At 57.8% G+C, this 54,806-nt stretch carries 51 protein-coding genes; 36 read left to right on the top strand and 15 right to left on the bottom strand.

Features of this window, described 5'->3' with window-relative positions:
* Positions 1 to 46: 46 nt before the first annotated feature.
* Complete coding sequence (gene hemE / locus Q0903_RS19370; RefSeq protein ID WP_299417953.1) at positions 47 to 1,081, top strand: uroporphyrinogen decarboxylase; 1,035 nt, start codon at positions 47 to 49, stop codon at positions 1,079 to 1,081.
* A 78-nt stretch (positions 1,082 to 1,159) separates the two neighbouring features.
* On the opposite strand, the gene Q0903_RS19365 is transcribed toward hemE, so the two are convergent.
* A complete protein-coding gene (locus Q0903_RS19365) occupies positions 1,160 to 2,179 on the bottom strand; it encodes a replication initiation protein (RefSeq protein WP_299417950.1) in 1,020 nt (339 codons plus the stop codon).
* Between the two features lie 614 nt (positions 2,180 to 2,793).
* Here Q0903_RS19365 and Q0903_RS19360 point away from each other — a divergent pair.
* Both Q0903_RS19360 and Q0903_RS19355 read left to right on the top strand, forming a co-directional pair.
* Entirely contained in the window at positions 2,794 to 3,996 is a 1,203-nt protein-coding gene (locus Q0903_RS19360; protein ID WP_299417948.1) for an AAA family ATPase, read from the top strand.
* Positions 3,993 to 4,985, top strand: coding sequence for a ParB/RepB/Spo0J family partition protein (locus Q0903_RS19355; protein ID WP_299031961.1), 993 nt, complete (start codon positions 3,993 to 3,995; stop codon positions 4,983 to 4,985). Before Q0903_RS19360 ends, Q0903_RS19355 begins: the two co-directional genes overlap by 4 nt.
* 51 nt (positions 4,986 to 5,036) lie before the next feature.
* On the opposite strand, the gene bchO is transcribed toward Q0903_RS19355, so the two are convergent.
* Genes bchO through crtA form a run of 4 tightly spaced genes read right to left on the bottom strand, consistent with a single transcriptional unit; the run spans position 5,037 to position 9,246 of the window.
* Positions 5,037 to 5,909 (bottom strand): alpha/beta fold hydrolase BchO, encoded by an 873-nt coding sequence (bchO, locus tag Q0903_RS19350; protein WP_299417946.1) that lies wholly within the window; start codon positions 5,907 to 5,909, stop codon positions 5,037 to 5,039.
* A 3-nt stretch (positions 5,910 to 5,912) separates the two neighbouring features.
* A complete protein-coding gene (locus Q0903_RS19345; RefSeq protein ID WP_299417944.1) occupies positions 5,913 to 7,541 on the bottom strand; it encodes a magnesium chelatase subunit D in 1,629 nt (542 codons plus the stop codon).
* Positions 7,541 to 8,548, bottom strand: coding sequence for a magnesium chelatase ATPase subunit I (gene bchI, locus Q0903_RS19340; RefSeq protein WP_299417942.1), 1,008 nt, complete (start codon positions 8,546 to 8,548; stop codon positions 7,541 to 7,543). The genes Q0903_RS19345 and bchI overlap by 1 nt, the downstream gene beginning before the upstream one ends.
* Positions 8,545 to 9,246: a spheroidene monooxygenase gene (crtA, locus tag Q0903_RS19335; RefSeq protein WP_299417940.1), complete on the bottom strand. Its 702-nt coding sequence runs from the start codon at positions 9,244 to 9,246 to the stop codon at positions 8,545 to 8,547. The genes bchI and crtA overlap by 4 nt, the downstream gene beginning before the upstream one ends.
* 118 nt (positions 9,247 to 9,364) lie before the next feature.
* On the opposite strand from crtA, the gene Q0903_RS19330 reads away from it, so the two are divergent.
* From Q0903_RS19330 to Q0903_RS19315, 4 genes are all read left to right on the top strand, one after another.
* The gene (locus Q0903_RS19330) at positions 9,365 to 10,906 is read left to right on the top strand and encodes a phytoene desaturase (protein ID WP_299031947.1); all 1,542 of its coding nucleotides are present in this window, start codon (positions 9,365 to 9,367) and stop codon (positions 10,904 to 10,906) included.
* Entirely contained in the window at positions 10,903 to 11,934 is a 1,032-nt protein-coding gene (gene crtB, locus Q0903_RS19325) for a 15-cis-phytoene synthase (protein ID WP_299031944.1), read from the top strand. Before Q0903_RS19330 ends, crtB begins: the two co-directional genes overlap by 4 nt.
* A 20-nt stretch (positions 11,935 to 11,954) precedes the next feature.
* Positions 11,955 to 12,434, top strand: coding sequence for a TspO/MBR family protein (locus Q0903_RS19320; RefSeq protein ID WP_299417938.1), 480 nt, complete (start codon positions 11,955 to 11,957; stop codon positions 12,432 to 12,434).
* 92 nt (positions 12,435 to 12,526) lie between these two features.
* On the top strand, positions 12,527 to 14,806 hold the full coding sequence (locus tag Q0903_RS19315; RefSeq protein WP_299417936.1) for a mechanosensitive ion channel family protein: 2,280 nt from the start codon (positions 12,527 to 12,529) through the stop codon (positions 14,804 to 14,806).
* A 6-nt stretch (positions 14,807 to 14,812) separates the two neighbouring features.
* Here the strand turns inward: Q0903_RS19315 and crtC are convergent, their stop codons facing one another.
* A complete protein-coding gene (gene crtC / locus Q0903_RS19310) occupies positions 14,813 to 15,736 on the bottom strand; it encodes a carotenoid 1,2-hydratase (RefSeq protein ID WP_299417934.1) in 924 nt (307 codons plus the stop codon).
* A complete protein-coding gene (gene crtD / locus Q0903_RS19305; RefSeq protein ID WP_299417932.1) occupies positions 15,679 to 17,187 on the bottom strand; it encodes a 1-hydroxycarotenoid 3,4-desaturase CrtD in 1,509 nt (502 codons plus the stop codon). The genes crtC and crtD overlap by 58 nt, the downstream gene beginning before the upstream one ends.
* Before the next feature lie 138 nt (positions 17,188 to 17,325).
* Between crtD and Q0903_RS19300 the strand changes: the two genes are divergently transcribed.
* From Q0903_RS19300 to dxs, 14 genes are all read left to right on the top strand, one after another.
* Entirely contained in the window at positions 17,326 to 18,213 is an 888-nt protein-coding gene (locus Q0903_RS19300) for a polyprenyl synthetase family protein (protein ID WP_299031928.1), read from the top strand.
* Entirely contained in the window at positions 18,210 to 19,325 is a 1,116-nt protein-coding gene (locus Q0903_RS19295; protein WP_299417930.1) for a methyltransferase, read from the top strand. The genes Q0903_RS19300 and Q0903_RS19295 overlap by 4 nt, the downstream gene beginning before the upstream one ends.
* A gap of 136 nt (positions 19,326 to 19,461) precedes the next feature.
* Positions 19,462 to 20,403: a chlorophyll synthesis pathway protein BchC gene (gene bchC, locus Q0903_RS19290; protein ID WP_299031922.1), complete on the top strand. Its 942-nt coding sequence runs from the start codon at positions 19,462 to 19,464 to the stop codon at positions 20,401 to 20,403.
* On the top strand, positions 20,400 to 21,419 hold the full coding sequence (locus Q0903_RS19285) for a chlorophyllide a reductase iron protein subunit X (RefSeq protein ID WP_299031920.1): 1,020 nt from the start codon (positions 20,400 to 20,402) through the stop codon (positions 21,417 to 21,419). The genes bchC and Q0903_RS19285 overlap by 4 nt, the downstream gene beginning before the upstream one ends.
* On the top strand, positions 21,406 to 21,666 hold the full coding sequence (locus Q0903_RS19280) for a hypothetical protein (RefSeq protein WP_299031917.1): 261 nt from the start codon (positions 21,406 to 21,408) through the stop codon (positions 21,664 to 21,666). The genes Q0903_RS19285 and Q0903_RS19280 overlap by 14 nt, the downstream gene beginning before the upstream one ends.
* The gene (gene bchY / locus Q0903_RS19275) at positions 21,663 to 23,216 is read left to right on the top strand and encodes a chlorophyllide a reductase subunit Y (protein ID WP_299031914.1); all 1,554 of its coding nucleotides are present in this window, start codon (positions 21,663 to 21,665) and stop codon (positions 23,214 to 23,216) included. Before Q0903_RS19280 ends, bchY begins: the two co-directional genes overlap by 4 nt.
* Positions 23,217 to 23,328: 112 nt before the next feature.
* Entirely contained in the window at positions 23,329 to 24,792 is a 1,464-nt protein-coding gene (bchZ, locus tag Q0903_RS19270; RefSeq protein WP_299031912.1) for a chlorophyllide a reductase subunit Z, read from the top strand.
* The gene (gene pufQ / locus Q0903_RS19265; RefSeq protein WP_299031909.1) at positions 24,785 to 25,012 is read left to right on the top strand and encodes a cytochrome PufQ; all 228 of its coding nucleotides are present in this window, start codon (positions 24,785 to 24,787) and stop codon (positions 25,010 to 25,012) included. Before bchZ ends, pufQ begins: the two co-directional genes overlap by 8 nt.
* Positions 25,013 to 25,182: 170 nt before the next feature.
* Entirely contained in the window at positions 25,183 to 25,338 is a 156-nt protein-coding gene (gene pufB, locus Q0903_RS19260) for a light-harvesting antenna LH1, beta subunit (protein WP_299031905.1), read from the top strand.
* Between the two features lie 19 nt (positions 25,339 to 25,357).
* Positions 25,358 to 25,525, top strand: a complete 168-nt coding sequence (gene pufA / locus Q0903_RS19255) for a light-harvesting antenna LH1, alpha subunit (protein WP_212706598.1) — start codon at positions 25,358 to 25,360, stop codon at positions 25,523 to 25,525.
* A 124-nt stretch (positions 25,526 to 25,649) separates the two neighbouring features.
* Positions 25,650 to 26,480: a photosynthetic reaction center subunit L gene (gene pufL / locus Q0903_RS19250; protein WP_299031895.1), complete on the top strand. Its 831-nt coding sequence runs from the start codon at positions 25,650 to 25,652 to the stop codon at positions 26,478 to 26,480.
* A gap of 14 nt (positions 26,481 to 26,494) precedes the next feature.
* Entirely contained in the window at positions 26,495 to 27,421 is a 927-nt protein-coding gene (gene pufM / locus Q0903_RS19245) for a photosynthetic reaction center subunit M (protein ID WP_299031892.1), read from the top strand.
* Between the two features lie 12 nt (positions 27,422 to 27,433).
* Positions 27,434 to 27,670 (top strand): RC-LH1 core complex protein PufX, encoded by a 237-nt coding sequence (pufX, locus tag Q0903_RS19240; protein ID WP_299031889.1) that lies wholly within the window; start codon positions 27,434 to 27,436, stop codon positions 27,668 to 27,670.
* Between the two features lie 225 nt (positions 27,671 to 27,895).
* A complete protein-coding gene (gene dxs / locus Q0903_RS19235; protein ID WP_299417925.1) occupies positions 27,896 to 29,806 on the top strand; it encodes a 1-deoxy-D-xylulose-5-phosphate synthase in 1,911 nt (636 codons plus the stop codon).
* 79 nt (positions 29,807 to 29,885) lie between these two features.
* Here the strand turns inward: dxs and idi are convergent, their stop codons facing one another.
* Genes idi through chlG form a run of 4 tightly spaced genes read right to left on the bottom strand, consistent with a single transcriptional unit; the run spans position 29,886 to position 33,841 of the window.
* Entirely contained in the window at positions 29,886 to 30,413 is a 528-nt protein-coding gene (gene idi, locus Q0903_RS19230) for an isopentenyl-diphosphate Delta-isomerase (protein WP_299031883.1), read from the bottom strand.
* A 22-nt stretch (positions 30,414 to 30,435) separates the two neighbouring features.
* On the bottom strand, positions 30,436 to 31,638 hold the full coding sequence (locus tag Q0903_RS19225) for a geranylgeranyl diphosphate reductase (protein WP_299031880.1): 1,203 nt from the start codon (positions 31,636 to 31,638) through the stop codon (positions 30,436 to 30,438).
* A gap of 3 nt (positions 31,639 to 31,641) precedes the next feature.
* Positions 31,642 to 32,943, bottom strand: coding sequence for a BCD family MFS transporter (locus Q0903_RS19220; RefSeq protein ID WP_299417923.1), 1,302 nt, complete (start codon positions 32,941 to 32,943; stop codon positions 31,642 to 31,644).
* Between the two features lies 1 nt (position 32,944).
* Entirely contained in the window at positions 32,945 to 33,841 is an 897-nt protein-coding gene (gene chlG, locus Q0903_RS19215; RefSeq protein WP_299031874.1) for a chlorophyll synthase ChlG, read from the bottom strand.
* A gap of 198 nt (positions 33,842 to 34,039) precedes the next feature.
* Here chlG and Q0903_RS19210 point away from each other — a divergent pair, with 198 nt between their 5' ends.
* Positions 34,040 to 34,495 carry a c-type cytochrome gene (locus Q0903_RS19210; protein ID WP_299031871.1) on the top strand — a complete coding sequence of 152 codons (456 nt, stop codon included), beginning with the start codon at positions 34,040 to 34,042 and terminating at the stop codon, positions 34,493 to 34,495.
* Positions 34,496 to 34,589: 94 nt separating this feature from the next.
* Here the strand turns inward: Q0903_RS19210 and Q0903_RS19205 are convergent, their stop codons facing one another.
* The 3 genes from Q0903_RS19205 to Q0903_RS19195 form a co-directional block, all read right to left on the bottom strand.
* Positions 34,590 to 35,432 (bottom strand): cobalamin-dependent protein, encoded by an 843-nt coding sequence (locus Q0903_RS19205; protein ID WP_299417920.1) that lies wholly within the window; start codon positions 35,430 to 35,432, stop codon positions 34,590 to 34,592.
* 271 nt (positions 35,433 to 35,703) lie between these two features.
* Positions 35,704 to 37,122 (bottom strand): transcriptional regulator PpsR, encoded by a 1,419-nt coding sequence (ppsR, locus tag Q0903_RS19200; protein WP_299031857.1) that lies wholly within the window; start codon positions 37,120 to 37,122, stop codon positions 35,704 to 35,706.
* Positions 37,122 to 37,886 carry a cobalamin B12-binding domain-containing protein gene (locus Q0903_RS19195; protein ID WP_299031856.1) on the bottom strand — a complete coding sequence of 255 codons (765 nt, stop codon included), beginning with the start codon at positions 37,884 to 37,886 and terminating at the stop codon, positions 37,122 to 37,124. The genes ppsR and Q0903_RS19195 overlap by 1 nt, the downstream gene beginning before the upstream one ends.
* Positions 37,887 to 38,145: 259 nt before the next feature.
* Between Q0903_RS19195 and bchF the strand changes: the two genes are divergently transcribed.
* From bchF to hemA, 14 genes are all read left to right on the top strand, one after another.
* Positions 38,146 to 38,622 carry a 2-vinyl bacteriochlorophyllide hydratase gene (gene bchF, locus Q0903_RS19190; RefSeq protein ID WP_299031852.1) on the top strand — a complete coding sequence of 159 codons (477 nt, stop codon included), beginning with the start codon at positions 38,146 to 38,148 and terminating at the stop codon, positions 38,620 to 38,622.
* Positions 38,619 to 39,929: a ferredoxin:protochlorophyllide reductase (ATP-dependent) subunit N gene (locus Q0903_RS19185; protein WP_299417917.1), complete on the top strand. Its 1,311-nt coding sequence runs from the start codon at positions 38,619 to 38,621 to the stop codon at positions 39,927 to 39,929. Before bchF ends, Q0903_RS19185 begins: the two co-directional genes overlap by 4 nt.
* The gene (bchB, locus tag Q0903_RS19180) at positions 39,926 to 41,485 is read left to right on the top strand and encodes a ferredoxin:protochlorophyllide reductase (ATP-dependent) subunit B (protein WP_299417915.1); all 1,560 of its coding nucleotides are present in this window, start codon (positions 39,926 to 39,928) and stop codon (positions 41,483 to 41,485) included. Before Q0903_RS19185 ends, bchB begins: the two co-directional genes overlap by 4 nt.
* Positions 41,475 to 45,017, top strand: a complete 3,543-nt coding sequence (locus tag Q0903_RS19175; protein ID WP_299417913.1) for a cobaltochelatase subunit CobN — start codon at positions 41,475 to 41,477, stop codon at positions 45,015 to 45,017. Before bchB ends, Q0903_RS19175 begins: the two co-directional genes overlap by 11 nt.
* A 19-nt stretch (positions 45,018 to 45,036) precedes the next feature.
* Positions 45,037 to 45,939 carry a ferredoxin:protochlorophyllide reductase (ATP-dependent) iron-sulfur ATP-binding protein gene (gene bchL / locus Q0903_RS19170; protein ID WP_299031989.1) on the top strand — a complete coding sequence of 301 codons (903 nt, stop codon included), beginning with the start codon at positions 45,037 to 45,039 and terminating at the stop codon, positions 45,937 to 45,939.
* On the top strand, positions 45,939 to 46,652 hold the full coding sequence (gene bchM, locus Q0903_RS19165; protein ID WP_299417911.1) for a magnesium protoporphyrin IX methyltransferase: 714 nt from the start codon (positions 45,939 to 45,941) through the stop codon (positions 46,650 to 46,652). Before bchL ends, bchM begins: the two co-directional genes overlap by 1 nt.
* Positions 46,652 to 48,082 (top strand): PucC family protein, encoded by a 1,431-nt coding sequence (locus Q0903_RS19160; protein ID WP_299032000.1) that lies wholly within the window; start codon positions 46,652 to 46,654, stop codon positions 48,080 to 48,082. The genes bchM and Q0903_RS19160 overlap by 1 nt, the downstream gene beginning before the upstream one ends.
* A gap of 27 nt (positions 48,083 to 48,109) precedes the next feature.
* A complete protein-coding gene (puhA, locus tag Q0903_RS19155; protein ID WP_299031985.1) occupies positions 48,110 to 48,883 on the top strand; it encodes a photosynthetic reaction center subunit H in 774 nt (257 codons plus the stop codon).
* Between the two features lie 62 nt (positions 48,884 to 48,945).
* On the top strand, positions 48,946 to 49,590 hold the full coding sequence (gene puhB, locus Q0903_RS19150) for a photosynthetic complex putative assembly protein PuhB (protein ID WP_299417908.1): 645 nt from the start codon (positions 48,946 to 48,948) through the stop codon (positions 49,588 to 49,590).
* Between the two features lie 5 nt (positions 49,591 to 49,595).
* Positions 49,596 to 50,063, top strand: coding sequence for a photosynthetic complex assembly protein PuhC (gene puhC, locus Q0903_RS19145; protein WP_299031982.1), 468 nt, complete (start codon positions 49,596 to 49,598; stop codon positions 50,061 to 50,063).
* Between the two features lie 40 nt (positions 50,064 to 50,103).
* Positions 50,104 to 50,400 (top strand): hypothetical protein, encoded by a 297-nt coding sequence (locus tag Q0903_RS19140; RefSeq protein ID WP_299031980.1) that lies wholly within the window; start codon positions 50,104 to 50,106, stop codon positions 50,398 to 50,400.
* Positions 50,397 to 51,542: a magnesium-protoporphyrin IX monomethyl ester (oxidative) cyclase gene (gene acsF, locus Q0903_RS19135; RefSeq protein ID WP_299417906.1), complete on the top strand. Its 1,146-nt coding sequence runs from the start codon at positions 50,397 to 50,399 to the stop codon at positions 51,540 to 51,542. Before Q0903_RS19140 ends, acsF begins: the two co-directional genes overlap by 4 nt.
* On the top strand, positions 51,542 to 52,342 hold the full coding sequence (gene puhE, locus Q0903_RS19130; protein WP_299031976.1) for a putative photosynthetic complex assembly protein PuhE: 801 nt from the start codon (positions 51,542 to 51,544) through the stop codon (positions 52,340 to 52,342). The genes acsF and puhE overlap by 1 nt, the downstream gene beginning before the upstream one ends.
* A complete protein-coding gene (gene hemA, locus Q0903_RS19125) occupies positions 52,332 to 53,546 on the top strand; it encodes a 5-aminolevulinate synthase (protein WP_299031975.1) in 1,215 nt (404 codons plus the stop codon). The genes puhE and hemA overlap by 11 nt, the downstream gene beginning before the upstream one ends.
* 183 nt (positions 53,547 to 53,729) lie before the next feature.
* Here the strand turns inward: hemA and hemC are convergent, their stop codons facing one another.
* Positions 53,730 to 54,674, bottom strand: coding sequence for a hydroxymethylbilane synthase (hemC, locus tag Q0903_RS19120; protein ID WP_299031973.1), 945 nt, complete (start codon positions 54,672 to 54,674; stop codon positions 53,730 to 53,732).
* Positions 54,675 to 54,806 lie beyond the last annotated feature (132 nt).

The raw sequence follows: 54,806 nt of genomic DNA, 5'->3' as shown, positions 1-54,806 counted from the left end.
TTTATCGCATGATAGATATAGCCAAATTCAAATATAGAGACAGCATATGACCGCCCAGAAAACAATCCTTCGCGCGCTTGCCGGCGAGACACTTCCCACGCCGCCGATCTGGATGATGCGTCAGGCGGGTCGCTATCTGCCGGAATACCGCGCAACGCGCGCCCAAGCAGGTGATTTTCTCAAGCTTTGCTATAATCCCGAATTGGCAGCCGAAGTGACGCTCCAGCCGATTCGACGCTACGGATTTGACGCGGCTATCCTGTTCGCCGACATTTTGCTGGTCCCCCAAGCCTTGGGCGCGGACCTTTGGTTCGTCACTGGCGAAGGACCGCGCCTGTCTACGATCACCACGCAGGCCGAACTGGACAAGCTGGTTCCAGCAGATGCGATCCACGACCACCTGTCTCCTGTATATGAGACTGTAAAAATCCTGTCCCGCGAATTGCCCTCCGAGACGACACTCATCGGGTTTGCCGGCGCACCATGGACGGTAGCCACCTATATGATCGCGGGGCAGGGCACGCCCGATCAAGGGCCCGCACACAAACTCAAAGCTGAAAACCGCGCCGTGTTCAATAGCCTGATGGAACGGATTACCGACGCAACAATCCACTACATGTCCAAACAGATCGAAGCAGGCGCCGAAGTGGTTAAGATCTTCGACAGTTGGGCCGGATCACTTCAGGGTAACGATTTTATGGACTACTCCATAAAGCCGATGGCCCGGATTACAGCCGCGCTTAAGGAAAAACATCCCGGCGTGCCTGTCATTGCCTTCCCGCGCGGCGCTGGCGAAAAATATGTCGGCACGCATGCGGCAACGGGTGCTGATTGCATCGCTGTAGATGATGGGGTGACCGCCGAATGGGCCGCCGCAAACCTGCAAACAGGCGGCTGCGTTCAGGGCAACCTCAAATCGTCGCATATGGTCTCTGGTGGCGATGCGCTTGTCTCCGAGACACGCCGCACTGTTCAGGCCTTCTCGAAGGGGCCCCACATCTTCAACCTTGGCCACGGCATCACACCCGACGCAGACCCCGAAAATGTACAGCTGATGATCGACACCGTGCGTAACGGCTGATCCTTCTATTTTTCTTGGCCATAAATCCTCCGGGGGCATCCTCCCTTGGGGGAGGATGGGGGCTGGCCCCCTACCCGCCTAGATCGGGTTAGCGGCCGCAAAGGTTTTGAAAAACGCCAAAAACGCGCGGTCAGGATCGCGCGGCGCATCTTTGCCTTTGGCCCAGTCGCGCCACTCGCCCTCCACATGGTAAATATCGTACCCAGGGTAGCGCAGGCGCGCTGTCTCATATGTATCCGGGCGCAGGGCAGCTCCGCGCGCTTCCAGCCAAACGGGACGCGGACGCTGGGGTTGGGCGCGCAGAGCCTCTGCCCGCTCTTTGCTACGTGTCTTGCGTCCTACCTTGGAAAACTCCAGTTCCCGCTCTGCCTCGGCCTCTGATGTCGCGTCTTTGCGCCACCAGCGCAGCTCTACGTGTGTCACCCGCCTGCCCGTCTTGATCGGTGCAACTTCAACCACATAATCGCTCAGCGCACAGACCTCTGATACCGCGGGGTCAATTGCCCGCAATTTGAGGTTCGACCATGAGGTCAGTTTCCCTTTCGGCACCCCCAGGATGCCGCGCAAATCATCGACACTGAATTTCTCCGAGGATTTCCACCGCAGGTTTCCACGCTTTTGTATCATCTCGTACAAAGTCAGCGCGTATTTTGAGCTGAGTGCGAACATAACCTCGCGCTGCAACCGCGCAAAAACGGTGCTGTCTTTGATGATCCGCCGCAACCGTGTCGGAATTTCGTATTCCAGCAAACCGTCGCGCCGTGTCGTCTCGATATTGCCGCCTAACAGTTGTACCCGCTCGATCGCGTCTTCCCCGTCTCGCTGCACTTTGACCTTCACGATAGAGCCCATCAATCGTTCGATCGATTCCCCTACGCGGTCGTTGGAGTTATGGGATCCACGCAGATCAGCCTTGGCTATGACATGTGTCACCGGTTTCTCAATCGCGTCCCACGCGTTCTCCAGCAGTTGATTGTATATCCGGCGGTCCGCAAGCGTCAGGGGCGTGACCTCGACAAGGTCCACCAGCTCTCCAGGTTTAACCAGACTATCTGCATTGGGTCGCGCCGTTATGGTGCGATAGGGTTTTGTTGCCATCTGCTCGCTTACACGCTTATTCTTACTTTTGTAGCTGTTGCTGTGTAAGATACAAGAAAAGTTGCCCATGGGCAATCACCCGAAAAGTAAGGCTTAAAGATCGCATTTTCACCCACCCGATTCGCATCTAACTGTATTCTACAGCTTTTTTCACCTACTCAAAGCACATCGCGGAGACACCCGAAACGTAAGAATTAAACATCGCCCCCAGACGTAATAGATACCGTCCCAACATGTAATTCCATGCGTCCCGATATGTAAGCAAACCCGCCCCTATACGTAAGGTTAGAGCCATATTCAGTAGTGTTTATAGGGGGTTCTGTGACTAGAACATTGAAGACTCTGAAAGAAGAACACAAAGGGGTTTTTCTGATATGGTATTTTAAGGGAATCCTGTCTCTGGGACTTCCAAATTACTATACCTTACATTTTGGGTGTTTGATGGCCAATGGCGCTGAATGAGTGGCCATAGATCGCCCAAAACAGCAAAGTTCCGGCCAATTTGTCAGATACCGCCATTTTCGCGTCTTTTTGTCGTTCTCATCAAATATTCACACTTGAGCATCAAGGCATGGCAGTTCATGATTCGCAGATAATCATAACATGAGGATCTCATGGAGCAGCCCGTACTTCCCCCCGTTACACTTACTGAGCTTGACCAGCTGGCCACCCGTGCTTCGACAGTCATCAACAGATTGCGTGACCGCCTCTTTGCCCCTGGTACTAGCAAAACACTGGATCTGCGCTTTACCGTGCGAAAGGCCGCAGCGATGGTAGGGCGCAGCGATAAACTGATCCGCGATGCAGAGGCAGACGGTCGCTTGCCCGCACCTCAGAAAGACCCACAGACAAAGCGGCGCACTGGCTATAGCCTCGCACAGGTCAATGAGATGCGGCGCGTGTTTGGCACCCTGCCCCACCGCAGCGACGATGATCCTGCGATGGTCCTTGCCGTGCAGAATTTTAAAGGGGGCGTTGGCAAGTCCACGATGGTTTGCCACCTTGCGCAGTTCCTTGCACTCAAAGGATATCGGGTATGTGTGATTGATTGCGACAGTCAGGCCAGCACGACCAGCGTCTTTGGCCTCAACCCCGATATTGACGTGGATGAAGAGGAGGAGACGCTCTATCCCTTCTTCCGGCATGGTGGGCCAAAGACGCTGCATTATGCCCTGCGTGGCACCTACTGGCCGGGTATTGCCCTGATCCCTGCGAACCTTGGGCTGTATGATGCCGAATATGAATTTGCCGCCCGTATGGCCCGCGACCAGACCTTTGTGCTCGACCGTTTGCGCGACGGTATTGATAGCATCAAAGACGAATTTGATGTGATCCTGCTGGATCCGCCCCCTGCCCTTGGCATGCTGTCGCTGTCGGTACTGCGCGCAGCCAATGCGATTGTTATCCCTGCCCCCCCAAACAACATTGATTTCGGCTCTACCGCGCATTTTCTGAAAATGATGGGTGCAACACTTAGTGAGCTGGCGCGCGCGGGGGGTGCGCGCGATTATGCTTTTATTAAAATTCTCGCGACAAAGATGAACGACAGCAAATCCGCCCATCAGGCGATCAAGCGGATGATGGATGCGGTCTTTCCGCTGGATATGCTGAACGCGGTGCTGAAAGACAGTGCCGAGATCGACAATGCTGCGGCCAATCTGGCCACGGTGTACGAATTGACGGGGCCTGCCACGCGCACGGACACACATAAACGCTGTCGCGCCTACCTTGACGCGGTCAACAGCGAGATTGAGCTGCTGATCCGTAAGACATGGCCAAGCCACCACAAGAACCTGCGTAAGGAGGGACTGCTATGAGCAAGAAACATGACGCCATTTTTGACGATGTGCTAAGCGATCTGGACACACCTGCACAACCACAGGCGCGCGAATCTGCGCGGTTCCTCAAGCGTTCAACCACTATCAACGACCGCCTGTCGGGTGAGTTGGAAGAGAAGACCTTGCGCTGGGTGGATCCGTCCGAATGCCGCATGTGGGAGCGTCACAACCGTGATTACGAGTTGCTGAACGAGGAAAACTGCCGCGATCTGATTGATGGTATTCGCGCACAGGGACGGCAGGAATTTCCAGCCATTGTTCGGCCCATTGATGACCCTGAATATAAATACGAGGTAATCTGTGGTGCGCGCAGGCACTTTGCCGTCAGCTGGCTGCGGGCCAACAATTACACCCAGTTCAAATATCTGATTGAAGCGCGTGAGATGACAGATGAGGAGGCATTCCGCCTTGCTGACATCGAAAACCGCGAGCGTGAGGACATCAGCGATTACGAGCGTGCGATTGATTACGCAGATGCCATTGCGCGCTATTATGGTGGCAAGCAAAAAGCGATGGCAGAGCGGTTGGAGGTCAGTCAGCCGTGGCTGTCGCGCTATCTGGCGCTGGCATCGCTGCCCGACCAGATTGTCGGTGCATTCCCGTCTATTCGCGATATCAAGGAACGCCACGCGCGTGACCTCAAACCTCTTTTGGCGCGTCCTGCAACAGCTGAACCAGTGATGGCCCAAGCTGCACGGATCGGGGCGCAGCAGCAATCAGCCCGCAACGGGCGCGGCCCCTTTATCGATCCTATGGATGTCGTTAAGCAGTTGCGCCAAGCGGCCGAAGCGCCCAAGGCCAAACCGGCCCGCAAACCTGACGAGGCGATCTATCGCAGAACTGCGGGGGAGAAGGGCATCACCGCGCGCAAGCGGGGTCGCAAGTACCAGCTTGAGTTTGAGGACAACCTGTCAGAGGCAAGCCTGCGCGGTGCGTTTGATGCATTTGTGAAGTCGCGCTTCAACTAAGCGGTTGCCCATGGGCAATTATTGCACAATGCATTGAAAAAATTAAAAAATTTAGGTATGCGGCGTGATATCTGCCAAATAGGCAAGGATCAGCGCCGCAATCTGCTCTGGCGCTTCCTCATGGGCAAGGTGGCCTAGATCGGGTAGCTCGCTATGGCGCAGTCCTGTCACACGCTCTGCAATCTGTTTGGATGTGGCGGCGGGCACTGCGCGGTCATTCGCAGCAGCGATCAACAGACCTTGTGCATCGCTTTGGGGTAGGCGTGATAACAGCGGGTTCAAGTCCCATTGGGCCATCATCTGAAGGGTTGCGTTTACATGACTGCGGTCACTCACCAGCGCACCGTAATGCCGCAAGTCGTCCGCGGGCAGTTTCGATCCGGTTCCGTCAATCAACCGCTGTACCGAACGCGGGTTGCCAGACGAGGCGGTGAACAGCCCTGCCACACCGGGCATCATTGCCAGCGCCTTGGCCATAAGTGGAAACATCAGACCTGCGACACCTTCAAAATTCGACAGTGCCGCGTTGATGCCGATGACATGCGGTGCAGGGGCGGGCAGGCGGGGCGCTAGATCAAACGCTACAGCGGCTCCTGCGGAATGGCCGATAATCGCTTGCGGGTGCCAGTCTTGGTCAGCGCAGAGCAGTGCGATATCCTCCGCCATAAACTCCAGCCCGCAGCGGGCCTGTGCGCCCAAACGGGTAAAACCCTGACCGGGCAGATCGATGGCCACAACGCGGTGCGTGGGGGTGAGCAGGGGGATCAGATGGCGAAAGCTCTGCGTGCTGCCGCCCGCCCCATGCAGCAACAATAGCAACGGGCCGGTGCCTGCATCCTGTATGTGCCATTTGTGCGGTTTGCACAGAACAAAGCTGGATGTGTCGGCATGGGGCCAGTTGCTCTTATGCTGTTGCCAGTCCACGGCCTAGCCCTCCAGTGTAGAGGAAACGGCGTCCGACAGGCTGTGCGCATTGGCGCGGGGCAGGGCGATATAGGTGCCACCCGTGATGTCGGCGATACGGGCAAGTGCTGCTTCGGGGCGACGGCCTGTGTCGATGATGATTGTCTCTGACCCACTATTACGCATGGCCTGCGCAGCGGCTTGGGCATCTGCTGTCGCGGCAGTGCGGTTTGCGGTGCCATCAAGTGCCATGTTGGCGCGCCCGTCTGTCAGGACGATAACGGTGGGTGTCAGGCCCCTGCGCAGGGCTTGTTCTGCCATTGTATGTGCCGCCACCAGCCCTGCAGCCAGCGGCGTTGCACCGCCGCCCGGCAGATCGGCCAGTTTGCGTTTGGTCTGCACCAGAGAACGGGTCGGCTCCAGCAAGACCTCTGCCTGCGCGCCACGGAAGGCAATCAGTGCCACGTGATCGCGCCGCGCATAGGCTTGGCCCAACAGCAACTCAATCGCGCCTTTCGCCTCACCCATGCGGGCCATCGCGGCAGATCCCGAGGCATCTACCGCGAAAATCAATACGCGGTCCGACATATCCACATATCGTTTATAGCGCAGATCGCTGTGGCGAATGATCGGGCCGGTGCGTTGGGGTGCGTCGCGTTTGCGCAGGGTTTGCCAAGGTACGGCAGCACGCAGCGTAGCGATCAGATCAACACGGCCCTTTGCCGCGCCGCCGTCGCGCGCGGGAAGGGGGCGACCGCGCCTGTTACCGATTTTTTTCCGCCCTGCGCCGCTGCCTGTGGCGGTGCGGGGGCCTGTATTTGCCCTCAGATTGTCCAATATATCGGGCGGAAGCATTGCGAGCACGGTATCTAGCAGCATGTCCTGCGGCAGCGCGTCTTGCGGCAACGCTTCGGGGGGCGTGTCAGCGCTATCGGGTGGTGGCGTGTCGTCGGGGGTGTCTTGCGGGCTTTCATCGGCAGGCAATTGTGTGGCGCGGTGGGCGAATACCAATGCAACAGCAGCGGCCACATCTTCGTCTGTTGTCTCCCTGCGTCCGTTCAGCGCCGCGTGGGCCTTGGCCGCACGCAGGGCAAACCCTACGGCCCGCAGGCTGACGATGCCCAGCCGTACCGCCAGCATCACCAGTGTATCTGCCAGATCGTCAGGCGCACGAACGCGGCCCAAAGGCGCAGGCTGCGGCCATGCGGGGGGCGGTGTAATATCCCCAAGCGCGCATTCGTTTAGATCGACGCGAAAAGCAAGGCGGTCCGCGAGGGCAGGGGGCAAGGTCTCCTCCTCAATCCCCTCGTCCAGCGCGATCAATGTGTTGCCTGCCTGCGCATCCAGCACGGCGGCGAGGCGGGCAGCTGCATAGGGGTCCGTCCGTTCGGCCATAGCAAGAATAAAAGGGCCGGCGCGTGCCAGCAGACCGCGCGTTTCTGTCAAAGTGCCGGATGAAAGCGTGGCAGATACATCAATGCCGCCGTCCAGCGCATCGGCGGTCATTGCGGGGTGCAGGCGGGTGCTGTCGGGCAGCACTGCTGTTACTGCATCCCGAACAGCACTTGCGCGGGCACGTATGACGATGCCGCCCAAAGCAGGGTCCAGCGCCAGCAGCGCGAGGGCCGTATAAGCTCGGGCGAACGGCTCCATCAGGCGCCGAGTGTTTCTTCTACGATGCGTGCCACGCGGGTGCCTGTGCCTGCATCATCCAGCGGATCGCGGCGCATACGGTGGCGCAAGGCCAAAGCAGCGACATCGCGGATATGTCCCCGTGTTAGAGCCGTATCATCGCGGAACGCCGCATAAGCGCGCGCGGCCTTGAGCAGCGTCAACTCCCCCCGCAATCCGTCAGAACCGAGGGCGATGCACAGCTCTGCCACGTCACGCAGGCTTTGCTCGGGGGTGGTGAGTTTTTTCAGCGACAGACGCGCGGCAATGATCTGGTCGCGCAGCATACCGTCCTCGGCCTGCCAGCGTACCATAAAGGCGGCATTATCGTTTTCGTACGCATCGCGGCGTTTGATCACTTCGATCCGCTGGTCAATATCGGTGGGAGAGGCGACATCGACAGACAGGCCAAAACGGTCCAGCAGTTGGGGCCGCAACTCTCCTTCTTCGGGGTTGCCGGAGCCGACAAGTACAAACCGCGCCGCATGGCGGATCGACAAGCCTTCCCGCTCAACCACATTTTCGCCCGATTGCGCAACGTCAAGCAGCAGATCAACGATATGATCCTCTAGCAGGTTCACCTCGTCGATATACAGGTATCCACGGTTGGCACGTGCCAGCAGGCCCGGTTGAAACGCCTTTTCTCCGTTGCTTAGTGCTTTTTCGATGTCCAGCGCGCCTGTCACGCGGTCCTCTGATGCGCCAAGCGGCAAATCAACCACTGGAGTAGGGATCTCATGCAGTGTATCAGTCTCTAAATTAGCCCAATCGGGACAATCGGCAGGCTTGGCCGCGTTGACGGGGCAGCCTTTGACGGCGGTTATAGGCGGCAACAGGGCGGCCAGCGCACGGACGGCGGTGGATTTGCCTGTGCCACGGTCGCCAAACACCAATACCCCGCCGATGCTGGGGTCAATCGCTGTCAGGATCATCGCGCGCTTCATGTCTTCTTGGCCCACGATGGCGGAAAAGGGGAAGGGCTGTTTCATGGGGTATCTTTCGGTGCGAGTGGGGATGCCCCGCCCCATGTGCCGCGGTCGGACACAAGGGAAAAGCGGGCATAAAGTTCTTCGGAGAACCAGCCATCGCTGCGCACGGCCTTGATGGCCTCTGCATGCGGGCCGGTGCGGGCAAAATTGTTCATGGCGGCAGCGTTGGGCCAGATGGAGAATGTCACTTGATGAACCAGCGGTTTTTCACCGATGCCGAGTTTGAACAGCACCGAAGGGTCGGTGCCGATCACAGCAGATATGTTTGGCACGCGTCCCCAGAACCGTCTTGCCATACCCGGCTTTACACTGGCGCGGGTAAGGGCGGCGATGGGGCCGTTGGCGGGTGCGTTTACGGGAACAAACGGTTGCACCCCTGCCCAATCACCGCGCGCCGAAGTGGGCGACATGTAAACTGTCCAGTCTTCGACCGATTTGGCGCGGTAGCGTGCAAAAACGCCACGCGCGGTCTCTCGTTCGGCGGTTTGGGCATCGGGCCATGTAGCGAGTATTGCATAGACAGACAGATTCGGTTTGGGCGTGAACCCTTCGCCGGTGCCAGAGCCACAGAGCTTCCAGAATCCGATGTCGGGAGTGCGTGCCATTGGCCTGCGTGCAAGGCCCATCATCGCAAACGCCCATAGGCGTGCGGTGGTGCTGCCAAAACGGAAAAAGCTGAGGCTAACAACTTGTTGCACGTATCTGAATCCCTAATCTGTCTAGTTAGGTTGACATAATTTTGCACGTTAGGAAAGGGTGTACACTTAAGTGCACACAAAGATTGTAAATCAAACTAGACAGTTGTAGCCTGATCCTATGATAGATTCACAAAACCTCCCCGACAATCGTGCCATCGTTATTGGCGCAGGCCTTGGCGGCCTTGCCGCTGCGATGCGACTGGGGGCAAAGGGCTATGCCGTTACTGTTCTCGACAGGTTGGACCGCACCGGCGGGCGCGGCTCCTCCATCAGCCAGCGGGGCCATCGGTTTGATCTGGGGCCGACGATTGTAACCGTGCCGCAGGTGTTCGAATCCCTCTGGGCCGACTGTGGCCGTGATTTCCGCGCTGATGTTGATCTGCGCCCGCTTGATCCTTTTTATGAAATCCGCTGGCCGGACGGGACCAAGTTTGAGGCCTGCGGGGATGATGCGCGTATGTTCGCAGAAGTTGAAAAGATCAGCCCGCGTGATCTCAAGGGGTATAAGCGGTTTCTCAAGGATAGCCATGCGCGATACGTCGTAGGCTTTGAAGGAATGGTTGCAAAACCGATGCACCGCATCTGGGAGACAATCAAGGTTCTGCCCAAATTTGCGATGCTGCGGGCAGATCGTTCGATCTATGCCCATGCGGCGTCCCGCGTGAAAGATGAAAAGCTGCGCATGGCGCTGTCGTTCCACCCGCTGTTCATTGGTGGCGATCCAGCGCATGTGACCTCGATGTACGCGCTGGTTGCGCATCTTGAGAAAGAATACGGCGTGCATTACGCCATGGGTGGCGTGCAGGCCATTGCCGACGCCATGGCTGGCGTGATCCGCGCGCAGGGTGGCATCATCCGCCACGGTGTCGAGGCGGACGAGATTATCGTCGCAAACGGTGCCGCCAAATCCGTGACCCTGACCAATGGTGAAGTGCTGGATGCCCCCCTGATCGTGAGCAATGCAGATGCGGGACATACTTATGCCCATCTGATGCGGAACTTTAAGAAAAAGCGTTGGACCGCGCCCAAGCTGCGGCGTAAACGGTGGTCGATGGGCCTGTATGTCTGGTATTTCGGCACCAAAGGCACGGCGCAAGCCTGGCCTGATATGGGCCATCATACCATTGTGAACGGCCCCCGCTTTACCGGATTGCTGCGCGACATCTTTATGCGAGGCAAGCTGTGCGATGACATGAGCCTGTATATCCACCGCCCCTCCGTGACAGACCCGACGGCGGCACCCGCCGGTGATGATACGTTCTATGTATTGTCGCCTGTGCCGAACCTTGCGTGGGACAATGCGGTGGATTGGAAAACCCAAGAGCCGAAATACCGCGAACTGGTTGCCGCCGAGATTGAAAAGCAGATGCCGGGTTTCCGCGACAAGATCACGACCGAGCTGGTCTTTACCCCCGAAGATTTCCGCGATCGCTATCTCAGCCCGCATGGTGCCGGTTTCTCGCTAGAGCCGCGGATTTTGCAATCTGCATGGTTCCGCCCCCATAACGTGAGCGAAGAGGCGCGGGGCCTGTTTTTGGTCGGTGCCGGCACGCACCCCGGCGCGGGCCTGCCCGGAGTGGTGAGCAGTGCCGAGGTATTGGCCAAGCTGGTGCCCGATATGGAGGTTGTGGCCGATGCGCCGCAACTGGCCGCAGAATGATCGCGCCTGCCGATCTCGAACATTGCCGCGCGGTGATCCGTACCGGATCGCTGTCGTTTCATGCCGCATCCAAATTGCTGCCATCGTCGGTGCGTGATCCTGCACTGGCGTTGTATGCCTTTTGCCGTCTGGCCGATGACGAGGTTGACGAGGGCACTGCCAAGGGTGCCGCCGTGATCGCGCTGCAAGAGCGTCTTGATCTGGCCTATGCTGGTACGCCGCAGAACGCCCCAGAAGACCGTGCCTTTGCTGCCATTATCGAACAGTTCGATATGCCGCGGGCCTTGCCCGAGGCCCTGTTGGAAGGGCTGGCATGGGATGCGGTTGAACGCCGTTATCATACGTTGTCTGACGTGCGTGAGTATTCGTCGCGCGTAGCTTCGGCAGTGGGGGCGATGATGTGTGTGCTGATGCGCGTACGGGATGCCGATGCGCTGGCGCGCGCCTGTGATCTGGGTGTTGCGATGCAGCTGACCAATATTGCCCGTGATGTAGGCGAAGACGCGCGCGCGGGCCGTATCTATCTGCCGCTCGACTGGTTGGAGCAAGAGGGGATGAACGTCCCTGATTTCTTTGATGCTCCCGAAGCAACGCCCGAAGTGCGTCGCATGGTCAAACGTCTGTTGGCCGAGGCGCGGCGCCTGTACATCCGGTCTGAGGCCGGCATTAGTGCTTTGCCCGTTGGTGCGCGTACCGGTATCTTCGCAGCCCGCTATATCTATGACGGCATCGGTGGTGCGTTGCGCCGCAACAAACACGATTCGATTAACTTCCGCGCCCGTACAACCAAGGCGCAAAAAATAAAGTTGATCGGCAAAGCAGGGGTGCGTGCCGCGGCAACAATCGCTCTGCCCAGATCTCCCGTAATATTCGCCAAACCCTTGCCAGAGGTCGCTTTTCTGGTGGATGCAGCCGCCGATAACCGCGTTACGACACCCACCCGAATGGATGGCCTGATGGAGGTTATGGCGGAGCTGCGCGCACGCGAGCAGAACCAACGAACGCTTCAAGGGTTGGCCGCAGAGTAAATACACCCCATATCTGCGTCATGGACATATATCTTTTTGCGATTTTCATGCTGGCGTGCTGCGCCGCGGGTGCCACTGGCGCGGTCTTTCAGCCGGGTGATTGGTACAAGACACTTGATAAGCCGTGGTTTACCCCGCCCGATTGGGCGTTCCCCGTTGCTTGGACAACGATTTATTTGCTGATTTCCTTCGCGGGCGCACGTCTGGCTGTGTTGGATGATAACGCTTATGCGATGGCGTTCTGGGCGGCGCAGGCGGCACTCTCCACACTCTGGACGCCACTGTTTTTCGGGCTGCGTCGGATCAAGGGATCGCTGGGCGTTATGGTGCCCTTGTGGCTGAGTGTGCTTGGCTGCCTCGTCACAGCCTTCTCGCTGGATTTTTGGGCAGGCATGGCGTTTGTGCCTTATTTGGTTTGGGTCACTGTCGCGGCTGCGCTGAATTTTGAGATGTGGCGCATGAACCGCGATGTTGTACCGATTACCGTTAACGATATGTAGCACGGATGCTTGGGCGGGTTGCCTGTGGGTGGTTGTATAAAATCTCCTTTACCCGTTTAGTCCTTGGGGAATGACCTAAGGGGACGAGGATCATGGTGATACGGTATCTTGGTGCGCTTTTCATCGCTGTATTTGCACTGGTTGGTGCGGCCAGTGCGCAAATGTCGATCCTGTCCTCGCCCGAGGCAGATACAGGCACGCCGGCCCTGCCTGATCCTCTGACCACCGAGGCCGCGAATGCGCTGATCTCGCGGCTGTCCGATAGTGAAGTACGCGCCCTATTGCTCGACCAGTTGGGAACGCAGGCGGCGCTGGCTGCAAAAACCGAGACAGAGGCCACCGAAGATTTTATCTATCATGCGACGACGGGCGCGTGGCAGTCGGTTGTTACGCCTGTGCAGCGGTTGCCCGATCTGTTTTCGGGACAGGCGCGGGCATTCACAAATTTTTACGAATCCATTGGGGGTGGCAGCGGGGTGCTGCAGCTTCTGGGGTATATGCTGGTGGTGTTCGGCATCGCAGCCCTTGCCGAGATGCTTTTCCGTCGTGCCACGCGCAATTGGCAGATCTTGCCGCCTGCTGATCCTGATAACATCAAACTGCGTGAGACGATGCAACTTTTGGTGCAGCGCCTGACGACGCAAGTGATTGCCGTAGTCATTTTTGTGCTGGTGGCCCGCACCACAGGCAAGCTGATTTTGCCGGAAATGTTCTTTCCCACGGTGCAGCTGGTCGGGATATATCTGATCGGCTTTCCGCGCATGATGCTGGCATTCGCGTTCTTCTTCTTTGCGCCGATGAACCCTGAATACAGGTTGCTGAATGTCACCACACCCATCGCGCGGGCGTTTTGTTTTCACCAGTTCTGGCTGGCCATCTTGATCGGATTTTCCGCTGCGATCCAGGTTTTCAATGCCAACAACGGTGTCCCGCTGGGGGAGTTGCGGCTGGGGTTCTGGCTGAACCTGTCACTGCATATCTATCTGATCGTGATCTTCTGGCGCTACCGCGAGGCGGGTGTGGGAATGATGCGCGGCGCTGACCCTGATGTCACACCGATGGAAGAGCGTGCAGCGCAGCTGTATCCCTATGCCAACATCGCTGTGTTTGTAGTAATGTGGTGGATCATCAACATGGTGGTCAGCTACGGCAACTTTGAGTTGCTGGGCACTGCACCGCACTACAAAACCATGCTGCTGCTGATGTTTGCTCCCGCGATGGATACCGCCATTCGCGGCCTTGTGCGTCATCTGACCCCTGCCATGACCGGCGAAGGGCCCATGGCTGAGCGCGCTTATTACGCCTCCAAACGTGCCTATATCCGTATCGGGCGTGTGGTGATTTTTGCTGTGGTGGTTCTGTCGATCGCCAACTTCTGGGGGATGAGCGCGCGGTCCATTGCCGAGGCAGGCGTGGGCGCGCAGTTTGCCGCCAACATAATCGAATTTCTTATCATCATGTCCATCGGCTATCTGCTGTATGAGGCGGCATCGCTGGTCATCAACCGCAAGCTGGCGGCCGAGCAGACCGCATCGGGCTATGTGCCTGACGAACAGGAAGTGGGCGGTGATGGCGGCGGTGCGGGGGGATCGCGTCTGTCGACAGTGTTGCCGCTGATATTGCTGGTCACGCGAACGGTGATTGTGACGCTGTTTTTGTTGCTGGGCCTCAGCAACATCGGGGTCGATACCACGCCGCTTTTGGCTGGTGCCTCTATCGTTGGTCTGGCCATTGGTTTTGGTGCGCAAAAACTGGTGACTGACGTTGTGTCGGGCGTGTTCTTTCTGGTGGATGATGCGTTTCGCGTGGGCGAATATGTGGACGTGGAGGGGACGATGGGCACGGTCGAGAAAATCTCGATCCGCTCGATGCAGCTGCGTCATCACAAGGGGCCTGTGCATACGATCCCTTATGGCGAGATTCCCAAAGTCACCAATTTCTCACGCGATTGGGTGATTATGAAGCTGCGCTTTACGGTGCCGTTCGACAGTGACCCCATCAAGATCAAAAAGATATTCAAGAAGATCGGTCAGGATCTGATGGCCGCGCCCGAGTTCGAGGGCGATTTCCTGCAACCGTTCAAATCCCAAGGGGTGCTGGAAATTGACGATGTGGGCATGGTGATCCGGGGCAAGTTCATGGCCAAACCGGGCAAGCAGTTCATGATCCGAAAAGAGATTTTCAACCGCGTGAACAAAGATTTCGCCGAGAACGGTCTGGAGTTTGCCCGCCGCGAGGTGCGCGTGGCGCTGCCATCGATGAGCGGGCAACATCTGACTGAAGAGGATAAGCAAGCCATTGCCGCAGCGGCGACGCAATCGGTGCAGGACATCGCGCCCGATGCTGCGGGTGGTAAAGACGGCCAGCGATAGGCCCGCTCAGAACTGCCAGTTGCGCCTGCGCGGCACCCGTACCGCCAGCATCGGTTTCAGCAATGGTTGTTTGTAGCGGTCCAGATCGAGGGCTTCGTGGACGCCTTGCACTGTTTCGCCGTTGACGGTCGTCTCTACCACCGAACGGGAATAGAACGGCGCGTCCAGCATCGGTTTGATCTGGCGTGGCGTGGTGCCTGCATCGGCGCGGGTTTCGCGGCGCAAGGCCCATAGTGTGCGTTTGAATGGTGTGCGGGCGGGTGCGTCTATCAGCTTGGCCTTGCCATTGCGGTCAAAAGCGATTGCCGCATCCAGCGCTGTTCCGTCACGGCGGTTTGCATCATAAAAACATGTGGCGCCGTCACGGGTGGGGTAGCGGCCCCATGTCCAATAGCTGAAATCCTGCTCCAGCGGGCGGGTGCCGAAGTTGGCGTCGAAATAGCCATGCCCGTTCCATTGCCAACCCGGCGCTTCCAGATCAACCCTTATGCGTGAAGAAGGTGCGAAGGGCCGCCAGACATGCGCGCCATCGCGGGTCAGCGGCAGCTCGACGTTTGTGACAGCCTCTGGCGTGATGGTGATCTGGCCTTGCACGCGGCTGATGATCGGGGGTGATGAAATTTCGTTAATGTCGATGACCAGCTGTTCGCCGTTCCAGTACATGGAGGACGGCCCGACCCGCAGCATATCCGGCGTGGCTTGCAAGGCGTTCTCGCCACGGTCGGTCATGGTGAACCTGCCGCCTGCACCGTATGTCGCCACGTTGATGCAGCAGTTGTTTGACGGATTGCCCCGCCCAGACCAGTGATACCAAGGCGAAAAGACCGAGCCGATGAACCCGATGACAGAGATTGCTTTGGTCCCGCAATCGCTTACGCCGTCGACATACCACCATGCGTAGCCGCCTGCTGGGACGTCGAGGTTAAACATAGGTCGCTGATCATCGCCTCTGCCGCAAGCTGGCCGGAGAGCGTGGCCATCGGCACCCCCGCGCCCGGGTGTACCCCGCCCCCCGCCAGATATAGTCCGGGCATTTTTGTCCGTGCTGTCGGGCGGGCAAACGCTGCCATCATCCCCGCTGGGGATCGCCCGTAGAGAGACCCGTTCGATGCCGGAAACAGAGCGTCGAAGTTGCGCGGCCCCGTCAGGGTGCTGATGTCTGGCGCGGGGCTGAAGGTCAGCCCGAAGCGTGCCAGCCTGTTGAAGATCGATGTCTGACATTGCGCGTTCTCCTGTGGGTAAGGGGTGGGGGCATCGGGCGCGGGAGGGGCGTTGAGGATGATCTCGAACCGCTCGGGGCCGTGCGGATGCGCGCCGCCAAAACGGTCCTGCGCACAGATGTATAGGGTGGGGTCGGGCTGGATACCGCCAGCGGCAAGGGGGGCATATTCGCCCTGCGGATTATCGGCGAAAAAGACGTTATGGGCAGCCAGCGGAAAGCCATCGGTGGGTTCGGCGGCAAAAGCTTGCACTTGGGCAGACAGGCTGCGCGGTTCGGTTCCGCTGGGTGCGATGGTATCGGTCAAAGCAGTGCCTAACATCCCGCGGCTCAGCGCGCGCGGATCGCCGTTGAACAGCACGGCGTCGACAGGTGTGCGTCCCGCTTCGGTATGAATGGCGTAGGGGTGGCCTTGGGTTGTCTCTATGCGGGTGACATGCGTGTTGAATTGAAACGTCGCACCCTTTTGTGCCGCCAGTTTTGTGATCGCAGCGGCCAGTTGATGCATCCCGCCTTGTACATGCCAGACACCGCGCCGTTCGGCCTCCCAGATCAGGGACAGCACGGCGGGGGAGGTGGCGGGCAACCCGCCCACGTAGGTGGCATAACGCGCAAAAAGCTGGGCAAGTTTCGGTTCGGAAAAAGCACTGCGCAGCATCCCCGCAAGGGTGTGGTGCGGGGCCATCGCGCGGATCAGCACAGGGTTGCGCAGTACAGCGAGCGTGAGCGAGGCGATGCTGGGGGTCTGTGCGCGCATCATTGGTGCATCGAACCCGTTAAACAGCGTTTCGGCGCGTTTGCAAAAGCGGGTGAAATCCTGCGCGGCGCGCGGGCCAAAGGCATCGCCGATATTTTCAACGCTGGCTGCATGATCTGCCATCAGGTCCAGCGTGGTGCCGTCTGCCCAGAAATGACGCGCCAATAGCGGCTCTTGCAGCAAGGTGACGTGATCGCTGAGCCGTGTACCCACATCGCTGAACAGGGTGTCAAAGACGTGCCTCATGGTCAGTACAGTCGGGCCTGCATCCACTGGACCTGCCACAGTTGGCAGGGTACGCATTTTGCCGCCCGGTGTCGCGTGACGTTCAAAAACCGTGACCTGTGCGCCGCTGTGCGCAAGACGCAGCGCGGCGCTGAGCCCGCCGATTCCCGCTCCGATCACGGCGATATGTGGGTGTTGCTTTATGATGCCATGCTCCGACGGGTGATTGACAAGTGGCTTGAATGTGTCCAGTTTAGTTTACAGTTAGGCTGTCAGCAACAGTTTACATTATAAATCGGACGGCTGAGGAAAAGCATCATGTCATTTGCCAAAAGAATAGACAGCGCAATCATGCAGGCCATCCGCGACGGACAGACCGCGCCCAGCCCCGCCAAACTGGCCGAGGCGCTGCATTACGCCGTCACACCAGGCGGTGCGCGTATCCGCCCTACCATATTGCTAAGCGTTGCTGCCGCCTGCGGGGACCAAAACCCCAAACTGGCCGATGCCGCTGCGACCGCGCTTGAGTTGATGCACTGTGCCTCGCTGGTGCATGATGATTTACCTTGTTTTGATGATGCAGACACGCGCCGCGGCAAGCCTTCGGTGCATAAGGCCTACAGCGAATCACTGGCAGTATTGGTGGGCGACAGCCTGATCATTATGGCCTTCGAGGTGCTGGCCAAAGCTGCTGCTGATGATCCAATGCGCGCCGCTGCGATGATGCGCGTTCTGGCCACCCGCTCGGGCATGCCAAACGGCATTTGCGCGGGGCAGGGATGGGAGAGCGAGAGCGAGATTGATCTGTCCGCCTATCATGCCGCCAAAACTGGCGCGTTGTTTATGGCTGCTACCCAGATGGGTGCCATCGCAGGCGGGCAGGAGGGTGAGCCATGGGAAGAATTAGGCGCGCGAATCGGTGAGGCCTTTCAGGTCGCCGATGATCTGCGTGATGCGCTCTATGATGAAGAAACGCTGGGCAAGCCTGTTGGGCAGGATGACTTGCACGGACGCCCCAACGCTGTGACGCAGTTGGGCGTGGATGGTGCGATCCAGCGGATGCGTGATATTCTGGGGGGGGCCATCGCCTCGATCCCCAAATGCCCTGGCGAAGCGATGCTGGCTGCGATGGTGACAGCGCAGGCCGAGGTGTTGACGCCGATCAAATGGCGCGCAGCACAGGCCGCAAAGATTGCTGGCGAATGAGCGATTCTACCTACACCGGTATAGGCTCACAGCCCACATGGATGAACCGTCTGCTGTCTGGACGCGGCTTTCAGAAATGGGCCGCACAGTTCCCGTTGACCCGCCGCATCGTGCGCCGTGAAGGCGAGGCGATGTTTGATCTGTTGGCAGGGTTTTGCCATTCCCAAGTGCTGTCCGCACTGGTGCAACTGGAGATCCCGCAACAGCTGATGCAAGGGCCGCTGGATGCTGACGCCTTGGCTGCGCAGTCCAGTGTTCCGCCCGAGCGGATGCAAATTCTCTTGCGTGCTGGCGTGGCCTTGGGGGTGCTGAAAACCCGCCGCGCGGGGCGCTACGGCCTGAGCCGCACGGGCGCCGCGCTCGTCGGTGTGCCGGGGCTAAGCCAGATGATCGCACATCATGACGTTCTTTATCGTGATCTCTCTGATCCTGTAGCGTTCTTTCGTGGTGAGGTGCAGACCGAGCTTGCGGGGTTTTGGCCTTATGTTTTCGGTGGCAACATGGAGCCCGAGGTCGCTGCGACCTATTCCGATCTGATGGCGCAGAGCCAGTTATTGGTGGCTGATGATACGCTGGCTGCTGTTGATTTTGGCGGTATCTCGCGGCTGATGGATATCGGCGGCGGATCAGGTGCCTTTCTGACGGCCGTTGGCGCTGCTTATGGCGAGATAGAGTTGTGCCTGTTTGATCTGCCCGAAGTGGCCCCGTCTGCTACCGACCGATTCGAGGCGGCAGGCCTTTCGCAACGCAGCAGCGTCATTGGCGGTTCGTTCCGCGATGATGCGCTGCCGCAGGGCGCGGATGCGATCAGTCTCGTGCGGGTTTTGTACGATCATAGCGACGAGACTGTCTCGGACCTTTTGGCCGCATGCTATGCTGCGCTGCCCAGTGGCGGACGGCTGATCATCTCCGAGCCGATGACAGGTGGTGCGCGGCCCACGCGGGCGGGGGATGCCTATTTCGCCCTGTATACGCTGGCAATGCGCACAGGGCGCACGCGCTCGGCCTACGAGATTTCCAGCCTGTGCCATGCAGCTGGTTTCGAGAGTGTGAAAACGCCGACGGCAGCCCGGCCCTTTGTCACTTCATGTGTCGAGGCGCGTAAACCGTAACATTCTTTAGACAGCAATGTGTCCATTTAAGTTGACACTATGATATGTCTAGTTAGTATTACAGATAGATAAATTGTCGCAGTGAGTCCTTTTCTCTTGGAGATGGGGTGCGGCACGAAAAGAACCGGAGACTGAATTGCAAACCACTGCTGTCATTCTGAAAGAGCCCAAAACGATCGGGCTTGATGTGTTAGAGGTAATTCCGCCCACACAGAATGATATTGTCGTGCAGGTCAGTCATTCGGGGATTTCCACCGGTACGGAAAAGCTGTTCTGGTCCGGCGATATGCCTCCCTTTCCGGGAATGGGTTATCCGCTGGTGCCAGGGTACGAAGCTGCTGGTGAAGTTGTCGAGGCGGGTTCTGCCACGAACTTCAAAGTCGGTGATCGTGTTTTTGTGCCGGGTGCCAATTGTTTTGACGGTGCGTTCGGATTGTTTGGCGGGGCGTCCAGCCTGTTGGTCAGCGATGCAGAGCGTGCAACACGGATTGACGCGGGCTTTGGTGCGCAGGGTGCATTGCTTGCACTGGCGGCCACAGCGCGTCACGCAATGGCGGGGCCAAACAAATCGGTTCCCGATCTGATTGTCGGTCACGGTGTTCTTGGTCGCTTGTTGGCCCGTTTGACTGTTGCTGCTGGCGCGCCTGCGCCGACAGTTTGGGACACGAACCCCGATCGCCATGTAGGTGCTGTTGGCTACGACGTCATGCACCCCGATGATGATCCGCGCAAAGACTATATGTCCGTCTACGATGCCTCGGGTAGCGATAATATTCTGGGCCAGTTGATGGGCCGGATCGCGCGCGGTGGCGAGATTGTTCTGGCGGGGTTCTATCCCAACGCCATCAGTTTTGCCTTCCCGCCTGCCTTTATGAAAGAGGCGCGGTTTCGCATTGCTGCCGAATGGACGCGTGACGATCTGACAGCCACGCGGGCGCTGGTTGAATCCGGCGCTTTGAGCCTTGGCGGCCTTATTACCCACACATCACCGGCAACCGACGCGTCGAACGCATACCACACAGCGTTTTCCGATGCGGCTTGCCTGAAAATGATCATCGACTGGAAAGGTCACGCATGACACTTGATATCCCAAATCTCAAAGATGGCGGCACCATTTCCGATTTTGACCAGCGTTTGCGTGACGAGGCGAACGAAGATCTGGCAGACATCATCCACGAAGAGCCGACCTCCAAAACCCAGATCATTGCGATCTATGGCAAAGGCGGGATCGGCAAATCCTTTACGCTTGCAAACCTCAGCCACATGATGGCCGAGCAGGGCAAACGTGTCTTGTTGATCGGGTGCGACCCCAAGTCTGACACCACCTCCCTGCTGTTTGGCGGCAAGGCGTGCCCGACCATCATCGAGACATCGACCCGTAAAAAGCTGGCTGGTGAAGAAGTGAAGATCGGCGACGTATGCTTTAAGCGTGGCGGCGTTTTCGCGATGGAGCTGGGCGGACCGGAAGTGGGCCGCGGATGTGGCGGACGCGGGATCATTCACGGCTTTGAACTGCTGGAGAAGTTGGGCTTCCATGATTGGGACTTTGACTATGTCCTTCTGGATTTCCTCGGTGACGTGGTTTGTGGCGGCTTTGGCCTGCCAATTGCCCGCGACATGGCGCAAAAGGTTATTCTCGTCGCCTCTAATGATTTGCAGTCGCTGTATGTGGCCAACAATGTCTGTTCGGCCGTTGAGTATTTCCGCAAGCTGGGTGGCAACGTCGGTGTTGCGGGTCTTGTAATCAACAAAGATGACGGCAGCGGTGAAGCTGCGGCATTTGCCAAAGCGGTTGATATTCCAGTGCTGGCCGCAATCCCTCAGGACGATGATCTGCGCAAGAAATCCGCCAATTACCAGATTGTAGGCACCAACGAGAGCCAGTGGGGCGCATTGTTTGCAGCCCTTGGTGATGAAGTCTCGGTTGCGCCGCCCGTCCGGCCAAACCCGCTGACCCAGGATGGTCTGCTGGATCTGTTCGACGCCTCCGAAACCGGTGGCAATGTCGTGCTGGAACCTGCAACCGATATGGACATGCGCGGGAAAAACGCAGCCCCCGCCGAGAGTCTAGAGGTGATCTATGACACCGTATAAAGCATATATTTTTGACGAGCTGAAAGCGGTTTTGGCAAAAGCCGAGCCGGAGCAGATCGAACGTCTGCTGCATGACATTGCGCAGGGTACGTTTTTGGAGACTGCGCAAACACGTGCGGGTGACAACGACAACCAGACCAATGTCACGAACATGGTGAAGCACCGTATCGAGGCCGCAGATTGCGCGCCTACACAAGAGTTGTCTGACGCTGCGCGCGACACGCGTCGCATGAGGTATTCATCATGATGGACGACCCGAGCCATATCGCTTCTGAAGTCGTGCCGGAGGGGCAGACCGATGCGCCATCCGTGCCGATGACACAGGACGGGCTTGGTTGTTCTTCTGGATCCGAGATGGAGAAGGCCGCCCGTTTGGCGGGTAACTCCGAAATGCTCGATCAATTCGCTGCCGATTATCCCACTGGCCCCCACGATCAACCGCAGAGCATGTGCCCTGCGTTTGGCTCCTTGCGCGTTGGTCTGCGGATGAAACGGGTGAAAACGATTTTGTCCGGCTCTGCGTGCTGTGTGTATGGGCTGACATTCGTGAGCCATTTCTACGGTGCGCGCCGGTCTGTTGGGTATGTGCCGTTCAATTCCGAGTCTCTTGTCACGGGCAAGCTGTTTGAAGATATCCGAGAAGCGGTTCACGAGGCTGCTGATCCAGAGACGACAGATGCGATTATCGTGACGAACCTGTGCGTGCCTACCGCATCCGGTGTGCCCCTGCGTTTGCTGCCAGACGAGATCAACGGTGTAAGAATTGTTGGGATCGATGTGCCGGGCTTTGGCATACCCACCCACGCCGAGGCCAAAGACGTGTTGGCCGGTGCGATGCTGAAATATGCCCGCGAAGAGATCAAGGCAGGCCCCGTGCCGATGCCTGCGTCGGGCAAGTCAGACCGTCCGACAGTGACCCTGTTGGGTGAGATGTTCCCCGCCGACCCGATGATGATCGGGCAGATGCTGGCCCCGCTGGGTCTGGCTGTGGGGCCTGTTGTACCTTGCCGTGAATGGCGCGAACTTTATGGCGCGCTTGATTGTGGAGCTGTTGCCGCGATCCATCCGTTTTATACTGCTGCAGTACGCGAGTTTCAGGCAGCGGGCCGTCCGGTTCTGGGCTCTGCTCCTATCGGTCTGGATGGAACAGCAGGCTGGCTTAAAGGCATTGGTGATATTTTTGGTTTGTCCGCCGAAAAGGTCGCAGAGGCGCAAAATATGTTTCTGCCCGCGATCAAGGCAGCACTTGCTGCGACGCCGATCAACGGCACGATCACGCTGTCGGGCTATGAAGGCTCCGAACTGCTGGTCGCACGTCTTCTGATCGAAAGCGGCGCGAACGTGCCTTATGTCGGAACGGCCTGTGCCAAATCCGAATGGTCGGCTGCGGATGCCGCCTGGCTTGAGGCCAAAGGCGTCAAAGTGAAATTCCGTGCATCACTGGAAGATGACTGTGCCGCGATGGAAGCAGTGCAGCCTGACTTGGCCATCGGCACCACGCCTGTTGTGCAAAAGGGCAAAGAGCTGGGCATTCCGTCTCTCTACTTTACCAATTTGATTTCTGCGCGCCCTCTTATGGGTGTGGCGGGTGCAGGCTCGCTGCAGGAAGTTGTAAACGCGGCCATGGGCAACAAAGAGCGCATGGGCAAGATGAAGGATTTCTTCGAGGGTGTGGGCCATGGCGACACAGCTGGCGTTTGGGAAAAATCCCCCAACGTGAAGCCAGAGTTCCGCGCCCTGAACGCCAAGAAGCTGGAGCGCGCCGCCAAGGCCGCAAAAGCGGCGGAGATGATTTGATGAACGCGGTTCTTCATATTCCTCCGTTTGCTAAGGGGCTTTGCCCCCTTGGCGTAAACGCCAATTCCCCCAGAGGATTTATGGCCAAGAAAAATAAGCGGGAGTGCGTCACATGCTAGTGCAAGACCATGACCGTGCGGGCGGATATTGGGGTGCTGTTTATGCGTTCTGTGCCGTCAAAGGCCTGCAATGTGTGATTGACGGTCCTGTGGGCTGCGAGAATCTGCCCGTGACCTCCGTGTTGCACTATACCGATGCGCTGCCGCCACACGAGTTGCCGATTGTGGTGACGGGTTTGGGCGAGGGCGAAATGGGCTCTGGCACCGAAGAAGCGATGAAGCGGGCCTGGGGGACGTTGGACCCTGCACTTCCTGCTGTTGTTGTGACCGGTTCGATCGCAGAGATGATCGGTGGCGGTGTGACGCCTGCGGGCACAAACATCCAGCGGTTCCTGCCCCGGACGATTGACGAGGATCAGTGGGAATCGGCGGACCGCGCGATGACCTGGATCTTTACCGAATTTGGTATGACCAAGGGGCGTATGCCTAAAGAGGTCAAGCGTGAGGAGGGTGCTGCCCCCCGCGTCAATATCCTGGGTCCGATGTATGGCACGTTCAACATGCCGTCCGATCTGGCCGAAATTCGTCGCCTGATCGAAGGCATTGGCGCTGAAATCAATATGGTAATGCCACTAGGTGCGCATGTGGGCGAGATGCGCAATCTGGTGAACTCGGATGTGAATGTCACCATGTACCGTGAATTCGGTCGTGGCCTGTGTGAAGTATTGGGCAAGCCCTATCTGCAAGCGCCGATGGGCATTGAATCAACCACATTGTTCCTGCGCAAGCTGGGCGAGATGCTGGGCCTCGACCCCGAGCCGTTTATTGAGCAGGAAAAGCACTCGACCATCAAACCGGTCTGGGATCTGTGGCGCTCGGTCACGCAGGATTTCTTTGCGACGGCTTCTTTCGGGATTGTCGCGAATGAGACCTATACCCGCGGCATCCGCAGCTTTCTGGAAGATGATCTGGGACTGCCCTGTGCTTTTGCCATCGCACGCACGCGTGGCAAAAAGACCAACAATGACGAGGTGCGTAGTCTGGTTCATACCAAGCGCCCGCTGATCCTGATGGGGAGCATCAATGAAAAGATGTACCTCGCCGAGATGAAGTCTGGCTTTGGTCCCGCACCTACGTTCATTCCCGCCAGCTTCCCGGGCGCCGCGATCCGCCGCGCCACGGGGACGCCCTTTATGGGCTACGCTGGTGCCACCTATTTGTTGCAAGAGGTCTGCAATGGCCTGTTTGATGCGCTATTCCACATTCTGCCGCTGGGCAGTGAGATGGACGAAGCACCTGCAACACCCACGCCTTTGCGCCGTGACTTCCCTTGGGATGCCGACGCACAGACCCGCCTCGATGAAATCGTGGCAACACATCCGATCCTGACCCGCATCTCTGCGGCCAAGACCCTGCGTGACGAAGCTGAAAAGCGGGCGCTGGACAATGGTGCAGAGCGGGTGGTTCTGGAAACGGTGAACGGTCTTCAACCCAAACGGGAGAAACTAAATGACTGATTTTACCAATGATACAAGCATGCCGCGCAAGCGTAGTACGACCGCCAGCCAGCGGGAATATTACGCATATTTCGCGATTATCTTTGTAGCCACGCTGCCTCTGGCGGTCCTCACATGGGCCCTGACGGCAGTACGGCAAATGGCGATGCCCGCGCGCGGGCCTGTGAAAGCGGCGTGGAGCCAAGCACAGATTATTACGCCCCGGATCTTCTCGGCTTAAGCCACCGAAGAGATCCAACGACCAGAGTTTTTGCTTCTGAGGGACCAGGGCATATCGATATTCGTCATTCCTGCGAAGGTTTGGTGAATTGAAGCAGGGGACGGTCCCCTGTTGTGACCCGGCCGCGGGGGATGCGCGGCGTCGGTACTATTTTTTCTAGGAGAAAAAACATGGCTGATAAAAATGACCTGTCCTTCACAGGTTTGACAGACGAGCAAGCGCAGGAATTGCACTCGGTCTACATGAGCGGCTTCATGATCTTCGCGATCGTGGCGTCAGTTGCTCACTTGCTGACCTATTTCAAACTGCCTTGGTTCAACTGGTAAACGGAAGGAATATTCTAACATGGCACAGTTTTACAAAATCTGGCTGATTTTCGACCCACGTCGCGTTTTCGTGGCACAGGGTGTGTTCCTCTTTTTGCTTGCAGCGATGATTCACCTCGTCCTGCTCAGCAACCCAGAGACCAACTGGTTCAATCGTGCCTTCGGTGGCGCGGAAGCCGGCGAATAAGCTCAGTTGCACGAACACGCTGTGGGCGACGCGGGTACGCCTCCGCCGCCCACGGCAAACCGTACAATTTTCAACGCGCACGACTGCCCCGCTCTTGGGGTTGGGGCGCTAAAGGAGACAGAAGATGGCAATGCTCAGCTTCGAAAGAAAATACCGTGTCCGAGGTGGGACACTGGTGGGCGGAGATCTGTTCGACTTCTGGGTAGGCCCATTTTATGTCGGCTTTTTTGGCGTCACGACATTTTTCTTCGCCGCCCTCGGAACGATCTTAATTTTTTATGGCGCATCGCTCGGCGATACGTGGAACCCTTGGCTTATCTCGATTGAGCCGCCAGCCGTTGAGGTGGGCCTTGGTGTCGCACCGATGGCTGAAGGTGGACTGTGGCAGGTGATCACGATCTGTGCGACCTTTGCCTTTATATCATGGGCGCTGCGCGAAGTGGAAATCTGCCGCAAACTGGGTATGGGATATCACGTACCCGTCGCCTTTGGTGTGGCGATCCTTGCCTATGTGACATTGGTGATCATTCGCCCGTTGTTGATGGGTGCATGGGGCCACGGCTTTCCCTACGGTATATTCTCCCACCTTGATTGGGTGAACAACGTAGGCTACGCATACGGCAACTTCCACTATAACCCTGCGCATATGGTTGCGATCACGTTCTTCTTTACAACGTGTCTCGCATTGGCCCTGCATGGCTCACTGGTCCTGTCGGCCGTGAACCCTGGCAAAGGCAAAACCATCGCAACACCAGACCACGAAGACACGTATTTCCGTGATCTGATCGGCTATTCGATCGGGCCATTGGGGATCCACCGTCTGGGTCTGCTGCTGGCACTGAACGCCGGTTTGTGGAGCGCCATCTGTATCGTCATCTCCGGCACTATCTGGTTCGACCAGTGGAGCGCATGGTGGGACTGGTACGCTGAATTGCCCTGGTGGGCGGACCTTTAAGGAGGACATGAATAATGGCTGAATATCAAAACATCTTCACCCAGGTTCAGGTCCAAGGACCGCCTGAAATGGGAATGGACCCGACAGGGAACATCGCCCGCGAACGCACCAAAGGCGCCAGCTTTAACACACTTGCTGGTCTGGTCGGCAACGCACAGCTTGGTCCCATCTACCTCGGCCCCTTCGGCCTTGTGTCGCTGGCCACGGGTTTTGCATGGTTCTTCATCGTCGGCATGAGCTTTTGGGCGCAGGTTGACTACTCTCCGGCGCTGTTCATGCGGGAGCTGTTCTGGCTCGCTCTTGAGCCACCCGCCGAGGAATACGGTCTGGGCATGGCACCGCTGAACGAGGGGGGCTGGTTTCTGATTGCCTCGTTCTTCTTGCTCGTCTCGGTGATTAGCTGGTGGATCCGCACCTACCTGCGGGCCGAAGAGCTGGGCATGGGCAAACACGTTGCTTGGGCGTTTGCCTCTGCAATCTGGCTGTTCCTTGTGTTGGGTCTGTTCCGTCCCATCCTGATGGGATCATGGAGCGAGGCTGTACCCTACGGTATCTTCCCGCACCTTGACTGGACCAACCTGTTCTCGCTGACCTACGGCAACCTGTTCTACAACCCGTTCCACGCGCTTAGCATTGTGTTCCTCTATGGTTCTGCCCTGCTGTTTGCGATGCACGGTGCGACCATCCTTGCAGTCAGCCGTTTTGGCGGCGAGCGCGAGATCGAGCAGATCGTTGACCGCGGGACAGCATCCGAGCGTGCTGCACTCTTCTGGCGCTGGACCATGGGCTTTAACGCCACCATGGAAGGTATCCACCGCTGGGCCTGGTGGTTCGCAGTTCTGACCACCCTCACGGGCGGTATCGGGATCCTGCTGACAGGTACGGTTGTCGACAACTGGTTCATCTGGGCGCAAGACCACGGCTTTGCGCCGCTTGATTAAGGAGATCGAGACATGAGTGACAATCACGACTATCTGGGAACGTCCAATGACACGACCTTCCGCCTCCGCGCTGATGTACTTGCGCTGATGTTGAAGGGCGCAGGATATGCCGCAATCTTCTGTATCGTCGTCGGCTTCTTTCTTGCCGCAACGATCTGGATCGGGAAGGCACTGCCCCCTGAATCCAAAGAAGCGCCGGACCCCAACGTCTTCTACATGCAGCCTGCGGATACCAACGCCACTGCATAACTGATACCGAGCAGGGCGCATCACGCGCCCGCTCCACCAAGATCGGATAACTCTGTCCCTAGGGTTATCTGGTACTGTCGGGGGCCTCGACCCCCTGACGCCTCCTGTTGGCTACGGGAGACAGGGGGTGACACGCACTGCGTTTGTCGCCCTCTGTTCCGGGCCAACAGGAACCCCTAGCCAACATGTTCGAGAGCCATTTTTCGTCGAGAAAAGGAGACCGCAATGCGCAGTCCCACCCCCCACCTAGACCGTGTGTCCGCCCCTTCGGACCTGAAATCCCTCAACGACATCGAGCTGGGCCATCTGGCTGACGAGCTGCGTGAGGACGTGATTGCCTCTGTCGCGACGACAGGCGGGCATCTGGGATCAAGCCTTGGTGTGGTCGAGTTGACCGTTGCATTGCATGCTGTTTTCGACACCCCCCGTGATAAACTGATCTGGGATGTGGGCCACCAGTGCTATCCTCACAAAATTCTCACTGGCCGCCGTGACAAGATGCACACCCTGCGCCAGGAAGGCGGGATATCGGGGTTCACAAAACGCTCCGAGAGCGCCTTTGACCCCTTTGGCGCGGCACACTCTTCAACCTCTATTTCCGCCGCTCTCGGCTTTACCGTCGCGCGCGATATGGGCGAGGCGACAGGTGATGCGATTGCTGTGATCGGTGATGGGTCCATCAGTGCGGGCATGGCCTTTGAGGCGATGAACAACGCAGGCGCCATGGGCCGCCGCATGTTTGTGATCCTGAATGATAACGAGATGAGCATCGCACCCCCTGTTGGCGCCATGTCAAAATATCTGTCGGGCCTCTATGCCTCGCCGCTTGGCGGGCTCAAGGAAGTGGCCGACGGGTTCGAGGCTGCCTTGCCCGGCCCGCTGCGCGCCCATGCGCGCCGTGCGCGCCAGTTAGTGACCGGAGCAGTGGCCGAGCAAAGCACGCTGTTCGAGAACCTTGGCTTTCAGTATATCGGGCCCATAAACGGGCACGATATGCCACAACTTCTTAGCGTTTTGCGCGCCGCGCGCACGCGGGCGACGGGGCCGGTTCTGATCCATTGCTGTACTGTCAAAGGCAAAGGCTATGCCCCTGCCGAAGCCGCAAGCGACAGCTATCACGGTGTGTCCAAGTTCGACCCGACCACCGGTATTCAGGCCAAGTCAAAGCCCAATGCGCCATCATACACCCAAATCTTTGGCGAGGCGCTGGCAAACGAGGCTACCCGCGATCCTAAAATCGTCGCGATCACTGCTGCGATGCCCGGGGGGACGGGGCTAGACCTGTTTGCCAAAACACATCCCAGGCGGATGTTTGACGTAGGCATTGCCGAACAACACGGCGTGACGTTTGCGGCTGGCCTTGCGGCGGGGGGGCTAAAGCCCTTTGTCGCGATTTATTCCAGCTTTCTTCAACGTGGATACGACCAGATCGTGCATGATGTCGCGCTGCAAAACCTGCCTGTACGTTTCGCCATTGATCGTGCGGGATTGGTTGGTGCTGACGGGGCGACACATGCGGGCGCCTTTGATATCGGATACCTTGCCGCCCTGCCGAATATGGTGGTCATGGCCGCCTCGGACGAGGCAGAGCTGGTGCATATGGTTGCTACAGCTGCGGCGTATAATGACGGGCCGATTGCTTTTCGCTATCCGCGCGGCGAAGGCGAGGGCGTGTTGATCCCTGAAAAAGGGGTTCCGCTCGAGATCGGCAAAGGCATCATCGTACGCCAAGGCTTTGACGTGGCGATCCTGTCGTTCGGCGCGCATCTGGGCGAGAGCCAGCGCGCCGCCGATTTGATCGAATCCCAAGGGCTGACCGTTACCGTTGCCGATGCCCGTTTTGCCAAACCGCTGGACAAGGCACTGATCAACCAGCTGGCGCGCAAGCATCGCGTGCTGATCACGGTCGAGCAAGGCGCGCAGGGTGGCTTTGGGGCGATGGTCTTGCACCATCTGGCCAACGAAGGTTGGTTGGAAAAATCGCTGGCCGTGCGCACCGTCACATTACCCGACCGGTTTATCGATCAAGCAGCCCCCGATGCGATGTATGCTGATGCGGGTATGACAGCGGGCGATATTGCAGCAACGGCCTTGCAGGCAGCACAGGTCCAGCGTGTGAAAGTCACCGATCTGTAAAAGACAGGTGCAACAGATGCAAAAAAGCCCCCGCTGCGGATCATCGCGGCGGGGGCTTTTTCAATTCAGAGAAATGCTCTTAAGCGTCAGCGCCAAAGATGAGGGCGCTGTGCTGCTCCATATAAATCCGAAGCCAGGGCGTAAAGATTTCAGGTGTCGCGGCGATGTCTCTGCGCAGATCGTCCAGCGTGATCCAGCGGGTATCCATGACTTCGTCAGGATTAAGAGCGAGAGCCAGCGCGCGGGTCGCCTCGACGGTAAAGACCTCGACCAATTCATGCTCGATTAACCCACCGCCCACGTCAGCGCGGTATTCTACCTGACCGCGGTGGTTGGGTTGAATGTCTGTGATCCCCAATTCTTCACCAAGGCGGCGGATGGCACAGGTATTATCCGCCTCGTCCCATTCGGGGTGCGTACAGCAGGTGTTCGCCCAAAGGCCCGGTGTGTGGTATTTACCAAGCGCACGCCGCTGGATCAGCATCGCATCCCCCGCCATCACAAAGACTGACACGGCTTTGTGCCGCAGGCCACGCAGATGCGCGTCCAGCTTTTCCACAGGCTGCAACTCTCCGTCGATCCATGCGGGGATCATGATATCGGTCATTACGTCTCCGTCACGCATCGGCTCAGACCTTTGTCTCGGCGACGAGACCGGTCAGATGCGCGATATTCTTAATGCCGATTTTCAGATGTGCCAAGGGCCGTGCGGCAACCAGCTTTTTATTCATATAGGCCTCGAACGTGAGTTTTTGCACATCAACGTCATGGCAAAGCGAGACGAAACGCTCACGGCGCATATCTGACTGATAGTAGGCGTTCTGCATGGCACCCAATACTTTAAAGACCTGACCATGCTCGCCCATGAACATCTTGCGGCTGAGTTTAAGATCAGATGGCATACCTGTGCGCAGACGTCGCGCGGTTGCCAAGGCGGCAGAGGTGCCACAGGCCATTGCATAATAGATACCTTCGCCCGAGGACGGTGCCACAACCCCTGCGGCATCACCTGCCAGCAAAACGTCATTGCCATTGTCCCATCGGTCCAGCGGTTTAAGCGGGATAGGCGCACCTTCGCGGCGGATGGTTTTGCAGTCTGTCAAACCCGCGGTCTTCCGCAGATCGGCAGTGGCTTTCTTGAGGTCCACACCGTCGATGCACGTCCCCATACCAACGCTGGCAGATTTGCCATGTGGAAAAATCCAGCCGTAAAAGTCGGGGCTGATCTTGCCGTCATAGATCACATCGCAGCGTTTTGGATTGTAGTGTTCGGTTGTCTCGGCAGGGGCTTCGATAATCTCGTGATACGCGATCACATACGGGATCTTGTCGCCCCCCGGCACCTCTGCTTTGGCCACGTTCGAGCGCGCACCATCCGCGCCGATCACCATGCGGCAGGTCATTGCACGGCTCTCGCCGCTGGCCTTTTCGCGGTAATGCACATGAGTGCCTTCCTCGTCGCGGGTGATTTTGGTGTAGGTGCCTGTCACGCGCATGGCACCCGCATCAGCGGCGCGCACGCGCAGGAATTCATCAAAATGCTCACGGTCGACCATGCCGACATAGCCGTTCTCTATCGGGATATCGACGTGACGCTGTGTGGGCGAGATCATGCGCGCGGTGCGGATGCGCGCGACGATCTGGCTGTCAGGTATGTCATAGTCCTGAATCATGCGCGGCGGCACGGCCCCGCCACATGGCTTGATCCGTCCGTCGCGGTCCAGCAAGGCCACGCTATAGCCGCGCTTGGCCAGATCGGCAGCCGCTGTGGCACCGCAAGGGCCACCACCTACGACGACAACATCGAATTTCGGCTCATTCATATCAAGCATTGGCTATTCTCCGGGAACAAGCGCGGGTGTTTCGCGCTGGGGTTTGAGTGGTGCAGATGTGCGGCCCAGAACATGCAGGGCCATAAAGGCAGAGGCGATGAACAAGACCGCTTCGATGGTGAAGACAGCGCCAAAGGCAGCCCCGTCAGATAGCGAGATACGAAACAGATCGACGGCCGCAGCCCCCGTCAGCCCGCCGAATCCGGCGGCAATCGCTTGGGCCGCGCCCCATAGCCCCATGCGCGTGCCTTCGCGGCGCTCGCGCCCGTCAGAGGCCAGCGCCATCATGGAGCCAATTGCGGCAACCGCAAACATACCGTTGAAGTACCCCAGCACGATAACCAGCGGCATAAGCGGGGCAAACCCGCCGCCTGCGCCATTGACCGCGATTATTCCTAGGACAACTGCCGATCCCAGACATCCGCCTGTGACCCAAGCACGCAAACTGCCGATCTTGAGGCCTGTCGCCATGATACCCACAGTGAGCATGCCCATAAACACACCGCCGTTTTGTGCGCCGCTCAGTTGGGTGGACTGGCCGGGCGTAAAGCCAAAGACAAGGCCTGCATAAGGCTCGAGGATTAGCTCCTGCATGAAGTAGGCGTTCATGGAGAGAAAGACAAAAAGCGTGAAGTTGCGGGCATGAGGCTCTGCCCAGATTTCTCGCAGCCCTTCCATGAATGGCATCGGGTCTTGCTGCTGGGTGGCGATCAAGCCGCGCTCGATCCGTCCTGTGGCGACGATGGTAAGCAAAAAGGCGCCCGTCACAACCACGCTGACAACGCTCATCAGGCGGGCAGGGGAGTAGGGATCAAGAAAGCTGCCCGCCAGACCTGCCGTCAGGGCGATGCCAAAGATCATCATCAACCACGTGATAGTGGCTGCCGCTGCGCGGCGGTGGGGTGCGGTAGTGGTTGCAAGTAGCGCCAACAGGGACGTGCCAGATGCGCCAACACCCAGACCGATGGCTGAATAGGCAAGCAAGGACAGGAGTAGCGCCAGAATGTAACTGGTTGCAAACAGCGTGACTGCAAAAGCTGCGACCAGTGCGCCCAGAGCCAGCACCGCCATACCACCAATGATCCACTTGGTCCGGTTGCCACCCTTGTCCGAGATAAACCCCCAGCGCGGACGGCTGAGTTGTATACCATAATGCAAGCCAACCAGCGCACCAGGCAGCACAGCGGGCAGGGCGAACTCCACCACCATGAGGCGGTTCAGCGTCGAGGTTGTTAGTACGACAATCGCGCCAAGCGCCATTTGCACCAGTCCGAGACGGAAAATCTGAAGCCAGTTCAGTTGCATGTTAAAGCCCCCGCAATGCAAAGGCGGCAATCATCATACCGCTGATATAAAAAAGGATTCCCATCCCCTGATACCAAGGAGTCTTGCCTTCGGGATCGCGCAACAGCACCCGCATCGCAGCCAGTTGTACGCCCAATAGAATAAAAATGCCTGCTGCGTGCAGCGGCTTGTCCCAAAGCAAAAGCAGCACGACCACAACCGCTTGCGGCACAGCCATAATCACACAGGCAAGCCGCGCGGCACGATCAGGGCCGAGTGTGACCGGCAACGATCGCAGCCCAAGCTGGCGGTCGCCTTCGATCGCCTTGAAGTCATTGAGGGTCATAATACCGTGCGCGCCCAACCCGTAGAGCAGGGCAATCAGCATGACAGAAGGGGCAGGCGCACCACCGGCAAGAACCGCAGCACCTGTAACCCAGGGCAAAGTCTCATACGCCAAGCCGCACAGACCCGGGCCCCACCAGCCAGAGCGTTTTGCGCGCACCGGCTCGGCTGAATAGGCCCAAGCCGCAGCCACACCCAGAATCGTCGCGCCAAAGCCCCATGGCCCCAGCTGGTATCCGACAATCAGCGACAGCACCGTCATTGCAAGGGCAATCCACAGCCCCCAACGCCCTGGAATACGGCCCGAGGGAATCGGGCGGTCAGGCTCGTTGATTGCGTCAACATGGCGGTCACACCAATCATTGGCCGCTTGCGACATACCGCAGACAACGGGCCCCGCCAGAACCACACCCAACAGCACCAAAGGCCATTGCCCCGCTGGCGATACGCCCGAAGAAACAGCCCCGCACAAATAAGCCCACATCGGTGGAAACCATGTGATAGGCTTTATCAACTGCAACGCAGCAAAGGGATCCGGCAAGCGGCGGGGATGGGGCGAGATGGCAATGCTCATTGTGTCAGAATACTCTGACAGTTAGCCGCCGAGCAAGTGTAAACTTTGATTTACACAAATGCGCAGTATCGTGCTATTCATGAGAGATGACACAGGCTGCTTGGACTCTGCACTGATCTGTGCCAACTATTCGAGATCAGACCTTTACGTGAGCAAGAAACGACTTAGGTTGAGACAGCAAGGTAAGGAGAAATAACAATGAAACTATTCGCAGCAACAGCATTCACCACAATCGCTCTGATGAGCGCCCCTGCATTCGCAGATGGCCACGCCACAGGCGACGCAGAAGCCGGTGAAAAGGTGTTCAACAAGTGCAAAGCGTGCCACATGATTCAGGACGCCGATGGTAATGATATCGTAAAAGGCGGCCGCACTGGTCCGAACCTTTACGGTGTGTATACACGCGTCGCAGGCTCGGCCGATTTCAAATACGGGAAATCCATCGTCGAAGCAGGCGAAGCCGGTCTGGAATGGAACGAAGAAGAATTCGTGAAATACGTGGCAGACCCCAAGAAGTATCTGGCCGAATACACAGATAACAAACGCGCAAAATCCAAAATGGCGTTCAAACTGCGCGATGAGGAAGATGCGGCCAACGTTTGGGCGTATCTGGTATCGGTCGGTCCAGAAGTCGAAGCGAAATCTGATAGCTAAGCTCTGGCTCTCAACACAAAAGAAAATGGCGGCCTCGAAAGGGCCGCCATTTTTGTATCTGGTGTTTGATGTATCTTACAGATCGCAGGGGGGTCTAACCGGTTTGACTGCGGTTGCGCGACTGTTCCCAAAAGGCCCGCGATTGTGAGACAGCATCATCCATGCTATCGGGCACGATATCAGCACCCAGTGCCGTAACACTCTCCGGATCAGTGTTCACAACTGCACCACTAATTAAAATCGCAGCATTGGGCGCACTGATGCGCAGCGCGATCATCAACTTGGCAAGGGGTACAATCGCGTGTGACCCACCACCAGAAAGACCGATCAGCCTATGACCCGAGGTTGCAGCATAATGCACGATCTCATCATGCGTGAACCCGCGCTTAAGCGACACTTCCCAGCCGTTCTTGCGATAAAAATCCGCGGCCATAGAAAGACCCAGTAAATGATTCTCTCCAGGCACACCGACAAAGAATGCTGAGGGGTGGTTCCGCAGATCTTCTTCGGGTTTGAACAACGGACGCAGACCGCGCATCACAGCATAGATGTGACCAGTCGCGAGTGTGACGTCAGGAAAGCTGACTTTGTCTTCTTCCCACCAGTCGCCCAACGTGCGTGCCGCTTGGGCCAGATAGGCCAGATACACAGTCTCGACCGAAGCGCCTTTGGCGCGGATGCGGTCGATAAATGCAATGCCTGCATCAGGTTTCGGGTCAATCAGTGCGCGCGCCAACTCCTCGATTTTGGCATCAGTGGGGAATGCAACGGCTTCCGCCGCTGTATCGGTTTTGTCCGAGAGTCGACGGATCACCTCGCGGGCGAGATCTGCAAACGCATCTTCTGGTAGTTTTTCTCGTAGTGTTCCGATTTCACTAATGGCACGTTTGTATAGGCCATCATGAAACACGGACCGATCGCTGTCACGATCTGTCATAGGTCCCCCTTGCGCAGCATGGCTAGTGCTGTTCACCTAGGATAGCCTGCATACAATAGTATTCAAGTTATTCCGCTTTTACTGCACTAAACTGCCTACAGCGCGACTTGGCGGTAAGTCTTGAACCGACATTGGGGCATTTCACGGGAGAAGGCGCGCTCAAAAGCTATTTGCAAAGCGCACCCTGCACTAGAGCTCCGAATTATCAAGAATACTCTGTAATGCTAATTATGTAATATTCAGGTAGCTTAAATCACGTTTCGAAACTGTTTCAGTCACCGCTGCCCGATTTCAGCAAGCCATATTTGCGCAGCTTGACGTAGAGCGACTGGCGCGACAGCCCCAACATCTCAGCCGCCGCAACACGGTTGTTCGACGTAAGCTCGACGGCGGTTTCGATACACATCTTCTCGACAACATCCGTGGTCTTGGCGACAATATCGCGCAAAGACTGGCTGCCGATCAATTCAATCACCGACTGAATATCAACTTCGCCCAGCTGCTGGGTTTCTGCGCGTTCAGGTTCTTTACGGCTCATGTCGCGCAGAACCAGTGCGAATACCGGCTCCGATCCAGTTTGGACGTGTGTCGTGGCAATTTCAACAGCGCGCTCTGCGCCGAACTCACCAGTGACACGGGTTGCATAAGACCGCATCGTGCCACTACGCGCGGCATTGTCGAGCATGACATTCAGATCAACCGTCCCGCGGGCCAGAAAATCTACAATTGACCGGCCTTTGAGCGCCAGACCGTGGGTAACATCTGCAAGGTTCAGAAACCCTTCGTTTGCGCTGAGAACTATGCCTGCTGCGCTCACAAAAACAATCGCGTCGCTGCCACGTTCGTACAGGCCCGTCAGATTGTCTTGCAAACTATCCGATTTCAGAGCTTCGGGTGCGCTGGCGGCAATGCGACACAGCATCGCCTGATCACCACCCCGACGGAACAACACAGGGCGCACCGTCACCATACGCCCCGGCGTGCGGGTCCGCAGCGTTGCGTTCGGCTTGGCGCTATCGTTGGAAAGCGCCACAAGCCGCTCAACCAGATCGCCTTTGCCTTTCCCCTCAAACACCTGATCCAGCGAGACACCGACCAGATCACCACCCTGTTTACCCAGTAGAACGCGGGCAGCGGGATTACAGTCGGTCACGATACCTGCGGGCAGCGAGACAAACATCATCGCATCGTCAATAGAGGCCATCAGCACACGAAACTGCATGTCATGCTCGCGCCGCGCCTCATAGTCACGCTCCAGCGTGAGCTGTGCGGCCACCAACTGTTGCTGCATGTCGGCAATCGGGCGCAGGTCACGGCCCAACATCAGAATTTTGCCGCTCTCCCCAATCTGGTGAAAGCTATAGCGGATCGGCAGAGTGTCCTTGGTGCCGTCCAGAGTGTGGTTCACTTCTACGGGGCGCGTATGTGAATCGCCTTCCAGAAATACCGCCAGACGGCTTTCGAATTTCGTGCAGCTCTCAATGGTAAGCGTATCTTGCACACGCATGCCTTCAAACCGCGCAACGATGTCTTTGGGGCGGAACATCGGATTTGCCAAAACACCCAGGACATCACCCTGCGCAGATATAACAAGACCCAAATCCGCCAAACGCGAGATGATCTCGTTCACGTTTTCAGAGGCAATCTGAGGGATCAAGCCACTTGTCCATGTCTGGCTAGTCTCAGACATCACGATTTCACCCGCTGCGCACAAAAGCTCAGAGCGGTCTGCCAGTCATCTGTTGCGTAATCGGTACCGATTGCATCACAAATATCGATGTCTCGTTCCAAAACGTTTCCGCCTATAAGTACTGGCACCCAAGGGTTCCCCTCGCGCACCTTTTTCACAACCAACCGCAAGAAATCAAGCGACTCGAACGAAGAAGCAGTCAACATCACACCCATCGTTGCGGGAGAGCTTACGAAATTCACAATTTGATCGAGATTCAGGCTCATCCCCAGCTTGACGTCATACCCTGCACGCCGCATCTGGCCTGCCAAAATACTTGCCCCGAAGGAATGCTGCACACCAGCGGGCGCAATAATACAAATCTCGCCCATTGTGCCAAACGGCGCGCGCTCCGGTGTGCACCAGCTGGCATCGAGTGAACGCAGCAGGCTATTGAGATTGGACATGCCAACAGTGACCTGCATAAACTCCAGCGTATCCGCGATCCACTCCTCGCCCAGACGGCGCGCCACCACAGGAATATAGAAGTCCGCGATATCCGCATCACGAATACCTGCACGGCGCATACGGCTCAGCAGTTCGTCCATTGTATCCGGGCTGGATTTGGAAACGGCACGCTGCATTTCGTCCAGATAACGCACAAGTGCACGGGGCGGCATATCAGGATAGATCAGTCGCAGCTCGCTCGACAGAACCGACAACACCTGACGCGCAACGCCACCCACGTCTGACGCAGGTGCTGGGGCTGTCTTGTCGTTGGACATCGGAATTTGGCCTCGAATCTGGAGCGCTAAAAGGACAGTAAGTTACTAGGGCGAACGGCAATCATGGTCTATCCCGCATAGTGTATTGTCAATTAATATTGACATTCGGCCACTCTGATCTCGGATTAGTACCGTATTATAAGGGATTTAGGCCGCAAACCGCCCTTTTGTATAAATTTCATATGTGTAAATCAAAGTTGACACTTGGCAGATTCAGTGTCAACTTTCTCGACATAGGACCAATCCCGAGGACTCCGCGATGCTGCCATCATCCCAGCGCCAGCCGCTCTATACTCCCGCCCAGCGGGCGCGGCGCGATGCATCCGTCTGGACCCTCATTCAGGGGATTCTCGCCCCCGTCCAGTTCGTCATCTTTCTGGTCTCTCTCGTGTTGGTGGTACGCTACCTTGCGACGGGAGAAGGCTACGACATCGCCACAGGCTCGGTCGTGCTTAAAACCTGCGCGCTATACCTCATCATGGTAACGGGCGCGATCTGGGAAAAGGTCGTCTTCGGCCAGTATCTTTTTGCACCCGGCTTCTTTTGGGAAGACGTGTTCAGCTTTGTCGTGATCACGCTGCATACCCTTTATCTTTATGGCCTTTTCGCAGGTACGATGACCCCTTGGGCGCTGATGATGGTGGCTCTTGCCGCCTATGCAGCCTACGTCATCAACGCGGGCCAGTTCATTTGGAAACTGCGCATTGCGCGCCTTCAGTCACAGGTGCTCGCATGAACGATCTCACCCCTCCCCCTCCTGCCCTCGGGTGCCGCACATCGCCCGTTCTCAAGCAGCGGGGCCAGCGCGAAGTGTTTTGCGGGCTGACGGGTATCATCTGGTTGCACCGCAAGATTCAGGACGCGTTTTTTCTGGTCGTGGGCTCGCGCACCTGCGCGCATCTTTTGCAATCCGCCGCAGGCGTGATGATCTTTGCCGAGCCGCGGTTCGGCACGGCGATTCTCGAAGAATCGGATCTGGCAGGCCTGAACGACGCACATAAAGAGCTGGACCGCGAAGTCGCCCGCCTGCTGGCGCGCCGTCCAGACATTCGCCAGCTTTTCCTCGTGGGTTCCTGCCCGTCCGAAGTAATCAAGCTGGACCTCAGCCGCGCAGCCGAGCGTTTGACCAAGGAGTTTGCCCCCAAGGTCCGCGTGCTGGAATACTCCGGCTCGGGCATCGAGACGACATTCACACAAGGCGAAGATGCCTGCCTCGCCTCGATGGTGCCTGTGCTGCCGCAATCCGATGCGCGTGAGCTGCTGGTTGTCGGCGCGCTGCCTGATGTGGTCGAAGACCAGATGCTGGGCCTGCTGGATGCCATGGGCATTGGCCCTGTCCGTGTCCTGCCTGCCCGCAATATTGATGATGAAATGGGCATCGGTGAAAACACCGTCTATGCCCTGACACAGCCGTTCCTCAGCGATACACATGCCGCCCTAGAGCGGCGTGGCGCCAAGCATATCCAGGCGCCCTTCCCGCTGGGCGAAGAAGGTACGACGGCATGGCTGGCCGCTGTAGCCGAAGAATTCGGCGTAGACCGCGCGCTGTTTGACAAAGTGACCGAAGCGCCGCGCCGCCGTGCGCGTCAGGCTGTTGCCGCAGCCGCCGAGACACTGCGAGACAAGACCGTTTTCTTTTTTCCCGACAGCCAGTTGGAAATCCCCCTCGCCCGCTTTCTGGCGCGCGAATGTGGTATGACCCCGCTTGAGGTCGGCTCCCCCTACATCCACGACGCGCTGCACGGTCCCGATCTTGATCTGCTGCCCGAAGGCCCCCAGATATCCGAAGGGCAGGACGTGGACATGCAGCTAGACCGCTGCCGCGAGATGCGCCCCGACCTGACCGTTTGTGGCCTTGGCCTTGCCAACCCGCTGGAGGCCGAAGGCCTGTCTACCAAATGGGCGATCGAACTGGTGTTCACGCCTGTGCATTTCTACGAACAAGCTGGTGATCTGGCCGCATTGTTTGCGCGTCCGCTACGCCGCAAGGGCATCCTTAACCACGGCACCTCTGACCCGATGTTCAAGGAGGTCATGGCATGAAGCTGACAGTCTGGACATATGAGGGCCCTCCACACGTAGGTGCGATGCGCGTCGCCACCGGCATGAAGGGTCTGCACTATGTGCTGCACGCCCCGCAGGGCGACACATACGCCGATCTGCTGTTCACGATGATTGAGCGCCGCGATCACCGCCCGCCTGTCACCTACACGACATTTCAGGCCCGCGATCTGGGCTCTGATACTGCTGGGCTGTTCAAACAGGCCTGTCAGGATGCCTATGACCGCTTCCAACCCGAAGCGATCATTGTGGGTGCTTCGTGCACCGCCGAGCTTATTCAGGATGATCCCGCTGGTCTGGCTGAAACCATGGGCCTGCCCATTCCGGTGATCCCGCTGGAACTGCCAAGCTATCAGCGCAAAGAGAATTTCGGCGCAGACGAGACCTTCCTTCAGATCGTGCGGCACCTTGCCAAGCCGATGGAGAAAACGGCCCGCGTGTCGTGCAACATCATCGGACCAACGGCCTTGGGTTTCCGTCACCGCGACGACGTTCAGGAAATCACCAATCTGCTGTACGAGATGGGGATCGAGGTCAATGTGACCGGTCCCATGGGCTCAACCCCCGCTGATATCGCGAAAATGGGTCAAGCCCATTTTAACGTCCTGCTCTATCCTGAAACGGGTGAATCTGCCGCGCGGTATTGCGAAAAGACGTTTGGCCAGCCCTATACCAAAGTTATTCCGATTGGCGTTGGCGCCACCCATGATTTCATCGCCGAAGTCCGCGCTCTCTCAGGCTCAACCGCGCAAATTGACCAGGACCGCAACCGTCAAACATGGTGGAGCCGCTCTGTCGACAGTACTTACCTGACAGGCAAACGCGTGTTCTTGTTCGGGGACGGCACCCATGTCGCTGCCGCCGCACGTTTTGCCCGCGACGAAATGGGTTTCGAAGTGGCCGGTATGGGCTGTTACAACCGCGAATTCGCCCGCCCGATCCGTGCATTGGCCAAGGAATACGGGCTGGAGGCGCTGATTACTGATGACTACCTCGAGGTTGAGGCCGCCATCGAGGCGTTGCAGCCCGAGATGATCCTCGGCACTCAGATGGAGCGGCATATCGGGAAGCGTCTGGGCATCCCTTGTGCCGTAATTTCCGCCCCCGTCCACGTACAGGATTTCCCCGCGCGCTATTCACCGCAGATGGGTTTTGAGGGTGCGAATGTGCTCTTTGACACTTGGGTGCATCCGATGGTCATGGGGCTGGAGGAACACCTGCTGCACATGTTCCGCGAGGATTTCGAATTCAACGATGCCGCAGGGCCGAGCCATCACGGCGGCCATGCCCCCGCCGCCAAGGTTGAAGGGGCGCAAGCGCCCGTGAGTTTAGAAAGAAAAATGAAGCCCGAGGCCGCGCCCGCAACAGGCGGTGTCGAGGTTGTCTGGCTGTCGGATGCAGAACGTGAATTGAAGAAAATTCCATTCTTTGTCCGTGGCAAGGCCCGCCGCAACACCGAGACCTATGCCAGCGAGCAAGGCATCGGAGAGATTAGCGTCGATACTTTGTACGATGCGAAGGCGCACTATGCGCGATGAAATGACGGATCTATCCTATAACTTTGTGATCATCACACTGGATCGCCATGCAGCGGGCCCCGCGGCCCGTGTGGCCCCGATGCTGGCCATGGACTTTCCCGGATTGAACGTCAAAATTCACGCAGCAGCCGAATGGGAGAAAGACCCCGAAACCCTGCGCGCCGCACTGGATGATATCGAGACGGCGGACATTATCGTCACTTGTGTGCTGTTTCTCGAAGATCAGGTACGGGCCATCCTGCCCGCGCTCAAAGCGCGCCGCGCGCATTGCGATGCAATGATCAACGTGGTCTGCGATCAGGAATTGACCCAGCTGACGCGCATGGGTGATCTGGATATGTCCAAGCCCGCTACCGGTGCTATGGGCCTGCTGAAAAAGCTCAAGCCTGCGAAGTCATCCGGCAAATCCGGCGCCGGCCAGATGAAAATGCTGCGCCGCATCCCCAAAATCCTTCGCTTGATTCCCGGCAAAAGCCAGGATTTGCGCGCTTGGTTCTTGTCGATGCAATACTGGCTGGGCGGCTCGGATACCAACATCGAGAACATGATCCGGTTTTTGATTACCCGCTATACGCATGTCACCCCATGGCGGGGGATCAAGGCGGCTGATCCAGTTGAATACCCTGAATGCGGGCTCTACCACCCTGATCTGCCCGATATGCACATCACCACAAAGCTGGCCGATCTGCCGATGAAGGGTGACGGCCCGACAATCGGTATCGTAATGCTGCGCAGCTATATTCTGTCTGGCGATACAGCCCATTACGATCACGTCATTCGCACCTTCGAGGCGAGAGGCTGCCGCGTCATCGCTGGATTTGCCGGAGGTCTTGATGGCCGACCCGCGATTGAGGGCTATCACGCTGGCAAGATCGACGCGCTTGTATCGCTCACGGGTTTTTCGCTGGTCGGTGGGCCTGCCTATAACGATAGCGAAGCAGCTGTATCCGTTCTCAAAGCACTGGACGTACCGTATTTGAACGCGCAACCGCTTGAGTTTCAGACCTTGGGCCAATGGGCTGCGGGCGGCCAAGGGCTTAGCCCGATCGAGACAACAATGCTGATCGCCTTGCCTGAACTGGACGGCGCGACCAACCCGACTGTTTTTGCAGGCCGTCATGGCGCTGATGGATGCAGCCATTGCCCCACGCCCTGCCCTGCTACAAGTGCCGTCAAAGCGATGGCCCCCTGCCCCGAGCGTATTGACGCGCTGGTAGACAAAGCGATGCGCCTTGCAGCACTGCGCCGTGCGCGCAACGCTGATAAAAACGCGGCCATCGTCCTGTTCGGCTTTCCACCCAATGCAGGCGCTGTTGGCACAGCCGCTTACCTGTCGGTCTTCGAGAGCCTGCACAACACATTGCACGCGATGAAAGCGCAAGGCTATGACCTCACGCCCCCCGCCACGGTCGAGGAGTTGCGCGAGGTTGTGCTGAAGGGCAACGCCGACGTCTATGGCCAGGAGGCCAATGTGGCCACGACCGTCAGCGCGGATCAACTGGTCCGCCGCACGCCCTGGCTGTCCGAGATCGAGGCCGTTTGGGGCCCTGCCCCCGGCAAAATTCAGGCCAATGGCCGCGAGGTGTTCATCCTTGGTGCGCAGTTCGGCAAAGTATTTGTCGGCGTGCAGCCCACATTCGGCTATGAAGGCGACCCCATGCGCCTGTTGTTCGAGGGCGGCTTTGCCCCGACCCATGCGTTCAACGCGTTCTACCAGTATATCAAGCATGATCTGGCTGCTGATGTGGTGCTGCATTTCGGCATGCACGGCGCGCTGGAATTCATGCCCGGCAAGCAAAACGGCGTCGGCTCCAAATGCTGGCCTGATCGTTTGATGGGTAATCTGCCCAACGTGTATCTTTATGCCGCCAACAACCCGTCCGAGGCGACATTGGCCAAACGCCGTATCGGCGCCACAACAGTAACCTATCTGACGCCGCCACTGCAAAACGCGGGCCTTTACAAGGGTCTGACTTCACTGAAGGAATCGCTAAATCAGTGGCGCACAGCCCCGCCCGATAGCGACCAGACCGATCTGGAAGAACTGATCGCAGCGCAGGCCGAAGCCGTCGATATGCGCGGCGATGATCTGGATACGCTCTGGCTGACCCTGCTGGAAACCGAGGCGAGCCTGATCCCTGAAGGTCTGCACATCGTTGGCAATACCGGCACGGCCGAGAATATCGAGATGACCCTCGACCAGATGCAGTTCTCCTCTCCCGAGGCGCGTAAGACAGCCAAGAAATACCTGAGCGAAGATGCCGAACTGCCTGCCCTGATGCGCGCATTGAACGGCCAGTATATCGCCCCCGTCGCAGGCGGTGATGTGATCCGCGCGCCCGAGATTCTGCCAACAGGCCGCAACATCCACGCGTTCGACCCTTTCCGCATGCCCACCGCCGAGGCCATGATGAATGGCGCCAAGCAGGCCGACGAGCTGCTGCGCACCCATGACTGTATGCCGCGCACCGTGGCGCTGGTTCTTTGGGGCAGCGACAATATCAAATCCAACGGTGGCCCGATTGCCCAAGCACTCAGCCTGATGGGCTGCACCCCGCGCTTTGACATGAACGGCCGCTTGTGCGGTGCCGATCTGGTGCAGTTGGCCGATCTGGGCCGTGCGCGTGTTGATGTGATTATGACGCTTTCCGGCATCTTCCGCGATCTGCTGCCCTTGCAGACCAAACTGCTGGCCGATGCGGCCTATCAGTGCGCTATGGCGGATGAGCCCTATGAATATAACCCCATCCGCGCCCATGCGCTGGCGTTTATGGAGTCCAACGGCTGTGATATGAAAACAGCCGCCTTGCGGGTATTCTCCAATGCCGAAGGCGCATACGGCTCGAATGTGAACCAGATGGTCGATAATTCGACCTATGACGACGAGAGCGAATTGGCCGATGCGTACCAGGCGCGCAAGAGCTTTGCCTACGGCATGGACGGTGAGGCCAGTCAGCAAACGGCGCTGCTGGAAGATACGCTCAAGCAGGTTGATCTGGCCTATCAGAACCTTGAATCGGTTGAGCTGGGTGTCACATCGGTGGATCATTATTTTGATACGCTGGGCGGTATCGCCACTGCCGTAAAGCGCGCCCAAGGTGGCAAGGAACTGCCCGTTTATATCGGCGACCAGACCACGGGCGGCACCAAGGTGCGCACCCTGCGCGACCAAGTCGCGCTTGAGACGCGGGCGCGCAATCTTAACCCTGCGTTTTACGAGCCGCTGCTCAAACACGGTCACGAGGGTGTGCGCATTCTTGAGGCGAACGTCACCAACACAATGGGTTGGTCGGCCACTACGGGAAAAGTTGATCCGTGGGTCTATCAGCGCCTGTCCGAGACATTTGTTCTCGACGAAGCGATGCGCAAGCGCCTCGCAGATCTTAACCCGCAAGCCTCGATGCGTATGGCAAACCGCCTGATCGAAGCCAGCGATCGCCAATACTGGCAACCCGACGACGCAACGCTCGCAGCGCTTCAAAATGCAGCGGACGCAATCGAAGATCAACTAGAGGGCATCGCAGCCGAATGACCTCAGGGAAGGAAATAACATGAGCCCACTTGATAAAGGCATCCCGAACCTTGGCCGCGGCCAGGATGGCGAAGGATCCGTTCAGGTCCATCAGGACGCAGAGGCGCAGATTGAAGGCGCAAAGGTTTTTGCCGTCTACGGCAAGGGTGGGATCGGGAAATCGACCACCTCGAGCAACCTGTCTGCTGCATTCTCCAAGATGGGTAAACGGGTTTTGCAAATCGGGTGTGACCCCAAGCATGACAGCACGTTTACCCTGACGGGCAAACTGATCCCCACGGTGATCGATATTCTCAAGGAGGTGGATTTCCACCCCGAAGAACTACGCGCCGAGGATTTCGTCTTTGAAGGGTACGGCGGTGTGAAATGTGTTGAGGCGGGTGGCCCGCCTGCGGGTACAGGCTGTGGCGGTTATGTTGTCGGCCAGACTGTCAAACTGCTCAAACAGCACCACCTGCTGGAAGACACCGACGTTGTGATTTTTGATGTTCTGGGGGATGTTGTCTGCGGTGGCTTTGCCGCACCTTTGCAACACGCTGACCGCGCATTGATCGTGACAGCCAACGACTTCGACAGCATCTATGCAATGAACCGCATCATCGCTGCGGTTGAGGCGAAATCAACCAACTACAAGGTGCGCCTTGCGGGTTGTGTGGCCAACCGCTCCAAAGACACCAATGAGGTTGACCGCTATTGCGAAACCGTAGGCTTCAACCGTCTGGCCCACCTGCCCGACCTTGATGCAATCCGCCGCTCGCGTCTCAAGAAAAAGACATTGTTCGAAATGGAGCTGGACGACGAGATTGCCGCTGTGCAGGCCGAGTATATCCGTCTGGCGAACACGCTTTGGGCGGGCACCGATCCACTGGCGCCCAAATCCCTGCCTGACCGTGAAATCTTTGACCTGCTTGGATTTGATTGATGGCTGACGGCACCCGCATATATTCGGAACGGCCGAAAACGTCAGCTGCCTATGCCACCACGCGTGACAGGGTCGAGACGTATTTCGACAGCACCGCAACCAAGACTTGGGAGCGTTTGACATCGGACGCACCTGTGTCTGGCATCCGTGCCACGGTGCGTGCGGGCCGGGATGAAATGCGGGCGCTAATCGTATCCAGCCTGCCCGATGATTTACGCGGTGCGCGTATCCTTGATGCGGGCTGCGGCACTGGTGCGCTGGCGTTTGAGCTGGCGGCACGTGGGGCGCAGGTTGTCGGTGTCGACATCTCACCCCAACTGGTCGAGATCGCGCGCAAACGGACGCCCGATGCCGTGGCGCGCCGCGTGACATTTTCAGACGGTGATATGCTGGACCCCGCGCTGGGGCACTTCGACCATATCGTCGCGATGGACAGCCTGATTTATTACACCGCCGATGATATCGCCCGTATATTGGGTGGTATCGCACCGCGCCTGTCGGGCAAGATGATCTTTACGGTGGCACCGCGCACGCCGCTACTCATGGCGTTCTGGCGTCTGGGCAAACTGGCCCCGCGCCGCGACCGTTCTCCGGTGATGATCCCGCATAATCCTACTGCGATTGCCGCAAAATTGCCCGTGGGTCGTCTGCGCGAAATTCGCCGCGTGAAATCAGGGTTCTATTTCTCCGCCGCGTTGGAGTTTTCCGCATGATGATCCCGACCAAGAAAGGCCTGATGGCGCTCACGCTGCGCTCGCTGCCGTTCTCGGACGCGGTAAGTGAACAGTTACCGCTGAACCAGTTGCTGCGCATGTCGCTGTTTCAGGTCTCGGTCGGTATGGCATCGGTGATGCTGCTGGGTACGCTCAACCGTGTGATGATCGTCGAGCTGGGCGTGATGGCATGGATCGTTGCGATCATGATTGCCATTCCCGTGCTGGTCGCACCTTTCCGCGCGCTACTGGGGTTCCGCTCGGACACATACCGTTCCGCGATCGGGTGGAAGCGTATTCCCTACCTCTGGTTCGGCAGCCTGTGGCAGTTCGGGGGCTTCGCCATTATGCCCTTCGGTTTGCTGCTGTTAACTGGGGACCAAGCCGTTGGTCCTACGTGGGCGGGCGAAGTCGGTGCAGCACTTGCATTTTTGCTGACAGGTCTGGGCATGCATATGACCCAAACGGCAGGCCTTGCCCTTGCCGCGGATCGCGCCACGGACGAGACACGGCCACAGGTGGTCGCCCTTCTCTATGTTATGCTGCTGGTCGGTATGGCCGTTGCGGCGATTGTAATCGGCACATTGCTCAAAGATTTCAGCCAGCTTCGTCTTATTCAGGTTGTGCAGGGTGCTGCAGTTATGACCATCGTTTTGAACGTCATAGCCCTATGGAAGCAAGAGCGCGTCAACCCGATGACCCGCGCCGAGCGTGAGGCGGCCAAACCCTCTTTTGCCGATGCATGGCGTGATCTGACAACCGGAAATTCCGCCCCCCGTTTGCTGGTTGTTGTCTTCCTCGGCACGCTGGCATTCAACATGCAGGATGTGCTGCTAGAGCCTTATGGCGGCGAAGTGCTCGGGCTCTCTGTTTCGGCCACCACGTTGCTGACTGCGATGTGGTCCGTGGGCGCGTTGATCGGATTTGCTTTTGCCGCGCGCTGGCTCAGATCGGGGATGAACCCGCATTTGATGGCCGCACGCGGTGTCCTGATCGGGCTGGTTGCTTTCAGTGCCGTGATCTTTGCCGCCCCTCTCGACAGCGGCGTGTTGTTCTTTGCGGGTGCCTTCGGCATCGGTCTCGGCTCTGGCCTTTTTGCCATCTCCACACTGACATCTGCCATGACGCTCGAGACGGGATCGCTTGCGGGCAAGGGGCTGGCCCTTGGCGCATGGGGTGCTGCACAGGCAACAGCGGCAGGCTTGTCCATCTTTGTGGGCGGCGCACTGCGCGACGTTATAAATTCGGCAGCCATGGCAGGCACATTCGGCCCTGGCATGCAGAATGCCACAACAGGTTACTCGGTGGTTTACCACATCGAGATCTTACTACTCTTTGCGACGCTGATTGCGGTGGGCCCATTGGTACGGACCCGCACACCGGCACCCACCAAAGCAGGACCTATTGGTCTTGCCGATTTCCCTACTTGAACACAACACCACACGGAGGACCCCCCAATGGTTGGCACAGAATTTTTTGGTAACTTCGATCTAGCGAGCGCCGCAATCTGGCTGTTCTGGATCTTTTTTGCCGGGCTGGTTTACTACCTGCAAACAGAGAACATGCGCGAAGGTTATCCTTTACAAACCGACGATGGCGAAGTTGCCCCGAACCAAGGGCCGTTTCCCGTTCCAAAAGACAAGACCTTCCACCTGCGCGATGGCCGCGGTGAGCTGACTGTCCCATCGGGCCAGCGTGGCGACCGTGCCGATCTGGCACTGGAGCAGACCAGCAAAGCGGCTGGTTCTCCTTTCGTGCCAACAGGCGATCCGATGGCCGATGGTGTTGGCCCTGCGTCATGGGCCCCGCGTGAGGATCATCCCGAGCTTGATGCCCACGGCCATGCCAAAATCCAGCCGATGAGCATGCTGGAAGAGTTCACGATTTCGGCAGGTACCGACCCGCGCGGCAAACCTGTCGTGGCGGGTGACGGCGAAGTTGTGGGCCGCGTCAGCGACATGTGGATCGACGTGCCAGAGCAGTACGTGCGCTACCTCACCGTTGATCTGAACCCGGAAGGCTCAGGCAAAACAGCACTGATCCCTGCGAACTTTGCACGCATCAAGTCCGATCGTGTTGCCGTTCGCTCGATCTACGGGACGCACTTCGCATCCGTACCAGGCATCAAATCCAAGGGCGAAATCACGCTGCTCGAGGAAGAGAAAATCATGGCCTACTACGGCGGCGGCACCATGTACGCCGACCCGAAACGCGAAGAGCCAAAGCTGTAAGAAACAACAACAGCCGGGCGTTTTAGCCAACCCGCCCGGCAACCATTCCAGGGGACACGACAATGCACCACGACGATTTCAAATTCGAGCCCGTTCACGGCCTACCCGAAGCACTGCCCGCGGATGAACATATCCTGTGGCAGGGCGCACCGAAACCCATGCGTCTGGCCATAGAGGCCTGGAAAATGCATTGGATTATCGGGTATTTTGTGGTGCTAGCAATCTGGCGCGCGGGGGTGTCCTCCACCTCCGTGCCGCTTTCCACCGCCATCGGGCACGCCGTGCCACTCATGCTGGCCTGCGCGCTCGCATGTGCGGTGATCTATGTGATGGCCTATGTTCAGGCCCGCTCTACGGTTTACACACTCACCAACAAGCGCGCCGCGATGCGGATTGGTGCGGCCCTCACCATGACGCTCAATCTGCCCTATGTCTGTATTGGCAACGCCGCTGTGCAAGCGCGCAAATCCGGCAGTGGCACGCTCAGCTTTGAGCTGATTGACGACACGCGTATTTCCTATCTGATGACATGGCCGCACACGCGTCCTTGGGTCTTTGCCCGCGCGCAGCCGTCCTTCCGCGGGATCGAAAATGTGGCCAAAGTGGCCGCGATCTTTGCCGAAGCCGCAGAGACACGCGTTCACACGCCAAAAATCTCAAAGATTGACCCAGCGCAAAGTGCGCCCAACGCCGTTGCAGCAGAGTAATTGATATGAGCCTTACATCCCCCCTCGCCCGTCAAATGAAAGCACGCGACAAGGACATGGTCCCGCGTATTCTGGTTCAGGGCATGTTTGCCCTGATGCTCGCTTCTCTGGCACTCGTCTCTTATGCGCGCATCACCGATATGCCCCGTACGGGTCTGCCAACACTGGATAAAATCGTTACTGAGCGCAGTGTTACCTTTGAAGGTGACAGAAATTTTGGTATACAGGTTTTGGATGCAAACGGCACAGAGATTGCCAACTCCACCCGCAACAAGGCGGGTTTCATCGACGTGGTATGGGTTGCCATGATGCGTGAACGCAAGGTTCAACGCGCCGACCCCGCCGCGCCATTCCGCATCGTGCGCCGCGAGAACGGGCGCATTGATATCCTCGACGATACAACCGGTTGGGCGCTCGAGCTCATCGGCTACGGCCCCGACAACATAGCAGCCTTCGCCAGCCTGCTAGATTGATCCACACTTTCGACAGCCATTATTCAAGGGACTGAATACCATGGGACTACTTACACGAACCCGCGAACAAGCCCCCTGCGAGGTCACGATTTCGCACCGGTTTGAAGAGCTTTCTGCACACGTCAAATTCCTGAACGGTGCTGTGATTAACCCCGGTGACAGCGTGCTGGTGCACGGTGCCGAGATCATGGCCCCCTACGGTGAGATGGTCGTCGAAGAGCGGATCGCAACAATCACCCGCGCCAGCGCGATTGAGCGTCTTTGGACGCGCGCCACAGGTGATTTCGAATTTATGGAGCTCTGTGAGTTTTCCTTTTCTGACGAGGTGATGTCATGAACGTACAAACCAAACCGACGCCGTCACACTCCGCCTATGCCGATACCGCCGAAGAGGCGATTGCAGCGCAGGACGCGCTGGACACGGGCATGATTACATCAGAACAGGCAACCGAAGTGGCCATGCAGAACACCCTGCTGACCCCGCGTTTCTACACCACCGATTTTGACGAGATGGACGCCATCGACGTGACCCCCGTGCGCGAAGACTGGGACAAGATGATCGCCGCAATGGCCGCCGACCCGAACAAGGGCCATTTCAAGAAAACGGAAAAATGGGGCACCGTTGATTGGGACGGAATGGAGCCAAAGCTGCGTGCCGAGTTCATCGACTTTCTGATCTCAAGCTGTACCGCCGAATTTTCGGGCTGCGTGCTGTATAAGGAAATGAAGCGTCGCGGCTCAAACGCCGATATCACGCAACTGTTCCAGCTGATGGCCCGCGACGAAGCGCGTCATGCTGGCTTTATCAACGATGCGCTGCGCGAGGCAGGCATCCGCGTGAACCTCGGGTTCCTGACCCAGCAAAAGAAGTACACGTACTTCCGCCCCAAATTTATCTACTACGCCACGTATCTGTCCGAAAAGATCGGCTATGCCCGCTATATCACGATCTACCGCCACCTTGAGCAGAACCCGGACAAGCAGTTCCACCCGATTTTCGGCTGGTTCCGCGAATGGTGCAATGACGAGTTTTCCCACGGCGAAGCCTTTGCGCTGCTGCTGAAAACAGACCCTAAATTGACCGAATCCTTTGTGAACAAGCTTTGGATCAAGTTTTTCCTCACGGCTGTATTTTCAACCATGTGGGTGCGTGACCACCAGCGCCCTTTATTCCATGACGCATTGGGTGTGGATACCACGTGGTACGGTCAGGAAGTCTTTCGCAAGACCTCCGACATCTCCAAGCAGGTGTTTCCGATGACGCTCGACATTGACCACCCCCGCTGGCGCCCCAACCTTGACCGCATGGAAGAAGCCTCCCGTCAGGTGGCCGAAGGCAAGGCGCGCGGCGGCATTGGCGGTACGATCCAGCGTTTGGGCGGAATGGCAAAAGCGACCTATGCCTTTGTTGCACTCTACACGATCCCCGCAATCAAAAACGAAGTCCCCGCCAGCCCTGTTATGAAGCCAGCCTACTGATGACAACAGCTTGGACCGCAGCATTGATCGCATTATTTGCCTGGTGGTTTTTCACCGGGGCAATTCTGCTGATCGTGCGGCGGGCCGACGCTGGCGATCAAGTGGCGCACGGGCGCAACGTGTTTATGTCGGTGCCTCTTTTCGCGCTCGGCTTTGCAGGGCTTTGGATAAGTTCACAGGAAATGACAGTGACGAACGCTTATATCGCTTTCGTTTCGGTTTTACTGATCTGGGGCTGGGTCGAACTGGCCTTTCTGTCCGGTATTATCACCGGCCCCGAACGACGCCCCTGCCCCGAAAACCTCACAGGGTATGCACGGTTCGCCCGCGCGTGGGATACAATCTCGCGTCACGAATTGTTGTTGGCAGGCACATTGATGGCAGTCGTTATGATTGCTGCACATGCTGAAAACACTGTTGGGCTATGGACTTACATCATTCTATTCGTGGCCCGCATCTCGGCCAAACTAAACCTCTTCTTCGGCGTTCCGCGCATTAATACAGAATTTGTGCCAACCCCGCTGGATCACATTAAATCCTATTTCCGCCGCGGCCCCATCACGATGGCTTTCCCGATCGGTGTCACTTTCCTAAGCGTCTCTGCTGCCTTCTTTGCAGAACGTCTCCTCTCCGCCGAAACTCACGCCACAACGGTCGGGTTTTCTTTGCTCACAGCCCTCGCGGTTCTTGCCGCTTTGGAACATTGGTTGATGGTAGTGCCGCTGCCCGATGCCAAACTGTGGCGCTGGATGCTGCCCGACTCTACGACTTCAAGACAGGACCAAACCAATGAACTTTGACGCACTATTTAACGAACAGATCGATCAATTGAAGTCTGATGGCAACTACCGCTACTTCGCCGAACTTGAACGCAAGGCGGGCAAATTCCCTCATGCGTCGAACCACGTCGAGGGCGAAAAGCGCGATGTGACGGTCTGGTGCAGCAATGACTATCTGGGAATGGGTCAGAACCCGCTGACGATCGCCGCCATGTGCGAAGCGGTTCAGCGCACAGGCACGGGCGCGGGCGGCACACGCAACATTTCCGGCACCAACCACGACCACTTGCTGCTTGAGGCCGAGCTGGCCGACTTGCATGGCAAAGAGGCTGCGCTGCTGTTCACATCGGGCTACGTCTCCAACTGGGCGGCACTGTCATGCCTCGGCTCGCGTCTGGAAAACTGTGTGATCCTGTCAGACAGCGGCAACCACGCCAGCATGATTGAGGGCATCCGCCACTCAAAAGCGAAAAAAGTGATCTGGAAACATAACGACTTTGCAGACCTTGAGGCCAAACTGGCTGCACTGCCTGCCAACGTGCCAAAAATCGTCGCATTCGAGAGCGTCTATTCCATGGACGGTGATATCTGCCCGATGCGCGAGATTGTCGAGGTAGCCGAAAAATACGGCGCCATGACATATCTGGACGAAGTACACGCCGTTGGCCTTTATGGTCCACGCGGTGGTGGCATTTCCGAACGTGAAGGTCTTGCTGATCGGATTACCCTGATCGAAGGCACATTGGGCAAAGCCTATGGCGTTGTCGGTGGCTATATCACGGGTTCCGCCGCGCTGTGCGATTTCATCCGCAGTTTTGCCAGCGGGTTTATCTTTACCACCGCCCTGCCCCCTGCCGTAGCGGCGGCTGCACGTGCCTCGATTATGCACCTGAAAACATCCAACGACGAGCGGACGCGCCATCAGACCCAGGTCGCCAAATTGCGTGACCGTCTGGACCGTGCCGGTATTCCACATCTGATGAACGAGTCTCACATCATCCCGGTGATGATCAAAGATCCTGTCAAAACACGGATGCTAGCGGATTATCTGATGAACGAATGGGATATCTATGTGCAGCCCATCAACTATCCGACCGTGCCAAAAGGAACCGAGCGTTTGCGCTTTACCCCCTCGCCCCTGCACACGGACGCGGATATCGAACATCTGGTAAACGCGCTGAGCCATCTTTGGAAACAGTGCGCCGTGAGCCATGCTGTCGCCTAGAGTATTTCAGAAACTGTAATGCACAATTGATCCCCAAAGTCCCAATATAGTGTCAGGGCTTTGGGGTATTTTTTTGCGCTGCTAAAACGCAAACGGCCTGCATAATACAGGCCGAGCACTAGAGTATTTTTAGCCAGAAAAAATAGACAACCGCCGCGCCCGAATAAGGAGAAGCGGTTTTTCCTATCTCCAGTCGAAGAAGTCAGGGCCAGCTTGGGACAGCAGCTTTTGCGCCATTTCTTTACCAGCCAATGCGCCATCCTCAATCGGACAGCTCATGGCGTCGTTCAACGCCTCTGATCCATCGGGGCGGAGCACTTCACCGCGCAGATGCAGCGTACCGCCGTCAAGCTCGGCCAGCCCCGCGATGGGTGTTTCGCAAGAACCATCAAGCTCCAGCAGGAACGAACGCTCAGCGGCTAGGCGCTGACCGGTGGGTGTGTCGTGGATAGCCTCCAACATTGCGGCCACGTTGGTATCCTCCACCCGTCGTTCGATCCCGATGGCACCTTGCGCCACGGCGGGCAGCATCACATCAGTCTCGATCGCTGTATGTGGTACCTCATCCATTTTCAAACGCCGCAGGCCCGCCATAGCAAGGAAGGTTGCGGCAGCTACTCCCTGATCCAGCTTCATCAAACGCGTTTGCAGGTTTCCACGAAACTCCACCACTTCAAGGTCCGAACGTTTCAGCATGAGTTGCGCGCGACGGCGCAGACTGGAGGTCCCCACCACCGTACCGGCGGACAGATCCGCCAGCGACTTTGCAGTGGGCGAGATAAACGCGTCACGCACGTCTTCGCGCGGCAGATAAGTATCAAGGATCAGCCCCTCGGGCTGCAAGGTCGGCATGTCCTTCATGGAGTGCACAGCGATATCAATCTTGCCGGCAATCATGTCGGCCTCGATCTCGCGCGTGAACAGACCTTTGCCGCCAATCTCTTTCAGCGGGCGGTCGATGATTTTGTCACCGGTCGTTTTGATCACAACAATCGTGAATGCTTCGAACGGCAAATCGAACGCTTTGGCCAGACGCTCACGCGTCTCATGTGCTTGTGCAAGAGCCAAAGGCGATCCACGGGTGCCGATCATCAGCGGTTGGGCGGGAGTGGGCAATTTCAATGTCATAAATCATCTCTAACGGTGTAAACTAAACCTGACAACTCTTGTATAACCCCCACGCTTTATCGCATGATAGATATAGCCAAATTCAAATATAGAGACAGCATATGACCGCCCAGAAAACAATCCTTCGCGCGC

The organism is uncultured Sulfitobacter sp., from assembly GCF_947502895.1.
In the GTDB taxonomy this organism is placed as follows: domain Bacteria; phylum Pseudomonadota; class Alphaproteobacteria; order Rhodobacterales; family Rhodobacteraceae; genus Sulfitobacter.
The sequence above is the reverse complement of the archived record's forward strand: the minus strand, read 5'-3'. Positions and strand labels throughout refer to the sequence as shown.

Bases quoted from the DNA above. Each gene is read 5' to 3' on its own strand.
- chlG (WP_299031874.1), bottom strand. From the start codon at position 33,841: ATGAGCATTGCCATCTCGCCCCATCCCCGCCGCTTGCCGGATCCCTTT.
- ppsR (WP_299031857.1), bottom strand. From the start codon at position 37,122: ATGTCTGAGACTAGCCAGACATGGACAAGTGGCTTGATCCCTCAGATT.
- bchZ (WP_299031912.1), top strand. From the start codon at position 23,329: ATGCTAGTGCAAGACCATGACCGTGCGGGCGGATATTGGGGTGCTGTT.
- Q0903_RS19355 (WP_299031961.1), top strand. From the start codon at position 3,993: ATGAGCAAGAAACATGACGCCATTTTTGACGATGTGCTAAGCGATCTG.
- Q0903_RS19185 (WP_299417917.1), top strand. From the start codon at position 38,619: ATGAACGATCTCACCCCTCCCCCTCCTGCCCTCGGGTGCCGCACATCG.
- Q0903_RS19295 (WP_299417930.1), top strand. From the start codon at position 18,210: ATGAGCGATTCTACCTACACCGGTATAGGCTCACAGCCCACATGGATG.
- bchL (WP_299031989.1), top strand. From the start codon at position 45,037: ATGAGCCCACTTGATAAAGGCATCCCGAACCTTGGCCGCGGCCAGGAT.
- Q0903_RS19320 (WP_299417938.1), top strand. From the start codon at position 11,955: ATGGACATATATCTTTTTGCGATTTTCATGCTGGCGTGCTGCGCCGCG.
- Q0903_RS19220 (WP_299417923.1), bottom strand. From the start codon at position 32,943: ATGCAACTGAACTGGCTTCAGATTTTCCGTCTCGGACTGGTGCAAATG.
- Q0903_RS19160 (WP_299032000.1), top strand. From the start codon at position 46,652: ATGATCCCGACCAAGAAAGGCCTGATGGCGCTCACGCTGCGCTCGCTG.
- pufQ (WP_299031909.1), top strand. From the start codon at position 24,785: ATGACTGATTTTACCAATGATACAAGCATGCCGCGCAAGCGTAGTACG.
- pufL (WP_299031895.1), top strand. From the start codon at position 25,650: ATGGCAATGCTCAGCTTCGAAAGAAAATACCGTGTCCGAGGTGGGACA.
- bchI (WP_299417942.1), bottom strand. From the start codon at position 8,548: ATGAAACAGCCCTTCCCCTTTTCCGCCATCGTGGGCCAAGAAGACATG.
- Q0903_RS19280 (WP_299031917.1), top strand. From the start codon at position 21,406: ATGACACCGTATAAAGCATATATTTTTGACGAGCTGAAAGCGGTTTTG.
- puhB (WP_299417908.1), top strand. From the start codon at position 48,946: ATGCACCACGACGATTTCAAATTCGAGCCCGTTCACGGCCTACCCGAA.
- Q0903_RS19195 (WP_299031856.1), bottom strand. From the start codon at position 37,886: ATGTCCAACGACAAGACAGCCCCAGCACCTGCGTCAGACGTGGGTGGC.
- idi (WP_299031883.1), bottom strand. From the start codon at position 30,413: ATGACCGATATCATGATCCCCGCATGGATCGACGGAGAGTTGCAGCCT.
- bchF (WP_299031852.1), top strand. From the start codon at position 38,146: ATGCTGCCATCATCCCAGCGCCAGCCGCTCTATACTCCCGCCCAGCGG.
- pufB (WP_299031905.1), top strand. From the start codon at position 25,183: ATGGCTGATAAAAATGACCTGTCCTTCACAGGTTTGACAGACGAGCAA.
- Q0903_RS19210 (WP_299031871.1), top strand. From the start codon at position 34,040: ATGAAACTATTCGCAGCAACAGCATTCACCACAATCGCTCTGATGAGC.
- Q0903_RS19330 (WP_299031947.1), top strand. From the start codon at position 9,365: ATGATAGATTCACAAAACCTCCCCGACAATCGTGCCATCGTTATTGGC.
- Q0903_RS19205 (WP_299417920.1), bottom strand. From the start codon at position 35,432: ATGACAGATCGTGACAGCGATCGGTCCGTGTTTCATGATGGCCTATAC.
- pufM (WP_299031892.1), top strand. From the start codon at position 26,495: ATGGCTGAATATCAAAACATCTTCACCCAGGTTCAGGTCCAAGGACCG.
- crtC (WP_299417934.1), bottom strand. From the start codon at position 15,736: ATGTTTAACCTCGACGTCCCAGCAGGCGGCTACGCATGGTGGTATGTC.
- pufX (WP_299031889.1), top strand. From the start codon at position 27,434: ATGAGTGACAATCACGACTATCTGGGAACGTCCAATGACACGACCTTC.
- hemA (WP_299031975.1), top strand. From the start codon at position 52,332: ATGAACTTTGACGCACTATTTAACGAACAGATCGATCAATTGAAGTCT.
- Q0903_RS19175 (WP_299417913.1), top strand. From the start codon at position 41,475: ATGCGCGATGAAATGACGGATCTATCCTATAACTTTGTGATCATCACA.
- Q0903_RS19225 (WP_299031880.1), bottom strand. From the start codon at position 31,638: ATGCTTGATATGAATGAGCCGAAATTCGATGTTGTCGTCGTAGGTGGT.
- Q0903_RS19300 (WP_299031928.1), top strand. From the start codon at position 17,326: ATGTCATTTGCCAAAAGAATAGACAGCGCAATCATGCAGGCCATCCGC.
- dxs (WP_299417925.1), top strand. From the start codon at position 27,896: ATGCGCAGTCCCACCCCCCACCTAGACCGTGTGTCCGCCCCTTCGGAC.
- bchY (WP_299031914.1), top strand. From the start codon at position 21,663: ATGATGGACGACCCGAGCCATATCGCTTCTGAAGTCGTGCCGGAGGGG.
- puhC (WP_299031982.1), top strand. From the start codon at position 49,596: ATGAGCCTTACATCCCCCCTCGCCCGTCAAATGAAAGCACGCGACAAG.
- Q0903_RS19360 (WP_299417948.1), top strand. From the start codon at position 2,794: ATGGAGCAGCCCGTACTTCCCCCCGTTACACTTACTGAGCTTGACCAG.
- puhE (WP_299031976.1), top strand. From the start codon at position 51,542: ATGACAACAGCTTGGACCGCAGCATTGATCGCATTATTTGCCTGGTGG.
- Q0903_RS19345 (WP_299417944.1), bottom strand. From the start codon at position 7,541: ATGGAGCCGTTCGCCCGAGCTTATACGGCCCTCGCGCTGCTGGCGCTG.
- Q0903_RS19315 (WP_299417936.1), top strand. From the start codon at position 12,527: ATGGTGATACGGTATCTTGGTGCGCTTTTCATCGCTGTATTTGCACTG.
- Q0903_RS19140 (WP_299031980.1), top strand. From the start codon at position 50,104: ATGGGACTACTTACACGAACCCGCGAACAAGCCCCCTGCGAGGTCACG.
- hemC (WP_299031973.1), bottom strand. From the start codon at position 54,674: ATGACATTGAAATTGCCCACTCCCGCCCAACCGCTGATGATCGGCACC.
- bchM (WP_299417911.1), top strand. From the start codon at position 45,939: ATGGCTGACGGCACCCGCATATATTCGGAACGGCCGAAAACGTCAGCT.
- Q0903_RS19285 (WP_299031920.1), top strand. From the start codon at position 20,400: ATGACACTTGATATCCCAAATCTCAAAGATGGCGGCACCATTTCCGAT.
- bchB (WP_299417915.1), top strand. From the start codon at position 39,926: ATGAAGCTGACAGTCTGGACATATGAGGGCCCTCCACACGTAGGTGCG.
- acsF (WP_299417906.1), top strand. From the start codon at position 50,397: ATGAACGTACAAACCAAACCGACGCCGTCACACTCCGCCTATGCCGAT.
- Q0903_RS19365 (WP_299417950.1), bottom strand. From the start codon at position 2,179: ATGGCAACAAAACCCTATCGCACCATAACGGCGCGACCCAATGCAGAT.
- pufA (WP_212706598.1), top strand. From the start codon at position 25,358: ATGGCACAGTTTTACAAAATCTGGCTGATTTTCGACCCACGTCGCGTT.
- crtB (WP_299031944.1), top strand. From the start codon at position 10,903: ATGATCGCGCCTGCCGATCTCGAACATTGCCGCGCGGTGATCCGTACC.
- puhA (WP_299031985.1), top strand. From the start codon at position 48,110: ATGGTTGGCACAGAATTTTTTGGTAACTTCGATCTAGCGAGCGCCGCA.
- hemE (WP_299417953.1), top strand. From the start codon at position 47: ATGACCGCCCAGAAAACAATCCTTCGCGCGCTTGCCGGCGAGACACTT.